The organism is Bacillus sp. NPDC057893, assembly GCF_042796455.1.
Lineage (GTDB): Bacteria > Bacillota > Bacilli > Bacillales > Bacillaceae_G > Bacillus_A.
On sequence record NZ_JBHVNG010000004.1, the window covers coordinates 191,855 to 249,525 of the forward strand.

Genomic DNA, 57,671 nt, shown 5'->3' on the forward strand with positions numbered 1-57,671 from the left:
GTACAAGAAGAAGCAAAGCCTAGGGAAGAAGTAAAAGTACAAGTACAAGAAGAAGCAAAGCCTAGGGAAGAAGTAAAAGTACAAGAAGAAGCAAAGCCTAGGGAAGAAGTAAAAGTACAAGAAGAAGCAAAGCCTAGGGAAGAAGTACAAGTACAAGAAGAAGCAAAGCCTAGGGAAGAAGTAAAAGTACAAGTACAAGAAGAAGCAAAGCCTAGGGAAGAAGTAAAAGTACAAGAAGAAGCAAAGCCTAAGGAAGAAGCAAAAGCACAAGAAATAGCCAAAGCAAAAGAAGAAGCGAAAGCACGAGAAATAGCAAAAGCGAAAGAAGAAGCGAAAGCGCAAGAAATAGCCAAAGCAAAAGAAGAAGCGAAAGCGCAAGAAATAGCCAAGGCTAAGGAAGAAGCAAAAGCACAAGAAATAGCCAAAGCAAAAGAAGAAGCGAAAGCGCAAGAAATAGCCAAAGCAAAAGAAGAAGTGAAAGCGCAAGAAATAGCCAAAGCGAAGGAAGAAGCAAAAGCACAAGAAATAGCCAAAGCAAAAGAAGAAGCGAAAGCGCAAGAAATAGCAAAAGCAAAAGAAGAAGCAAAAGCACGAGAAATAGCAATGGCTAAGGAAGAAGCAAAAGCAAAAGAAGTATCTAAAAATAACACACAGTCTGCTAAACGTGAACTAACAGTAGTAGCGACAGCTTATACTGCTGATCCAAGTGAAAATGGTACATATGGTGGACGCGTTTTAACTGCGATGGGTCATGATTTAACGGCAAATCCTAATATGAGAATTATCGCAGTAGATCCGAAGGTAATCCCATTAGGATCTAAAGTATGGGTAGAAGGTTATGGAGAAGCTATTGCTGGTGATACCGGAAGTGCAATTAAAGGTAATCGTATTGATGTTTTAATGGGTTCAAAAAGTAAGGCAATGAATTGGGGAAGACAAACAGTTAAAGTAAAAGTTCTATAATAACGATAGTTATCCAAATGGAAGTCAGTTCTCTTTATTGAGACTGGCTTTTATTTTTTGAGCTAATGTGATGCATTGAAAAACCATGTTGATTTAATATAGGAGTTTTAAAGGGAGTATTACTAAATATGCACGAAAACATAAATGAAACTTGTGTTATGTTTATAAAATACAACTATTAAGAATGAAGTGAGGAACTAGAGAAGAATAGTATGATGGCAGCGAAGAGTTAACATATAATGAAATATATAAATCAGATCAAATCATTTACTAAGCATTTTTACTCATAATAGTGTAATTAAGTTCAAAGGATAGGTGTATTTCATGAAAGAAATAAGAGGATATATTGAAACAAAGAAACAAAGAAACAAAGAAACAAGGAGTATTTGAATTACATATAAAAGAAACCGAAGAAAAGTTAGGTGCTATTTTTCCAGCACAATATAGGGATCTTTTTAAATTAGTTAATAACGCCGAAATAGGAGAATGGATACTATATCCTATTAAAGATAATAGAAATTTAGTGAAAACTTGGGATGATATAGTTAGACAAAACGTTGAGTTGAGCGATGAGCATATGCCTGAAGATTTTATTATAATTGGTGACGATGGTTCAGGAGATAAATTGTGCTTTAAAATAAATAACGGAATAATGGATGATGAAATATATATTTGGTATCACGAAGATGAAGAAATGGAAGAAATAGCCCCAAGTTTAAAAGGATTTATTTTAGAAACTATTCAGGAAGACGATGTTTTTTAGTGTTAATGATTATAATATAATGAATCAGATGTATTTAAAGCGAGGATGGAATATGACAATAGAATTATATGGCGCACATTACAATGAAATAAAAGGGTATAGAGTAATTGAAGGGAAAGATTCATATACTCATTACTTTGGTGGTCAAGATTGCAATTTGCCAGTATGTAAGCTATGCGGTGAGAAGATGCATCAAATTCTCTGTTTTGATTTGAAAGATGAGAGGCTTGCTAAATTTAAAAGTGGTGAATTAAATGTTTTACCATTAGTTTCTTGTCTGAACTGTGCGATGGTGTGGGAACCTCAATATTTTCAGTTAAGTAATGAGGGTAAAACAGTTCAAATAATAAAGCAGGATAATACGGAAGATTGGGTAATGGAAGATGAGTATAAGCTACCGGTTCACCTACCAAAAACGAATGTAAAGTTAACGAATATGCAAAATGAAGATATACCTACTGATGAAGATAGTTACTGGGAAGCTTTTGACTTATTCGGTTCGGAATATGTATGTAGATTGTTAGGAGCGCCTTTATATGATGATGCTCCAGAAAATTTGGGATGTCCAACTTGTTCTAAAGAGATGAAGTATGTTGCTACAATTACACAAGACCTTGAAAAACGGGAACTTATTTCAGTAGTTGATTTTCAGTTTGGGGAAATGAATATATATTATTATTTATGTAAAGAGTGTTCCGTTATGAAAACTGAAATACAAAGTACATAATAAAAATAAGACTGACTCATTCTGTCAGTCTTATTTTTGTTTTGTAACCTCATTAAGAATCGCATGAAATATGTCTTTTTGTGTGAAATTATCTGTAAAAACAGTTTCTCTATCTACTTCAATTGTATCGTGAGGATTATACCATTTACTCAATAAATCCTCTCCAAACTCAAGTCGTTTTTCTCTAGTATTATGCCGTCTAATCGTTTCTTCGAGTGATAAATCGAAGTAATATGTATACGCGTTTCCTTCAAAATAATATATCAATTCTTTTAACATATCTCCATATCTACGACTGTTTAAAATACCTTCTAAAATAACAAATTCACATTTTCCTTTTCCGTACTTCGTAATTTCAAAGATTAAATCATGAGATAAGTTACCCATCGTGTCGTGTACTTTTAACATATCTCTACGCACGACATCTTGAGAGACTAGAAGTGTTCCTTGCCCGAAATGTTCTTGTAATTTCTTTGCGATTGTTGTTTTGCCACTCGCGGAGTTTCCCCTAAGGATAATTAAAGTTGATTTTTGTATAGGATTAGACATAATATATTTCCCCCCAACACCTTTGAATATATAGAAGATTTTAACAAAATTTGCAAGGGAAGTGTATAATCAATTTGATAGGAATAAAAAAGGTGGGAGATAGATGGGAAATAAATTAAATAAAGCGCAGCCGATTTGGAAGTGAAATTGGTTTCGTTATTTAGGGGCATTTATAATTGTGCAATTTATTTTTATAATTTGTGATGTTGCCGAATGGGCACCAAACTTTAGACCAGGAGGAGAATTTTTTAATAGAATTTTAAATTCTCAATTTTTCACGGAATGGTTCACTCCATATAAAGTCCCTCAGTTTAATTTATTTACAGCGTTTTTTGCGATAACATTACTACCATATGCACTAGTAGGTGCAATTAAAGATGTAATATCAAAGAAAAATATTAATGAACAATAGAGGTGTAACATGCTTTTTCAAAAAGGATAATTATGGGTTAAGTACGTAATAGAAAACGACGCACCTATCATTTCTAAATGGTTAAAAGACCCAGAAGTCCTACGGTATTACGAAGGAAGAGATAATCCGCAATCTGTAGAAAAGGTACTTGAACATTTTATACATAATCCAAACAGTGATGAAAAAAGATGTTTAATAGAATTTGATGAAGTGCCGATCGGTTATATTCAAATGTACGCAGTTGATTCTGAATGGAAAGCGTTATATGGATATGAAGAATCGCATAATGTATGGGGGATGGATCAATTTATCGGAGAACCGACCTTTTGGGGAAAGGGAATTGGAACAAAACTCGTTCAAGCAGCGATTACATACATTATAGAAAACGTGGGAGCGGAAGCAATCGCAATGGACCCTAAAGTAAATAATGAACGCGCGATAAAGTGTTATGAAAAATGCGGATTTAAAAAAGTGAAGGTTTTAAAGGAACATGAGTTACATGAGGGGAAATTAGAAGATTGTTGGATAATGGAATATAAACAATTATAATACTTTATGTAAGGGCTTATACAAACAAAGGGGGATGCGCGAAATGAAAAAAGCATTAATAGTAATTGATGTGCAAGCAGGTATGTATACAGCAGGAATGCCACATAATGGGGAAAAGTTATTAAAAACATTGCAAGAGCTTATTGGGGAATGTCGTTCAAATGATATTCCAGTTATTTATGTTCAACATAATGGGTCAAAAGACGATCCGTTAGAAAAAGGTACAGATGGCTGGCAAATCCATGCGGCGATTGCACCGCGAGAAGGAGACAATATTGTTGAAAAGACGACGCCAGATTCATTCTATAAGACGAACTTAAACGAACTGTTACAAGAAAAAGGAATTGAACACGTTATTATTTCAGGAATGCAAACAGAGTACTGTGTGGATACGACAACTCGCAGAGCGTTTAGTGAAGGATATAAAGTAACGTTAGTGAGTGATGCACATAGTACCTTTGAAACAGAAGTATTGCGTGCTGAAGATATTGTTAAGCATCATAACGCAGTGTTTAGAGCGTTTGCTGATGTTGTTGCACTAAACGATTTGAAGGTAGAAGCATAAGTGGGAATGGGGCCGTCTCTATATGAGGGGCCTCTTTATTATTGGGATTTTTAAAGTAAAACTAAGATAGAAATAAAACATTGCATTGATGTATACATTAAATCTTCGTAGTGTCAGATGTTATATTTTTAGTATATGTCTCTTTATCATTCGGTACTCTATGTATCAAGAAATAAAAAAGATGAGGGGATTCCCGATAAACAATAGTTAAATGAGTATGACACATTGTCATGCGATAATGATTTATACTCAATTATGACACGTTGTCATATGATGGTTAGATTAGAGGGAATGATGTTTTTAAACAAGTTGTGTTAGTGTACTTACAAAGCTGGATTCAATAGAATTATTAAAATTTAATTAGAATAATGGCGATTATCCATTAATAGGGCTTAAATGATCTCTTGCATTTTTTAGAATAGTACTAATGAAAAAGAGCAATATTTATAAAAGGATATGACATGTTGTCACATATTTGATAGGAGGAAGAAGGATGCCTAAACAAACATTTTTTAATTTGGAAAGAGAAAAAAAAGAAGTATTAATTCAGGCAGCGATGAAAGAATTTTCAAGAGTTCCACTATTCGAAGCATCGATTTCCAATATTATTAAAGATGCTAGAATACCGAGGGGAAGTTTTTATCAATACTTTGAGGATAAAGAAGATGTTTTCTTCTTTTTATTAAATGATCATTCTAAAAAAGATAATGAAAAGTTTATTTCAATATTAAAAGAAAATGAGGGTGATCTATTTGACTCATATATTGAATTGTATCAATACATCTTGAAAAAATTTCAAAACTTAGAAAATCGAAACTTTTTTAGGAACGCCTTTTTAAATATGAATTATAAAGTTGAAAATACATTTACTCGGAATATGAATGAGGATGATCATAAAAATAGATTGTCTGAAATCATGATTTTAATAAATAAAGAAAAATTAAATATTGCAGAGGAACGAGAAATATTCCATGTCATGAAGATTATCACGGCGGTGACTTTTCACAATCTTATTCAAAATTTCGCGAAGGAAATACCATTCGATGAATCGGTGAAAAACTATACTTTAGAACTTTCATTACTAAAAAAAGGGCTCTATAAAAGGGTGGATAATTAAATGATATCCATAAAAAAAGTGGGGGATTTAATAGGGTGACTTCTTTTATTAGTAACCGACGTGAAGGTGATTCTATTTAGAATTATTTTTCACTATATCATTGGCAAATTAACGAAAAATGAGGAGAAATGTAAATATGTTGAAAATATTTAAATACTTAAAACAAAAAGAATGGATACTTATTGTTGCTAGTATTGTGTTCATTGTAGGTCAAGTTTGGTTAGATTTGAAGCTACCAGATTTTATGTCTGAAATTACGACCCTTGTACAGACAAAGGGTAGCGAAACGAGCGATATATGGGCAGCAGGAGGAAAGATGCTTTTATGTGCTCTCGGCAGTATGGTATTGTCAGTTATTGTTGGTTATTTTGCGGCAAGAGTAGCAACATCTCTTTCAAAAGAATTAAGAAAAGGGGTATTTGACAAAACGCTATCTTTCTCCATGGAAGAAATTAATGGTTTTTCAACGGCAAGTCTTATTACTCGTTCTACTAATGATATAACACAAATACAGCAGACTGTTGCAATGGGTCTTCAAGTTATGATTAAAGCCCCTATCCTTGCGGTTTGGGCCATTTTGAAAATTACAGGGAAAAGTTGGGAATGGTCAGCGGCAACAGGAGTAGCTGTCGTTGCTTTGCTTGTAATGATAGGCAGCATTATCATCTTTGTGTTACCGAAATTTAAAGTAGTTCAAAAAATGACAGATAATCTGAACCTAGTAACAAGAGAAGGTTTAACTGGTATTCGTGTTGTTCATGCCTATAACGCACAAGAGTATCAGGAGAAAAAATTTGAAAAAGCAAATAAAGATTTAACAGATACTAATCTTTTGGTGAACCGTCTGATGGCCATTATGCAACCGGGTATGGGTCTAATTATGTCAGTTTTAACTCTTTCTATCTATTGGATTGGGGCTTATTTGATTATGAACGCAGGTGGAATGGATCGAATCGGTTTGTTCAGTGATATGGTAGTATTTTCGTCTTATGCAATGCAGGTGGTTATGGCGTTTATGTTATTGGCGATGACGTTCATTATGCTACCGAGAGCATCAGTATCTGCAGCACGTATTAATGAAGTACTAGATACGCCTCAGACAATTACCGATGGAGAAATACAATCGTCACCTAAGGGAATAGAAGGTGAAATCGAACTGCGTAATGTCAGCTTTAAATATCCTGATGCAGGAGAATATGTTTTGAAAGATATTAGTTTTACGGCACATAAAGGTGAAACTGTCGCTTTTATTGGCTCTACTGGTAGTGGTAAAAGTACGCTGATTAATTTAATCCCAAGATTTTATGACGTTACTGAGGGAGAGGTTATAGTCGACGGAATCAATGTAAAAGAGTATGCACAAGAAACCCTTCATAATAAGCTTGGTTATGTGTCTCAAAAAGCCGTATTATTTTCAGGTACAGTAAAATCCAATGTGGCATACGGTGATAACGGCCAAACCTTGCCGACAGATGAGGATATCAAAAAAGCGGTGGAAATTGCCCAAGGAAAAGAATTTGTAGAAAAAATGGATGGCGAATATAGTGCTGATATTGCCCAAGGCGGTACAAACCTTTCTGGAGGACAAAAACAACGCCTTTCTATTGCAAGAGCAGTGAGCAGAAATCCAGAAATCTTTATTTTTGATGATTCATTCTCTGCTTTAGATTATAAAACAGACCGTCAGCTTCGTTCTACCTTGAAAAAAGAAACGAAAGGTGCAACCACTTTGATTGTAGCGCAGCGAATTGGAACGATTAAAGATGCTGATAAAATCATCGTTCTTGATGAAGGTAAAATCGTTGGTATGGGAACACATGGTGAATTGTTGGAAAATTGTAAGACTTATCAGGAAATTGCCTATTCACAATTATCGAAGGAGGAGCTGGGAAATGCGTAATAATCAAACAAATAGTCCTCGAAAAGGTGCCGGTGGTCCAGGAGGAATGCCAGTTCCTGGAGAAAAGCCAAAGAACTTTAAAAAACCGTGGGGAAAGTTAATTGCCTATTGTAAACCGTATTTACCAGCGATTATCTTTGCACTTGTATTGGCAGCTGTAGGAACCATTTTCACTATCATTGGACCAAATATGCTTAGTGAGATAACCGATTTAATTACAGAGGGTATTGCAGGTAAGATTGATATTACCGCTATAGGAAATATTGCTCTACTTCTTGCTATTTTGTACGGACTGAGTTTTATTTTCAGCTATATTCAGTCGTTTATTATGGCTACTATTACTCAGCGAGTATCCAAACGGTTACGTACGGATATTGCTGACAAAATCGATAAATTACCATTAAAATACTTTGACTCTACAACATATGGAGATGTGTTAAGTCGTGTCACGAATGATGTGGATATGATTGGTCAGACTTTAAATCAAAGTGTTGGTTCGTTAGTGACAGCGGTCGTTATGTTCTTAGGGTCTTTAATTATGATGTTCTCTATTAATGTTACGATGACACTTTCTGCTATTGCTGCAACGGCCGTTGGGTTTGTATTAATGATTTTCATCATATCCAAATCGCAAAAATATTTCATACGTCAGCAGAAGGACCTTGGTAGAATGAATGGTCATATTGAAGAAATCTATTCAGGGCATGATGTACTGAAAGTTTATAACGGTGATAAAGAAGCGAAGCAACAATTTAATAAAGTCAATGAAAGTCTTTTTAGAAGTGCATGGAGATCACAGTTTATGTCTGGGATGATGATGCCTCTTATGATCTTCATTGGAAATTTAGGTTATGTTGTTGTTTGTGTAGTAGGTGCTACACTAGCGATGAAAGGTACCATTACATTTGGTGTAATCGTTTCATTTATGGTTTATATCCGCTTATTTACACAGCCATTGTCCCAGCTAGCACAGGCAGCTACAAGCTTGCAGTCAACTGCTGCAGCAAGCGAACGTGTATTTGAATTTTTAGGCGAAGGTGAGCTTGAAGACGAAAGTGATAAAGAAGTTATGTTAGATGCCAATGATGTTAAAGGTAATGTGGAATTTAAAAACGTTAAGTTTGGATATACGAAAGAGAAGCTTATTATTAAAGATTTCTCTGCTCATATAAAATCCGGCCAAAAAGTCGCAATTGTCGGACCTACTGGTGCTGGAAAAACAACGCTTGTTAATCTCCTCATGCGTTTCTATGAAGTAGATAGTGGAGAAATCAAGATTGAGGATGTATCGACTAAGTCGATTACCCGTAAAAATGTTCATGATCTATTTTGTATGGTATTACAAGATACTTGGTTATTCGAAGGTACGATTAAGGAAAATATCATTTATAATAAAGAAGATGTAACTGATGAAGAAGTAGTTGCAGCTTGTAAGGCAGTAGGTTTGGACCATTTTATTAAAACTTTACCGAAAGGTTACGATACAGCATTAAATGATAAAGCGAGTTTATCTGTAGGACAAAAACAGCTACTTACTATTGCAAGGGCAATGGTAAAAAAAGCACCGTTGCTTATTTTAGACGAGGCCACTAGTTCCGTTGACACTCGTACTGAAGCGCTTATTCAAGAGGCGATGGATAAATTGATGGTGGATAAAACATCATTTGTTATTGCGCATAGACTTTCAACGATTAGAAACGCCGATTTGATTTTGGTTATGAAAGACGGAGATGTTATTGAAAGTGGTAATCACGAAGAGTTAATTGCAGAAAAAGGATTCTATGCGGATTTATACAATAGTCAGTTTGAAGACGCATCTTAAAAATCGAAATGGTTTTGTTTTAAGCAAAGAAAAAGCAGGAATAAGTCGAGAAATAAGAAGTATTATTTAGTCAATAAATTATAAAGTTTGATTATCCCCTTAAAGGAGATAGTGTATAAAACTACATTTTCAATGTGGAATGTTACACTATACCTGAAGGGGATTTTTTATGGAGAAAAATATAACAACATTTCCAAAGTATATAGAGGGGGGAATGGAAAACGGTACATTAATGATGAATGTGACTATATTTTGAATCAAAAGTAATTCACGTAGTATCACTTTCTTGTCTAAATATGTTGGTGAATCGATATAGCTGCTTATGTAATTTCATGTACCGAATTTACAGTACAAAAAAAGGAGCACCACATAATCAAAAGGGGAGCTCCTTCACCAAAACGTTACTTCTTCTTATCTTTATCCAACACATTCTGTTCTTCAGCGAACTCCGTACCATATGCAAGGCGGCGATTAATTCGAATGTTATCATTGTTGTGCCTTGAGTGGGAATTAGAAAAGCGATGGACGATTACTTCTGATAATGTAAAGACGATGGCAGAAAGGATACTGCCCCATGCAATTTGCATGTAGTTGTCTAATAAAATATTACCGAAAATCCAAACGCTTAAATACGTAAGTAAGAAATCCGTCATAATGGCAGCGGAATTGCCAATTCGATTTAAAATAATTTTATCAACAAACATATAAGAAACGATTGTGACGAAGAGACTAAAAGAAATGATTTGGACGAGCGTTGCTGGGAAAAATAGAGCTAGTCCGATACTAAAAGCGATGATGCATGATATAAATTTGATAAGTATTACAGTAATATCACTCAATATTTACACCTCCCATTTATACATAGTTTTACAATAAATTCAGGAGTTCATACATTGGAACGGTTTAATTTATATAAAACTTTATCACATCGAAATCTTATCTAAATATTAAAAAAACAATCAAAAAATGTTATAGTGAAATGAGAGCGTATGACATTTTTAGGTAAGGGGGAATCCGGGATGTGGATTACTTCAGAAGTAGAAATTCCAGATGAGTTAATCGATCACCTTGAACAAGGGAAGTTAGTATTATTCGTTGGAGCAGGAGTTTCTATGAAGGGGAAATCAAACTTACCGAATTTCGATGATTTAGTTGATGAAATTTCGAAAGCTTTATATGTCGAAAGGCGTGAGATGACAGAACCCCACGATTATTATCTCGGTAAAATTGCGAAAACGAAAGATGTGCATCAAGTTGCAAGAGACCTCGTTAATATAGAAAAATCAAAACCAAATTCATTACACTATGCGATTCCAAGGCTGTTTCCGTTAGATACGGATGTTCGAATTGTAACGACAAACTTTGATCAACATTTTACGTCTGTAATTGCAGAAATGAATAGAGAGCTGAATATTTATTATGCACCTGCTTTACCGACAGGGAGAGCGTTTAAAGGGTTGGCTTACATACATGGGAATATAGAACAAGAGAAAGAAGCTTTAATTTTAACGGATGGTGATTTTGGAAGGGCTTACTTAACAGAAGGATGGGCGAGACGATTTTTAGTTGATTTATTTTCAAATTACACTGTTTTATTCGTTGGGTATAGTCATAATGATCCTGTAATGAAATATTTAGCAACAGGCTTACCACCGAGTACAAGGCGTTATGCTTTCGTCGCACAAGGGGATAATACATATCATTGGGAGCATTTAGGGATAAGACCGATTGTGTATCCGAATAAAGCAAATAATCATCAGGCACTTGTCAAAGCTGTGAAGCGGTGGGCGGAATTAATGGGGGATAATTATATTACGAAAAGAATGCGTATTCGTGATATTGTAACCGTTCCTCCATCAGTAGAGCAGGAGCAATTATCGTATATAAAACAGTCAATAAAAAAAATTGAGACCGTTCGGTACTTTGTTGAATTTGCTCGTGATTACGAGTGGGTGGAATGGCTTGAAGCGGAGGGGAAACTAAGAAATTTATTTCGGCTTACAGCAAATTACGATGAAGTAGATGAATTACTTGCAGAATGGTTAGTGGAGCAATTCCTTTTTACTCATCAAAAAGAACTATTTCAATTGATTTTTAAAAATCATTCTAAAATATCCCCGTTATTGTGGCGAATAATTTGTACTTACTTGAACGATACGAAAGAAACGATGGATCCTTTGTTGTTTACAAAATGGACATTGCTTATATTAGAAACGGCAGAAAAAGATAGTAGCTCTATTGAAATGATTTCATACTTACTGCAAAAATGTTCTTTCCCAGAGCATAAAGAAATTGCTTTATTGTTACTAACGTTTATTTTAGATGGAAAACTTAAATTGAAGCGTGTAAGAAAATGGGAAAATGATGCGCAAGAATCAATTGAACTAGAGGAATCGAGTCGTTTACCGGTGTCTAAATTTTCTCATGTGGAGCTAATTTGGAATGATAAGATGAGACCGCATATTACTTATTACGCTGTTCCAATTATGGTGATGGGATTAGAAAAGATGCGCCTGTTGTCATTAAGACAAACAGCACTGAAAAAAAGAAATAAGGATAATGTAGAGAGAGAGTTTTATCAAAATGACCTCGCATTTTTAATTCAAATTGTAAAAGAGTGTCTTACATATTTATGTGAAAACAACGAGAAAAAAGCGGATTATTATATTACCGAAATGATAGAAACAGATAGTATACTTCAAAAGCGAATCGCGATTGAAGCGATGAATAAAAATGTGTTCGTTACTGCGGATGTCAAATTGAAGTGGTTACTACATGAAGGCCTTCTGCTAGATTTCACATATAAACATGAAGTGTTTCAACTTTTAAAGAATTATTATGCAGATGCTTTAGAAGAAACAAAAGAAGAAGTGATTCAAACTGTATTAGAACATCTTGCAGAAGAGAGGGCGTTTGATGCTTGTCTCGTATTAGATTCATTATTTGCATGCGATGCGAATAGTCGATGCACGATAGAAGGATATGAATTAATGAAACAAAAGCACCCTCATTTTTCTTCTGATCGATACAGTATTCCGAAGAAAGAATCTATTGAACAAAGCATTACTTGTAATGTAACAGCTGATGGATTACTACAGCTGAAAGACGATGAAATAATGAAGCAAGTTCTGCAATTTTCTCAAGATGGTGTTTTTGAGCAACGTCATTTTTTAGAGATGTTATCAAAAGCATGTAAATTGAATGTAGAGTGGAGTATTTCGTTTGCTTATCAACTAGTAGGCGTACATGAAATTAGTAATGAAGTTTGGTTTGTTTGTATTAGAGAATGGCGAAATAATAGGAATTTAACGAGTGAGCAAATTCAAAGGATTATTCCGTTATTGCAGAAGTTTTCTCGAAATACTACTTTACATTGGTTAATTAGTAGTTTTCTATATGAAATTAGCAATCGATTAGAAGAGCTAGAAGAAAATAGTATACGGGTTGTAAAGCGCTTTGCTTTTTCCGTATTTCCACATGTTATGAGAGGGGAAACAGATTTTAAAATTGGAAAACAAGAGTTTTACAATGAGTCTATACAACATCCTGCTGGGAAGATGACAGCTGTATTGCTAAAACTGTTAGCGTACGATCACTTATATGATCGCAATGTATATGAATATTTATTTTTATTTGAGGAACAGGTAAGGGTTACTTCGGAAAGAACGAACTTTATGTTAGCTCGTTTAACAGCAGATATTACGTTTTTATACCATATTGAGAAGCAATGGTGTCGAAAATATTTATTACCTTACTTAGATTTAAAGAAAGAAAACGAGCTGACCAAATATGCGTGGGCGGGATTATGTTATACGCAAATTAATTTACCTCTATTTACAGAAATAAAGAGATATATTAAATATGCGGTAGAACATTTAGAGGTGCTGCATCCGTATACGAGAGAAGCATTTTTAAAATGGCTTAGCTTTGTATTTATTAAATGTGTACTGTATTGGGAGCAAAAAACAGATTGGTTATACCCACTCTTAATGCAAGTAAACGAAAATAATAAAATTAAATTTATGCAGTATGTATGCTACTACGTAAAAACGTTAAGCGGAAAAGAACAACAAAAATTTTGGACAGCATGGCTAAGTGTATTTTTAAGAGAACGTCCGAAAATGGGTGTAATAACTACGAGAGAATATATGATGCTTTTACGTATTGTATTATGTATGGATGAGATTTTAGAAAAAGGACTTTGTGTTATATCAAGTAAATTTCTAGGTGTAGAAGGGCAATGCAATCAAGAGGAAATGAAACAGTTATTTACTGAGATGCTTGAAAAGAAGAATAGCATGAAAGAATATAAAGGGCTTTATGCAAATGTCTTTTTTATTTTACTTCAAACACGTCAAGAAGCTGATTTACTTGAGAAGGAAATCATACAAATAAAAGAACAATTAATTGAGTATGGAGTAGAAAAACACGTATTAAAATTAATTGAAAATGAGATGATTCGTATCGGAATAGTAATGGAGAATTTGCAAGAAGAATTCTAGGGTGAAAGCGGAATTTTTTTTAAAAAAATAAAAAGTTGTTGACAGTGTTTTAAAAAGCGTTCTATAATACAAATCATACTTATTCAATTTCAAAAACATTTGAATAAACAAAGTGCAATGAAGAGATCACAGTAGTGGTTAGTCTTACTGTAACAGAGAGCTGGTGGTTGGTGTGAACCAGTACAGGGATAATCATGAATTACAGTCTTGGAGCATCTTTTTCGTAGTAAAGATACAATTGTCTTTATGAAGAAAGAGCGGTCAAATGATCGTTAACAGTGAAGAGAGGTAGACGGAAAGTTAGTCTACAACTAGGGTGGTACCGCGATAAATATCGTCCCTACTGATTTATTCAGTAGGGAATTTTTGTATTTTGACGGTCCAACTTGAAAATATAATAAACATGCGTTGAAAGGAAAAGCAGTAGTTGTTGTTTCCCTGTAACAGAGAGCTGGTGGTTGGTGCGAACCAGTACAAAAACAAGAGCGAATTACAGTCCTGGAGCATCTTTTTCGTAGTAAAGATATGTATCTTTATGAAGGGAAAGACGGTCACATTGATCGTTAACAATGAAGAGAGGTAGACGAAATAAGTCTACAACTAGGGTGGTACCGCGATAAATATCGTCCCTACTGATTGAATCAGTAGGGCTTTTTTGTACAAAAAAGTGGCGTATTAACTAGTAGTTAGTGTCTTTATGGTAATTATTAGTTTAAAATAAGAAGAGGTATCGATTCCACTTTAAATTTGTATAATTAACCAGTTCTGAAAATAGAGAATTTTTCATTCTCTTACTATACTTTTAAAACATTAGAGGAGGATTTCCAAATGGCAAATCATGAATTAGATCAATTACGTAAACAGGTAGATGAAATTAACTTACAACTATTACACCTATTAAACAAACGCGGTGAAATCGTTCAAAAAATCGGGGAACAAAAACAAGTACAAGGTACGAAACGTTTTGACCCAGTACGTGAGCGTGAAGTGCTTGATATGATCGAAGAGCATAACGAAGGACCATTCGAAACATCAACAGTTCAGCATATTTTCAAAACGATTTTCAAAGCAAGCTTAGAATTACAAGAAGATGATAACCGTAAAGCGTTACTAGTATCACGTAAAAAGAAAAAAGAAAATACAATCGTTAATGTGAAAGGCGAATTGATTGGAAACGGAACACAAACGTTCATCATGGGACCTTGTGCAGTAGAAAGCTTAGAGCAAGTTCGCCAAGTAGGGCAAGCGATGAAAGATCAAGGGCTAAAATTAATGCGCGGTGGTGCTTTCAAACCGAGAACATCTCCATACGATTTCCAAGGTTTAGGAGTAGAAGGATTACAAATTTTACGCCAAGTAGCAGATGAATTCGACTTAGCGATTATTAGTGAAATTTTAAATCCGAACGATGTTGAAATGGCATTAGAATACGTTGATGTAATTCAAGTTGGCGCACGTAACATGCAAAACTTCGATTTACTACGAGCTGTAGGTAAAGTTAACAAGCCAGTATTACTAAAACGTGGATTAGCAGCAACAATTGATGAGTTCATTAATGCAGCGGAATACATTATTGCGCAAGGAAATGACCAAATTATTCTATGTGAGCGCGGTATTCGCACATACGAGAGAGCGACACGTAACACATTAGATATTTCAGCAGTACCGATTTTAAAGAAAGAAACACATTTACCAGTTATCGTTGACGTAACACATTCAACAGGACGTAGAGATCTATTATTACCAACAGCGAAAGCGGCACTTGCAATTGGAGCAGATGCAGTAATGGCTGAAGTTCATCCGGATCCAGCAGTTGCATTATCAGATTCTGCACAACAAATGGATATTCCAGAATTCCATAGATTCATGGATGAGTTAAAAGGTTTCAAAAATAAATTATCTTAATTCCATATCATATATGCGCTGAAGAGGAAACAGTAGTGCTTATCTCACTGTTAAAGAGAGCTGATGGTCGGTGTGAATCAGTACAAAGGTAAGCATGAATTACAGCCTTGGAGCATCTTTCTCGCCAACTTTTGAAGGGAAAGACGGTCAAACGATCGTTAAAGAAGAAGAGAGGTAGACGAAATAAGTCTACAACTAGGGTGGTACCGCGATAAACATCGTCCCTACTGAGCGCTCAGTAGGGACTTTTTTGTACAAAAAAATAGTAAAGGGGCAAGAGAAATGAGATACATTACAGCTGGAGAATCACATGGTCCGCAGTTAACAGTTATTTTAGAAGGTGTACCAGCAGGTTTATCACTAACAGCGGAACATATTAATAAAGAATTATTAAGAAGACAAAAAGGGCATGGGCGCGGAAGACGCATGCAAATTGAAACAGATACAGTTGAAATTGTAAGTGGTGTTCGTCACGGGATGGCACTTGGCTCACCGATTACGTTAATCGTAAAAAATGATGATTTCAAACATTGGACGAAAGTAATGGGTGCAGACCCGATTTCGGAGCAAGAAAGTAAAGAAATGAAGCGTACGATTACAAAACCACGTCCAGGACATGCGGATTTAAATGGAGCGATAAAGTATGGCCATCGTGACATAAGAAATGTATTAGAGCGCTCTTCTGCAAGAGAAACGACAGTTAGAGTTGCGGCTGGTGCAGTTGCGAAACAAATTTTGAAAGAACTAGGTGTGGAAATCGCAGGACATGTTCTTGAAATTGGTGGAGTAAAAGCGAAGCCTATTACTCACTTACCGATAGAAGAAATTCAAACGATTACTGAAAACTCACCTGTTCGATGTTTAGATAAAGAAGTAGAACAAGAGATGATGGATGCGATTGATGATGCGAAAAGTAGCGGGGATTCAATCGGTGGTATTGTTGAAGTAATTGCAGAAGGTATGCCAATTGGAGTTGGTAGCTACGTTCATTACGACCGTAAATTAGATGCAAAACTTGCCGGTGCTATAATGAGTGTGAATGCATTTAAAGGTGCTGAAATCGGAATTGGTTTTGAAGCGGCAAGACAGCCGGGAAGTAAAGTGCACGATGAAATTATATGGGATGAAGAAAAAGGATACACGAGAAAAACGAATAATGCGGGCGGTTTAGAAGGCGGTATGACAACAGGTATGCCAATTGTCGTAAGAGGTGTAATGAAGCCAATTCCTACATTATATAAACCGTTAGCAAGCGTAGATATTGATACGAAAGAAGCGTTCCAAGCGAGTATTGAAAGATCTGATAGTTGTGCAGTACCTGCAGCAGGTGTTGTAGCTGAAGCTGTTGTTGCATGGGAACTTGCAGCTGCGCTAGTCGAACAATTCGGAAAAGATCGCATGGAGTTATTAAAGAAAAACATTTCGCAACATAACAAATACGCAAAAGAATTTTAATGAAAAGGTGGATTTAACATGCGAGTAAAGGATCAATTATCATCATTACAACCGTATAAACCAGGTAAATCACCAGAGCAAATGAAAGAAGTATACGGGAATCATTCATTTGTTAAGTTAGCATCAAATGAAAATCCATTTGGTTGTTCACCTCGTGTTTTAGGAGAATTACAAAAATCGTGGCAGGAACATGCATTATACCCAGATGGCGGAGCTACAACGCTCCGTCAAACGATTGCAGAGAAATTACAAGTGCAAATGGAACAAGTGCTTTGTGGTAGTGGGCTCGATGAAGTCATTCAAATTATAAGCCGTGCAGTGCTCAGAGCAGGAGATAACATTGTTACTGCAGGTGCAACATTCCCTCAATATCGTCATCATGCGGTTATTGAAGGATGTGAAGTGAAAGAGGTTCCTTTAAATAACGGTGTATATGATCTAGACGAAATTTCTTCAGCAGTTGATGAACATACAAAAATCGTATGGATTTGTAATCCGAATAATCCGACAGGCACATATGTTAATGAGCGAAAATTGACTCAATTTATTGAAGGTATTAGTGAAAATACGTTAATTGTCATTGATGAAGCGTACTATGAATACGTAACAGCAAAAGATTTTCCAAAGACATTACCACTTCTGGAAAAGCATAAAAACATTCTTGTACTTAGAACATTTTCTAAAGCGTACGGATTAGCTTCTTTCCGCGTTGGATATGCAATTGGACAGGAAGAGTTAATTGAGAAATTAAATGTTGTCCGTTTGCCATTTAACGTATCTTCATTAGCGCAAAAAGCGGCAACGATTGCCTTTAGTGATGAAGCGTTTATTGAGGAAATAGTACGTGTTAATAAAGAGGGATTACAACAGTACGAAAGTTTTTGTACTGAAAATGAAATCCCGTTTTATCCGTCGCAAACGAACTTTATCTTCTTACCAGTAGATGATGCGGGGGAAATTTATGAAGCTTGCGCGCACGCGGGGTTTATTATTCGTCCGTTTCCAAATGGCGTCCGTATTACAATCGGAACTAGGGAACAAAATGAGGGAGTGATTTCAGTGTTAAAACAACACTTTGAAAATAAAAAAAGTAAGTCTCGAGATGAGGCAAATGTGTAAAAAGGTAGTATTAATCGGTACTGGATTAATAGGAGGCTCTCTTGCATTAGCGATTAAAAAAGAGCACGATGTAACGATTATCGGTTATGACATATTTAAAGAGCAAGTAGAGCGCGCAAAAGAATTACATGTAGTTGATGAAGTAGCAATAGATTTACAGCGTGCATGTGAGGAGGCACATTTAATTATTTTTGCCTCTCCAGTTGAAGAAACGAAAAAGTTATTACACAAACTTGCATCATTTCATTTACGAGAAGATGTTATTGTTACCGATGTAGGAAGTACGAAAGGGACAATTATGAATGAAGCGGAAGCTTTATTATCAAAGAAAGTTTCTTTTATCGGTGGACATCCAATGGCAGGTTCTCATAAAACTGGCGTTGAAAGTGCGAAGGCGCACCTTTTCGAAAACGCATTTTACATTTTAACGCCAATGAATCACGTGCAGGCGGATCAAGTAGATGAGCTGAAAGAATGGTTAAAAGGAACCGGCTCGCATTTTCTCGTTTTAAATACAAAAGAACACGATTATGTAACAGGCATTGTTAGCCATTTTCCGCATCTAATCGCAGCAGGATTAGTAAAACAAGTTGAGAAACATGCAGGGGATAACCCGCTTATTCACCAACTAGCGGCAGGCGGATTTAAAGATATAACGCGTATCGCATCAAGTAGTCCGAAAATGTGGAGTGATATCGTAAAGCAAAATCGCGGACATTTATTGGAACTATTAGAAGAATGGATCTCAGAAATGGAAGAGTTATATAAGACGGTTTCTAAAGGAGATGCAGGTGAAATACAAAACTATTTTGCTGACGCAAAAGAATACCGTGATTCTTTACCAGTACGAAAAAGAGGTGCAATTCCTGCCTATCACGACTTATACGTCGATGTTTTAGATAAAGTAGGGGCATTGGCTCATATTACGAGTATTTTGGCACGCGAAGAAATTAGTATTACGAACTTGCAAATATTAGAAGCGCGAGAAGGATTGCTTGGAGTATTACGCATTAGCTTCCAAAGAGAAGAAGATCGCATGAAGGCAAAGCTGGCGCTAGGAAAAGAAGAATACCAAACGTATGAAACAATTTAAAAAGAGGGTGACAATGTGAAAGTAACTACAATACAACCTGTAACTAGCGGATTGAATGGGGCAATTACAATCCCAGGTGATAAATCAATTTCCCATCGCGCTGTCATGTTCGGTGCGATTGCAGAAGGGAAAACAACAATTAAAGGTTTCCTTCCTGGTGCGGATTGTTTAAGTACGATTTCTTGTTTTAAAGAAATGGGAGTAGAGATTACGCAAAATGAAGACGAAGTTACGGTAATTGGAAAAGGATTAGAAGGTTTACAAGAGCCAAAAGCTGTATTAGATGTTGGAAATTCTGGTACAACGATTCGATTAATGTCAGGAATACTTGCAAACACACCATTCTTTTCTTGCGTGCAAGGTGATGCTTCAATTGCGAAGAGACCGATGCAACGTGTAACAAATCCACTAAAGCAAATGGGTGCAAAAATTGATGGCCGAGAAGAAGGAACGTTTACGCCGCTCACAATACGAGGCGGGAATTTAAAGGCGATTGAATATACTTCACCGGTAGCAAGTGCACAAGTGAAATCAGCTATTTTACTTGCAGGCCTTCGCGCAGAAGGTGTAACAACTGTTACAGAGCCTCATATTTCGCGTGATCATACAGAAAGAATGCTTGAGGCGTTTGGCGTTACAGTAAATCGCGTGGGGAAAACTGCAAAACTAGCTGGTGGACAAAAGCTAAAAGGAACAGACATTCAAGTTCCGGGTGACGTATCATCTGCGGCATTTTTCTTAGTAGCAGGTGCAATTATTCCAAATAGTAAACTACTATTACAAAATGTAGGAATGAATCCGACTCGTACAGGTATTATTGATGTTCTTGAGAAAATGGGGGCTACGTTTACTGAAGAGCCAATTAACGAAGGTGCATCAGAACCTGCTGCAAACATTACGATCGAAACATCTTCATTAAAAGGAATCGAAATTGGTGGAGATATTATCCCAAGATTAATCGATGAAATTCCTGTTATCGCCTTAGCGGCAACGCAAGCGGAAGGAATTACAGTCATTAAAGATGCACACGAACTAAAAGTGAAAGAAACGAATCGTATCGATACAGTCGTTGCTGAACTAACAAAACTAGGAGCTCGCATAGAAGCGACCGACGATGGAATGATTATTTACGGTAAATGTAAGCTAAAAGGAACTACAGTACATAGTCACGGTGATCACCGCATTGGAATGATGCTTGCGATTGCTGGCTGCATTGCTGAAGGAAAAACAACAATTGAAGATGCAGAAGCAGTAGGTGTATCATATCCTACATTCTTCGACGAACTTCAAAAGTTAGCTAAATAAAGTGATGAGAAGCAGGTACGTAATGTATCTGCTTTTTTATGTTAGATTGTTGTTAAATCGATATCTTTTGTTGAAACGTCTGTGTAGCTTCACTTACCGAACTATAATATTAAGAATTATGGTACAATTCAAACAGGGAATGGAGGAGAATTATATGAACGTCATACAGTTAAAAGAAGATAAGTTCAGAGAAGCACTAGCCTTATCAGAATATGCTTTTCAATATAAAGTAAATGAAGAACGAGTGCAGCAACAACTTACACGAATGAAGGAAAGTCATCAAATATATGGCATTATGGAAGGTGAAGAGTTAGCAGCAAAGTTGCACTTAATTCCTTTTCATATTTACATAGGAAAAGAAAAGTTTAAAATGGGCGGCGTTGCGGGGGTAGCGACGTATCCGGAATATAGAAGAAGTGGATATGTAAAAGAGTTACTTCAGCATTCACTACAAACTATGAAAAGAGATGGATATAGTGTATCGATGTTACATCCATTTGCGGTTTCATTTTATCGTAAATATGGCTGGGAACTTTGTGCGAATCGAATAGTATGTCGGATGACAAAGAGCGATTTAATAATTAAAAAACAAGTGAATGGTACAGTGAAACGTTTTAGTAAAGATAATCATCCAGAAGAAGTAGAAAATCTATATGAAACATTTGCAGAACGATTTTCTGGTATGTTAGTTCGCGGACGTAAATGGTGGCTACAAGCGGTGTATCATGATTTAACATTGGCAGTTTACTATGATGAAAATAAAACGGCGGCTGGTTACATTTTATACAAAATAGAGAATTCTAAAATGAAAGTAGAAGAATTTGTCCCATTACATAATGAAGCAAGAATTGGTCTTTGGAACTTCATCTGCCAACATGATTCTATGATTAAAGATCTAGAAATGATACTAAGTGAGACAGAACCACTTCTTTACACATTACAAGAACCACGAGTAAAAGCAGAAGTAACTCCATATTTCATGGGAAGAATTGTAGATGTAGAACAGTTTTTTAAACAATATGAATGGAACTGGAACAACGAAGAGCAAGAAGTAATATTACACATTACAGATTCATTTGCTCCGTGGAATAACGTAACTGTGAAACTTGTAAATCATGAAGTAACAATTATAAAAGGTGGGACATTGAATAAAGGAATTAGCCTGGATATAAATGCGCTATCTACAATAATGTTTGGTTACAAGCGCCCATTAGAACTAAATGAGCTAGAATTAATTAGCGGAAGTGAAGAGGAGATACGAACATTTGAGAATGTAGTACCGATGCGTGAAGCATTTATTTATGATTTCTTTTAATTAATGTCATGTGCTATGTATGAGTAACAAAGTACTATAATGATAAACTTTTTATTATAGTACTTTTCTATTTAATAGAGTGAAATCATTGTTTTAGGAGGAAAAGTAAAATGATTAGGCAAGCCGTAGGTGCGGTCGTATTCCAACACAGTGAATTTTTATTGGTACATAAGGTGAAAATTAGCGACATAGATGGAGAATATGCTATGTCAAAGGGGGAATGGGATTTTCCTAAAGGTGGAGTGAAACATACAGATAATGATTTAGAGAGTGCTATTTTGAGAGAGCTGGAAGAAGAAACTGGATCTACAAAGTTTAAAGTTATAAAACAATTTGAAGATAAAATTTGCTTTGGCTTTCCTGAAGAACTCAAAATGAAAATTGGATATGAAGAGCAAGAAACTACTATGTTTTATGTAGAATATATAGGTGACAGAATAGATTTACATCCAAAAGATAATGAAATAAGTCAAGTTCAATTTTTTAAGATACAAGATGTATTGAGGGTTTTAAGTCATGATGATACAAAGAAATTTTTTGATGGGATAACGCAAAAAATGTATTAATATCTTAATTGAGTGTGTTATTTGATAAATGTTTCAATAGCGTATTTACACACTTGACTTTTAATCCATGTAATTTATAATTAAAAACGGAATGAATTTTCATTCCTGAAAATTGAGGTGAGAAAAATGGCTAAAAATAAGCAAGAGGATATTTTTGATGCTGCTATAAAACTTTTCGCAGAGCGTGGTTACGATGGTACGACAATTCCGATGATCGCTGAAAAAGCAAACGTCGGCGCTGGTACTATTTATCGCTATTTTGAAAATAAAGAGGCACTCGTTAACTCATTATTTTCAAAAAGCATGCTACAGCTATCTGAAACAATAAAGACTGATTTTCCTGTTGAAGCAAATATTCGAGAACAGTTTAGTCATACGTATAACCGTTTATTTGAATTTGCGAGAAATAATGTGGATGCTTTTCTTTTTACAAATTCGCACTGTGATAGTTATTTTCTTGATGAACAGAGTAAGAAAATATTTGACGATTTTATAGGCTTCTTTATGAATATTATTGAAGATGGAATCGAAAAAGGTTTTCTTCGTCCATTGCCTATAATTGCTTTAATTATTATTGTATATCAACCGCTTGAAAAATTAATAAAAGTAATGGCGACAGGGCAATTAGAATACTCAAAAGAATTAGTAAAAGAATTGGAAGAGAGCTCTTGGAATGCTATTAGAATCATTTGATTCTATAGCTTTATAAGGACAGGAATGAACATTCATTCCTAAATAAATATAAAAAACGATTACAGGAGATGATATATCTGTACAATTAAAGGAATGAATATTCATTCCGCAGGGAGTGATTTAATAGAATTGAAAAATACTTTAATAGGATGATAGGAATGAACGTTCATTCCGAAATGATATTTTCAAAAATAGGGAATGAATATTCATTCCCTATGCACCATGAAACTCTAATAACAGGAGATGATTCAAATGAACAAACTAAAAAGTTGGAGAAGTTTATCGTTTCTATTATGGATAGCTATTACTATTACAATGATCGTAACGATGCCTAATATGGATAAATTAGTGAAAGAAAAAGGGCAAATTACGATTCCGAAAACAGAACAAAGCAGTATTGCTGACAAGATGATAAAAGAAATGGATAAAGAAGGGGCTGAAAAGTATGAAATTATAGCTGTCTTTAATAGTGGTAGTAAGAAGACTTTAACGAATGAGCAAAAAGAGGAAATAACAAAAACGATCAACGCTTTACAAAATGAAAAAGAGCAATTAGGAATTAAGGAAGTTGTTTCACATTTAGATAATAAAAATCTGGAGAAACAATTAGTTTCTAAAGATAATACGACTATATTAACGCAAATATCGGTAGATAAAAAACATGGTGAAATATCAAAAGTTGCAAATGCGCTTCATAATAAAATTAAACCGAAAGGAGTTAAGACGTACTTAACAGGAAGTGATTTAATAGCGGGTGATTTTCTTACATCCTCTCAAGAGGGTGTAAAAAAGACGGAAGTTATTTCAATCATTTTCATTCTAGTTGTATTAATCATTGTATTTCGTTCACCAATTGTTCCGATTGTTTCTCTTCTTACAGTGGGTGTATCGTATTTAGTTTCAATGGGGATTATTGCTCATTTAGTCGATCAATTTAATTTTCCGTTTTCAAACTTTACACAAGTGTTTGTAGTCGTCGTACTGTTTGGGGTGGGAACAGACTATAATATTTTATTATATACGAGATTTAAAGAAGAATTAAGTCAACAAGAAAATGCATATTTAGCTACGAAAGAGACATTTAAATCGGCAGGGAAAACCATTTTATATAGCGGGATAGCGGTGCTAATTGGTTTTGCATCACTTGCTTTAGCGAGTTTTAATTTATATCAATCTACTTCAGCAGTAGCGATTGGCGTCGCAGTATTACTACTCGTATTAATCACTTTAAATCCATTTTTCATGGTGTTATTAGGAAAAGGAATGTTTTATCCAGTAAAAACATTTAAAGGTCATGAGGATAGTCGCTTATGGGGGTTCTTTGCGAAAAACTCAGTAGCAAGACCATTTATCGCTTTAATCATTGTATTTGTGATATCGATTCCTTTTGTATTAAAATACTCTAACACGCTGAATTACAATGATTTATTTGAAGTGGATAATAAATATGAATCAAAAATGGGAATTAACGTAATAGAAGAACATTTTCCACCTGGTTTTTCTTCACCAAGTACGTTAGTCATTCAATCGGATAATAATTTAGATGAGGCGACTTCTCTTCAAACTTTAGATGAACTAACTGATAAAATTTCAAAAGTTAAAGGAGTTTCAGAAGTATATTCACCGACGCGTCCAACTGGTGATAAGATAAAAGAATTGTATTTAAATAAACAAGCGAGAGAGTTAAATACAGGCTTAGGTGATGCCAATGGTGGTATAAAGGAAATTAATGAAGGATTAACTGATGCGAAAGACAAAATGGGTAGTAATGACTCAAATAGTCTCGCAAATGTTCAAAAGTTAATTGATGGAACGAACGAGGCGAAAAATGGAGTATCAGCATTAGGAACGGCCTTAAATCAATTATCGAATGGTATAAATGATGGAGTGCAAGGCGCGCAACAAATTGAGCGTGGGTTAGCTTCATTAAACGAAAATGTTAATGTGTTATCCAATGCAACTTCACAGCTTCATGCTGGCTATGCACAGCTAGAAAAAGGTTTAAGTTCTTACGATCAATACTTCGGAAATATTTCGCAAGCGATTGATGGTGCGAAGAAAGGATACGAACAAATTGAAACGTTAATGACCAATTTCATTCAAACGAAACCAGAATTAGTAAATGACCCGAACATACAGCAAACATTAGGAATTGCTAAAGAAGCTCAAAAACAATTAACTGGACTTTCAAAAGAATTAAATCAATTGGCGGTGCAGCATAAAGCAGCGATGAATTCATTTAAAGAAGCGAATCAATCGTTATTGAAAGTCGATAATGGTTTAAAAGAAATGAATAATGGAGTTACCAAGTTACAAAAAGGAGCTGCTGAGCTGAACAAAGGATTGAGCGAAGGGGCTACAGGTTCAAAACAAATTGCGAACAAATCAACTGAGTTACAATCCGGATTAACGAAAATAAACGATGGGCAAGGGCAACTTTTAACAGGGCTTAAAGATTTGCAAGAAAAGATGGAGCAATTACAATCAGGCTTATCTAAAAGTACAGAAGGGCTTGGAAAGGTAAGTAACGGCCTAGGGGATGCTCAGAAATATTTAGGCGAGCTTAATGAATCAAAAAGCTCTGAGAAATTTTATATTCCAAAAGAAGTTTTAGCGGGAGAAGATTTCCAAAAAGCATTGAATACGTACATGTCACATGATAGAAAAATTGCTAAAATGACAATTATTTTAGACGTAAATCCGTATTCAAAAGAAGCGATGCCAATCATACAAGAGATTAATAAAACGATAGATGGTACGTTAAATGGTACAGAATTAAAATCGGTGAAAAAAGCGATCGGCGGGACAACAGCTAGAAACGTTGATTTAAAAGAAGTAACCGGGCAAGATTTCCTACGTACTGCTACGATTATGTTATTAGGGATTGCGCTTGTATTAATCGTGATTACACGTTCATTCTTAAACTCAATCTTTATTATTGGGTCGTTAATTTTAGCGTACTTTGCATCACTTGGTATAAGTGAACAAATTAGTGCACATGTATTAAACGTAGAGTCATTAAGCTGGAATGTACCTTTCTTTAGCTTCATTATGATTGTCGCTTTAGGAGTGGATTATAGCATTTTCGTAATGATGCGTTATAACGAGCTAGAAGGGGATTCAGCAACGAAAATTGTAAATGCATCTCGTCATATAGGAGGAGTTGTACTATCAGCGGCACTTATTTTAGGAGGGACATTTGCAGCATTAATTCCTTCAGGTGTATTAACGCTAATACAAGTGGCATTAGTTGTTGGCATTGCTCTTATACTATTAGCTTTAATTGTTATGCCAATTTTATTACCAGCTTTAATAGGGTTAACGAGTAAAATACAAAGTTATAAAAAGAAAATAATTGATACGAAGTAATAAAAAAACTGTAGAGAGTGTGTTCTCTACAGTTTTTTATTGAAAAACAGAGTGAAGGACGTTTGCGAATAAACGAAAAAACACTTTCTAATATATGATAAAATATAGTTAGGAAAATGTGGAAAATATCCACACTCTTTTTTGCAGTAGGAGGGGTTTATGGGTAACAACCAAATCATTCGTTTATTGTATGGTATTTTAAGTTTTGCTGGGGCAATTATATTCTTGAGTTTGTGTGAATATCTTTTTGATATGAATTTGTATAACGAAATGACCGATTCATTTATATTCACTTTTCTTTAATACATAATATCCCAATGGAATATCGTGTGTTTCCGTTTGTTTTGAGTATTGTTACTAGTTATGTATACCGAAAAACAAATTCATTGCTAGCACCAATCTTTATTCACTGTATATGGAATTTAACTAGTACTATTTAAAATGCTGTATTAACCAATAAATCAATGTAATAACCACACCATAAAAGCAATCAACCGTTGCTATTCATCCAGCTTCTACTATATAATAGCTATAGTCTACAATAATTGAGTCGTAATATGCGATTTTTTAAGACAATCGGTGAGAAAACGCTGAAATAAGCGGTATTAGTAGGAGGACACAAATGATTACAGTAAGTAACGTTAGTTTGCGTTTCGCAGATCGCAAATTGTTTGAAGATGTTAACATAAAATTCACGCCAGGTAATTGCTACGGTTTAATTGGAGCAAACGGTGCTGGTAAATCAACATTTCTAAAGATTTTATCTGGAGAAATTGACCAATCAACAGGTGACATACATATTACGCCAGGTGAGCGTCTAGCAGTATTAAAACAGAATCACTTCGAATATGAAGAGTTCCCTGCACTAGAAACAGTAATGATGGGTCACACACGTCTTTATAAAGTAATGCAAGAGAAAAATGCAATTTACATGAAAGAAGACTTTAGTGATGAAGATGGCATGCGTGCTGCAGAACTTGAAGGTGAGTTCGCTGAGCTAAACGGTTGGGAAGCTGAGTCAGAAGCTGCAATCCTTCTAAAAGGATTAGGTATCGGCGAAGATATTCATGATAAAAAGATGTCTGAATTAACAGGGGCAGAGAAAGTAAAAGTATTACTTGCTCAAGCTTTATTCGGTCAACCTGACATTCTATTACTAGATGAGCCTACCAACCATTTGGACTTAAAAGCGATTCAATGGTTAGAAAACTTCTTAATGAACTTTGATAATACAGTTATCGTTGTATCCCATGACCGTCACTTCTTAAATAAAGTATGTACGCACATGGCTGATCTTGATTTCGGTAAAATTCAATTGTACGTTGGTAACTATGACTTCTGGTATGAATCAAGCCAATTAGCATTAAAACTAACGCAAGATTCTAACAAGAAAAAAGAAGAGAAAGTAAAAGAGTTACAAAACTTTATTGCGCGCTTTAGCTCAAACGCATCTAAAGCGAAGCAAGCAACTTCTCGTAAAAAATTATTAGATAAAATTACATTAGATGATATTAGACCGTCATCACGTCGTTATCCGTTCGTTGGTTTCACACCAGAACGTGAAGTAGGAAATGACCTATTAACAGTTGAAGGTATTTCGAAAACGATTGATGGCGAAAAAGTATTAGATAATGTGAACTTCACTTTAAATAAAGGTGATAAAGTTGCATTTATCGGCCGTAACGATATTGCAATGACAACGTTATTTAAAATTCTTATGGGTGAAATGGAGCCAGATAGCGGTTCATTCAAATGGGGTGTAACAACATCTCAAGCTCATTTCCCAAGAGATAACTCTGAGTACTTCGAGAACAGTGATTACACTTTAATTGATTGGTTACGTCAGTTCTCTCCACAAGATGAATCAGAAAGTTTCTTACGTGGTTTCTTAGGCCGTATGCTATTCTCTGGTGAAGAAGTAAAGAAAAACGTTTCTGTTTTATCTGGAGGAGAAAAAGTTCGTTGTATGTTATCTAAAATGATGTTAAGCGGTGCAAACGTATTAACATTAGATGATCCAACGAACCATTTAGACCTTGAGTCTATTACAGCATTAAACAACGGTTTAATCACATTTAAAGGAACATTACTATTCACTTCTCATGACCATCAGTTCGTACAAACAATTGCAAACCGTATTATCGAAGTAACGCCAAACGGTGTAGTTGATAAGGTAGCAACGTATGATGAGTTCTTAGAAAATGAAGAACTTCAAAAACAAGTTGATGCAATGTACAAAGGTCAATAATAAAATAATGAAAACCCTCGCTTTCTTTATGAGAGCGGGGGTTTTGTTGAAAAGAAATACTATTTTTTGATTTAAATATAGGATGGTACTAAGATGAATAATTATTCAAGAATAATATTAATGATGGTGAAGGATTTTGATGTTGCACTTGAAAAAGATTTGAAGCATGGATAAACCCAAAACTGATGGAGAAATGATTTTTTACGTTGGAAGGAACAAATAAAGTAACGGAAAATACTTCTTGTTGATCATCGTGGCGGAAAAGATTATGGAGCAATTGGGGAATATATCGAAATGAATCGTCCTAAAAAAATTAGTATTTACATTAAAAACGCCGCAGTTTAGTGAATTATCAGACAAAATTACAGTTGAAATAAAAGAGAAACAACAAGGATTTGAAATGATATTTTCACAAAATATAATCGTTGCTCATGAAGAAGATTGGACAAAATATGATGTTGAAAAAGCTTTAAAGGGGTGTCATGATGGCTCTGAACATGGTTGGAACGTTAATGTTCATGGGACTTAAAGAATTGTTTAAAAGAAGAGGGAATAGCTACAAAGGATGATAAACAGTAGTCGAAAAAGTGTAGTTTGAGCAAATTGCCCAAACTACACTTTTTATTTTATGAAATTGGGTAGTTTACATGAATGTACCAAAATTGGAGATAGATTAGTTTGCAAATGAGGAAATAAAGGATTATAGTTTGTGGAGTCATAATTAGTGGATGAGCCTTGGGAGAAAACAGGAAATGTTACAAATGTATTTTGTTAAATAGAAACCAAGGTCAAAATGTTTAAAAAGAAATAGTTGAATAAATAAAAGCTACAAATTATAATTACTAATATTCTTCATATAGTTAAACAAATAAAATCTATCTGAAGAAGAAAAATCAAATAGAGAGACAGACTTATACAAAATAAGCCTTGGATGATCAAAAGAGGTGGAGAGATGCAACAATTTTTATTAAAGAGTAAACGAGTATTAAGTAATCATTTTGGATTTTTCGTATTTGCCGTTATTTTACTTTGGTTAAAAACATATGCAGCATATGTGACAGAATTTAATTTAGGGATATCGAACACAATCCAAAAGTTCTTACTGTTTTTCAACCCGTTAAGCTCAGCAGTTCTATTTTTAGGGCTCGCATTATTCGCAAAAGGGAAACGAGCTTACATTTGGTTAATTATTATTAATTTGCTAATGTCTATACTTTTATACGCAAACGTAGTATATTATCGCTTTTTCAGTGATTTTATTACGTTCCCGACATTAACACAATCGAATAACTTTGGAGATTTAGGTGGTAGTATTTTTGCATTGCTACACTTATATGATCCACTATATTTCTTAGATACAATCATTTTAATTGTTTTAGTCGCAACGAAATTTGTAAATCCTAAACCAATCCGTGTTGCGAAGCATAAATTATCTCTAGTATTTGTAGCAGGTATTTTATTCTTTAGCGTTAACTTAGGTCTGGCAGAATCTGACCGTCCTGAATTGTTAACAAGAACATTTGACCGCAATTATATCGTGAAATATTTAGGGGCGTACAACTTTACGATTTATGATGGTATTCAAAGTGCGAAAGCTTCAACAGAACGAGCATTAGCTGATGGCGATAATATGACAGAAGTTAGAAACTATCTTACATCAACTTATGCAAGTCCAAATCCTGAGTATTTTGGTAAAGGAAAAGGAATGAACGTAATTTATATTCATTTAGAGTCATTCCAAAACTTTTTACTAAACTACAAGCTAAATGGTCAAGAGGTTACACCATTCTTAAACTCATTTACAAAAGATGCGAATACGTTATACTTTGATAACTTCTTCCATCAAACAGGACAGGGTAAAACATCTGATGCGGAGTTCATGTTAGAGAATTCAATGTTTGGATTACCGCAAGGATCTGTTTTTACAAATAAAGCTCATAACACGTATCAATCAGCACCAGCTATTTTAGGTCAACAAGGATATACATCAGCAGTGTTCCACGGTAACTACAAAACGTTCTGGAACCGTGATGAAATTTATAAATCATTTGGTTTTAATAAATTCTTTGATGCTTCATACTATGATATGAACGAAAAAGATGTAGTAAACTATGGCTTAAAAGATAAACCGTTCTTTAATGAATCAATTCCATTATTACAAACGTTGAAGCAACCGTTCTATTCGAAGTTCATTACGTTATCGAACCATTTCCCTTATCCGATTGATAAAGCGGAGGCAACGATTGAACCAGCTAAAACAGGTGATTCATCAGTAGATACGTACTTCCAAACAGCACGCTATTTAGATGAATCTGTAAAAGGATTCATGGATTACTTGAAACAATCTGGTTTATACGATAACTCAATTATCGTTATGTACGGTGACCATTACGGTATTTCAGATAATCATAGTGCAGCAATGTCTCAAATAATGGGTAAAGAAATGAACTCATTTGAAAATGCTCAATTACAACGTGTACCATTAATCATTCGCGTACCTGGAATGGAAGGCGGCGTACAACATCAATACGGCGGAGAAATTGACGTTCTTCCAACGTTATTACACTTACTAGGTACAGATACGAAAAATTATGTCCAATTCGGATCAGATTTATTATCACCAGAGCATAAACAAGTCGTTCCGTTCCGTAACGGTAACTACGTAAGCCCAACAGTTACAGCACTTAACGGCAAATACTATGATACAGCGACTGGGAAACCAGTAGAATTTACAGATGAAATAAAACAAAATGAACAAATGGTTCAAAAATCACTAAAATACTCCGACCAAGTTGTTAACGGTGACTTATTACGATTCTACACACCAGAAGGATTTACACCGGTAGAACCTTCTAAGTATAACTATAACAATCGTGATAACAATAAAACGAAGGTGAAGACGACTGAAGACGGAGAAACAAAATAAATAACAAAAAATCCTACTCGTATAGAAAACGAGTAGGATTTTTTGTTTTAATATTTACTTTCGGATTTTTGGAGTGCTACTTTTTTAGGCATAAAACATGCGATAATCAAAGCTACAAAAGATAAGACTAACATAAATACGTAGGCATCACTTGAGCTGAAGATAGAAGCTAATTTCGTTACTTGCATAGCTGATATGCTTCCGTTCTCACTAGATAACTGTGAAGTATGTGAAGTGGATTGAATTGTATACACAGTGATGATGACTGCTGTTCCAATAGCACCTGCTAATTGACGTACGGTATTATTCACTGCAGAACCATGTGAACCCAGTTCTCTTGGTAAAGCGTTTAAACCTGCTGTATTTAAAGGCATCGAAATGAAACTTAGTCCAATGCGTAGAATAATGGTGCGAACCATTAAATACATATAAGTGGTGGATTCGGTCAAATCAAGTACACCCCACATCGATATAATGATACATATTAAGCCTGTAATAAAGAGTGGTTTTGCCCCGTATTTATCAAACAGTTTGCCTGTGATAGGTGATAAGAAGGCATTAATTACAGCACCAGGTAATAGAAGTAAACCTGATTCAAAAGCAGTGAAACCTCGCCCATTTTGCAAGTAAATCGGTAAAAGAATTAAATCAGCATACATAATCATCGTAATGAGTACGTTAATGACTGATGTAAGAGTGAAAATTTTATACTTAAATACGGATAAATTTAATAGTGGATCGCTAGACTTTATTTGACGTAAACAGAATAGAGTTGTAACGATTATTCCAATGATAATTGTAGTAATAACAACTGGATGATCCCATCCTTTGCTTCCCGCACTACTAAATCCGAATATAATACAACCAAAGCCAATCGTTGATAAAATGACACTTACGATGTCTAATTTTGCTTTTGTTGTCTTAGCAATATTCATTAAATATTTTAGCGCGAGAATAATAACGATTAATACAAATGGAGCTAATCCAATAAATAACCATCTCCATGATACATATTCAATAATAAAGCCAGATAATGTTGGAGCGATGGCTGGCGCAAAAATTATGGCGAAACCGATGGTTCCCATAATACTTCCACGCTTTTCACTAGGGTACAAATATAAAATAACAGTCATCATTAGCGGCATAATAATTCCTGCCCCTACGGCTTGAATCATTCTTCCTGTTAACAAAATGCCAAAATTCATAGCACATGCACAGAGAACAGTCCCAATAAACAAGGAGAGCATCGCGCTAATAAACAGCTGCCTTGTTGTAAAGCGCTTCATTAAAAATGCAGTAATTGGCACGAGAACACCATTTATAAGCATAAAACCTGTTGATAGCCATTGCACTGTTGCAGCGGTAACATCAAATACCTCCATTAAATTACTCATTGCCACATTTAATAGCGTCTGATTTAATGTTGATAAAAAACAGCCGGCTATGAGCACAACTAATATAATTTTTTTATTTCTTTCTGATATTTCCTTTTGCATTGGTAAACTCCTTCATTGTTGCCTTGATTTATCGACAATGTGTCGATAAAATTAATGGTAACAAAATATATTTTCTTTGACCATGAACAGTTTTTTTGAAAATGTTCACTACTCGACATAGATGGTATATGATGTCGATAAAGTTAAAGAAAATCTATAAAGGGGTTTAAAAATGTCTACACCTAAAAAAGAAGATCCTCGTACAGTACGTTCAAGAGAAATGTTTAAAAATGCTGTTTTTTCTCTCTTATGTGAGAATCCTAGTATTTCAAGCTTAACGGTTCAGAAAGTAGCGACAACGGCAGGATTAAATCGAACAACATTTTACTTACATTATCAAGATATTCAAGATTTACTAGACCAAATCACGAATGAGATTTTAAATGAGCTTTCTAATAAAATTGTTGATTTGATACATGCAAAAGATTTATCAGAAAAACAAAAGCTAACACAATTACTTGATTATTTATATATCCACCGAAATTATTTATTTATATTATTTAAAATGAATCAATTTGAGGAGCAATTATTTGTATTTTTAAAGCAATTAATAGAAACGAGAAGAGAGAATACGAAAAAGGATTTGCCAGATGATTATGTTGCAGTTGATATTAAAACAGCTTCATTGGTAGGTATTATCATGTGGTGGATAAGGAATGGACTTCACTTTAGTTCAGATTATATTGCAAATCAAATTTATTTTATGTATAAAGGGTAATGATTTTAAGGATCGGGATTAATAAAAATTTATAAAACAAAAGATCCAGAGATAGAAGGAGGCTATGCATGAATTTTAAAAATGAAAAAGTATCATTACATTTAGAGGTTGTAAATTATCAATATACAGATGCAAAAGACGAGTGTGATAGAAATTGGTTAAGAGTAAAAGCGAGACTGTCAGAAGAAAATAAAGTTTTTGAAACGATGGATCCTTTTTTACAAACTTCCGATTTACAGTACATGATAAAATGGTTTGAATCTTTACCAAACCCTACATATAACGAACTAGATTTCATAGAACCAAATTTAGCGTTTGAATTTATGGGGGAAAAATCAGGGGAGTTTAACATTGTTATTCGCTTATCGCTGGAACTTAACCCCACATGGTGTAAGGAAGAGGAGTACGAATTTTCTATCGGTATAACTCAAGATGATAAGGAGAATATTATTCGTTCTATTGAAGAGCAACAAAGGAAATTCCCAAAACGATAAAAAAGACTTGATAACCTACAAGAGGGAATCAAGTCTTTTTATTACATCCGATTATCATGCCAGAAGTTTAATGGGAAGTGTTCGTTCTCATTATAGGCTTCTAATTCATATCCTTTTTCTTTCAATCCTTTAATTATACCAGGTACTGCTTTAACTGATTGTGGATGAATATCGTGCATAAGGATAACTTCTGTTGGATTTGTAGCACCATGTAGAACGTTTTCTACGATTTTAGCTGAAGCAGCGTCAACTGGCATTTTGTTGTATTTCCAGTCTAATGAATCAATTGTCCAATCCCAAACTTTTAAACCATTTTCTACAACTTTGTTGCGAAGGGCTTCATTTAATCCTGGCATTGAGCCGTAAGCAGGGCGTGTTAATACTGGTGATTTTCCTAGAACACCAGCGATTAAGCCTTGGTCTTCTTTCATTTCATCAACGTAATGACCTTCTGTGTAAAGCTTCTTGTAGTTATGAGTCATACTGTGCATCCCAACATAGTGGCCTTCAGCATTTTCACGTTTTACAAGATCAGGGAAAGCTTTCACGTTTGAACCAATTAGGAAGAATGTTGCTTTTGCATTTTCACTTTTTAACATATCTAAAAGCTCAGCTGTGTATTTTCCAGGACCATCATCAAATGTTAAGTAAGCAACTTTTCTAACCTGCCCGTTATAGTGCTTTGGAGCTTCTTTCGGAGCAAGGGATGTTTGAATTTCACTTACAAGTTGAACAGATTTTGCTTCATCCTCTGTACTTGCTAGAGCGATATGTGTTGATCCGTAAGCAGCTTCGTATGTAAATAATACCCCAGCGCAGATCAACAGAGCCCTTTTCACTAAAGTTGTCATCCGAATTCCATTGTGCATAATTTTCCTACTCTCTATAAAAGTTCTACTCTACTATATTAGCAATTTTAGAGGGGGAAATGCAAAAAAACTTTTTTACAAGCGCAAAGAAGTTTGTAAAAAAGTATGCAAGATTTCACTGTTTTGCAGGTTTGAAAAAATGAAACAAGAATTAAATGAATGGAACTGTATGTAAAATGGTTCATTCATGTTTTTTGTTTTAGAAAGGGAGGATAAGTATGAAAAAACTAGCTTGTTTACATGCTCATCATTCAAATATTGAATACATTGACCGAGCGTTGCAATCTTTTGGAATCGAAATACTTCATTTTGTAGATCCCATCTTATCACACAGACTAAAAATAGAACGAGAATTTGAAAAAGAAAAAGCACGAAATAAATTAAAAGATAATATAAAGTATATAGCTGAAAGTGATGTAGATACACTTTTATTAACTTGTACAGATTATATTACGCTATTAGATGAGGATTTCAAAATAGACATACCTATATTGAAAATTGATGAGCCATTTTTTGAAATGATTTGTCATGTTGAAGAGCCACAAACAATACTTTTTACAAATAATCGCACGGTTTCAGGGACGATGGAACGTTTAAAACAATACGCTCGGCAGAATAATAAATCCATACATGTAAAAGTAGAAGTGATAGAAGGGATATTTGAGTTAATTATGAAAGGTCGTAAAGAAGAGCATGATGCTAAGTTAGAAAAGTATTTATATGAAATTATGAAAGATGGAAACGAAATGCTTTCAGTTGCACAATTATCTATGGTAGACGCTGCTACAAGGGTAGAAAATATAATAGGAAGGAACATAATAAACCCGTTGAATGCGCTAGTGGAGTATTGTATACAGAGTGTGAATGAACAACCGTGTGAAAAATAAGGAAGAGGATATTTGTTGTTTTAAAATGCATCATTAAAAATTTCACATACCGTACTTAAAAAATAAATATAGGAAAACCAAAAAGTAATGTAGAATATATCGTACATACATATGTGAAGTCAACAAAATATATAAAAGAGGTGGACCTATGTTACTTGAAAAAGTAATGTAGAATATATCGTACATACATATGTGAAGTCAACAAAATATATAAAAGAGGTGGACCTATGTTACTTGAAAAAGTAATGCAGCAACTAGAAGAATATGGAACAGAACAAAACCGTAAAACCTTTAAAAATCATGGGGCGAAAGAGCCGTTATTTGGAGTTAGTTTTGCAAATTTAAAATTGGTGAAAAAGAAGATAAAAAAAGATCATGATTTAGCAATCTCATTATGGGAAACAAAAAATATGGACGCAATGACTTTAGCAACGATGGTTTTAGATCCGAAGAAACTAACGTCAGAACAGCTAAATAGATGGGTTCAGGATGTTGATTATTATTGTTTAATGGACGTTCTTATGACAGCTATATGTACGTCGCCAATCGCGATAGAAAGAATGGAAGAATGGACGAAGTCTGATGATGAATGGATTGGAAGAGCTGGTTGGTCATTATTAGCGAATATCGCAATAAAAAATAAAACGTTAGACGATGACTTTTTTTTACCGTATTTAGAAGAGATTAAAGTTCATATACATAATGAAAAAAATCGAAAAAGAGAAGCGATGAATAGGGCTTTAATTGCGATAGGGGTTCGAAATGAAGCTTTAGAACAACAAGCAATTGAAATTGCACGCGAAATTGGAAAAGTAGAAGTTGATCATGGTGCGACGTCATGTAAAACACCAGATGCAGAATCCTATATTAAAAAGACACGAGAAAGAGCTGAAAAGAAGAAAGTAAAATAAGCGAAGGAGAAAGGCTATGAAACCAATTGAAGCAGCACGAAGTATTATTGCATCACAATTTTCGAATTGTGATGTTGCTTTACTAGGGGGAAGTGTTGCTAGAGGAGAGGCTACGAAAACATCTGACCTTGATATTGTAATATTTGACCAAAGTTTGTCATCTTGTTATAGAGAATCTTTCTATAGTAATGGCTGGCCTGTTGAAGTATTTGTACATAACTTTGAAACGTATAAAACCTTTTTCAAAAGTGATTGTGAGCGCGGGCGACCTTCATTACCTCAATTAGTTTCAGAAGGAATTGTTTTAAAAGGAAATGATGAAATTGTAAAGATACTCAAAAGAGAAGCGAATGATTTATTAAATAAAGGACCAGAAAAATGGACAGAAGAAACGATGAAGCAGAAACGCTATTTTATTACGGATACTTTGGATGACTTCATTGGTGCAGCAAAGAGAGAAGAAGAATTGTTCATCGCGAATTTATTAGCCGATTTAGTACATGAATATGTTTTAAGGGTAAATGGTCAGTGGCTTGGAAATTCAAAATGGTTTATTAGAGTGTTAAGAAGGTATGACGAGCAATATGCAGAACATTTTGTAGCGGCTTTTGATCATTTTTATAAAACAGAGGAGAAAAATGAATTAATTACTTTTGTAGAAAAAACGCTAGATCAGTATGGAGGAAGAATGTTCGAAGGATTTTCTATAGGGAAATGAGAAGGGGATAGCAAAGTGAATATACCATTCGTTCAATTAAGAGAATTGACACTAGACAATGTAGAAGATCGATATCAATGGTCATTAGATACGGAAGTAACAAAGCATTTAGTTGTACCAGATCAATATCCACCGTTCACTCGTGAAGATACGAGAAGGTGGATTGAAGCATGCATAAGTCGAGAGAATGGTTATGAACAACGAGCTATCGTTACAAAGGAAGGTCTACACATTGGATGGATAGACCTAAAAAACTTTGATAAAACGAATAAAAATGCTGAACTAGGAATTGCAATTGGAAATAAAGAATATTGGGGTAAAGGGTATGGAATGGCAGCTCTATACAGTATGTTACAAATTGGCTTTTCTGAATTCGAATTAGAAAAAATTTGGCTACGAGTAGACGAAGATAATTTACAAGCTAGAAAGAGTTATGAAAACGCTGGATTTGTTTGCGAAGGACTAATGAGAAATGATCGATTACGTCAAGGTAAGTTCATTCATCGCTATCGTTATAGTATGTTAAGAGAAGAATATCAATCTATAATTAGTAGTTTGTAAAAATATTATGTAAACCTAAAGGGGATAGAGAAAGATGATTCGATTACTTACAAAAGAGGATGCGGAAAAATATTGGGAGTTACGTTTACAAGCATTGCAAGTAAATCCAGAGGCATTTATAACAACTTATGAAGAAGCGGTGAGCCAGGAGAATCCTCTTGAGCGAGTTGCTAGTAATTTATCATCTAATAGTAGTTGTACATTTGGTGCTTTTAATGAAGAAAATCAATTAATTGGAGTTGTCACTTTACTAATGGAAGAGAAAGAGGCATATAAGCATAAAGGTCATATCGTTGCGATGTATGTAGATGCACAAAACAGGCGGAACGGATTGGCACATGAGTTAATAGCAAATGCCATTCAAAGAGCGCGAGTAATAAAACTAGAGCAATTAACCTTAGGAGTTGTATCCACAAACGAACCAGCAAAAAAATTGTATGGATCAATGGGCTTTAAAACTTATGGAATTGAAAAAAGAGCTATAAAGGTGAATGGTGTGTATAGTGATGATGAAAATATGGTGTTGTTTCTTTAAAGACTACATCCATAATTAGATTTTTGAATATTAATTATATTCATTTTGTTATATAGTAAAAGGAGAAACTATATAAGGGGTTTTAAGATGAAAGCTATTGCAATAGGGATATTGGCATCGTTTTTCTTTGCCTTTACCTTTGTGTTAAACCGATCGATGGACTTAGAAGGTGGAAGTTGGATTTGGAGTGCATCATTACGGTATTACTTTATGGTTCCCATGCTATTACTAATTGTCATGTATAGAGGGAACTTAAAACAACTCTTTCAATACATGAAAAAAAATCCGAAAGAATGGTTGTTATGGAGTATTGTTGGATTTGGTCTTTTTTATGCACCACTTAGCTTTGCAGGTGCGTTCGGACCAGGTTGGCTTGTAGCATCAACATGGCAAATTACGATCGTCGCAGGGATTTTGTTAACACCATTTTTTGCGGTAGACCCATTGCATAAGAAACTTCCTATGAAGGAATTAGTTATGTCGGGCATTATTTTATTCGGTGTTGTACTTATGCAAGTAGAACATGCTTCTTCATTAGGAATTCGTGAAACCGTTTTATGTGTAGTTCCTGTCCTCATTGCTGCGTTTGCATATCCACTTGGAAATAGAAAAATGATGCAAGTATGTAAGGGCGAATTAGATGTATTCCAACGAGTTCTCGGTATGACATTAGCAAGTTTACCATTTTGGTTTATACTATCTGGTTACGAAGTATCTACAGGTGGATTACCGTCAAGTAGCCAAGTTTTCCAATGTTTTATTGTAGCGGTTAGCTCAGGTTTAATTGCGACAGTATTATTTTTCTTTGCGACAGATCTTGTAAAAGATGATCCGCAAAAATTAGCAACAGTCGAGGCGACACAGTCTGGTGAAGTTTTATTTGCGCTAGTAGGAGAGCTCATCTGGCTATCTGCTCTAATTCCGTCTTCATTATCTTGGATTGGAATGAGCCTTGTAATTGTCGGAATGATACTTCATAGTTATGTAGCTGTAGTTGTAAAAAAAGAGGAAAAAATAACCGCGTAAAAAGATTAGCTCTTTTTTAATAAAGAGCTAGTCTTTTTTCATAAGAAAGGATATGGAAGTATGATGTTACAACGTGTTGAGCATTTAGAAATAGATCCAATTAAGGGAGTATTAAAGCATGCGACCGGTCCGAGTGAAGTAAGCTTAATTAAAGCGGTGTCACTGTATGAAAATAATCATGCAGTGCTATATAAATATGGGAATATGGGTTGCATAGGTATTGCATTAATTGATACAAATAGAGCGAAAATGTGTCACATAGCTGTTGCTGAAATATATCGTCATCAAGGAATTGCACTTCAAATGATAAGAGAAATAATTAGGAAGTATGAGTTAATGTATATAGAGGCAGAGACAGACGAAGAGGCAGTCGAATTTTATAAAAAGTGTAGGTTTAAGATTAAAAGTCTGGGAGAAAAATATCCGGGGGTGGAAAGATTTCATTGCTATCTCGGGAATGAACAGTTTAAAAGTATGCGAAATATGTAATTTTACATATTTAGTTTAGTTTGAAAAAAATGATATATACAGTATATAATAAAGGTAATTGGAAAAATATAGATAAATAGAAATTAGGTGTATAACACATGAGAATGGATAAAAGCAAATTTGTGAAAATTGCAGCTTCAATAGGAGTGTCATCTTTTTTATTAACAGGATGTGCTGATAATGATGAAGAGAACGCACAAAAAGAAAGTAGTGCGGTAAAAACAGATGGTATGAAGCAAGAAAGCGAACAAGAAACATTAAATTGTGATGATAAAGCGCCAACGACAGAAAATATAGAAAAAGAAGAATTATGTAGAGATAATAATTCACCTGCTTCATTTAATAATGAGAGCTCCCATCTGCCAATACTTCCGTTCGTTGCTGGATATTTATTAGCAAGTAAGACGTCGAATATGTATAGTACTGCGAAACCAAATCTTACAAAGAAGCCATATACAAATAATATTATCCCATACCGTGAAAAGGATGAGCGAAGAAGTGGTGGCAGCGGTGGTGGTGGGTATTACGGTGGCACTAGTAGCAATAATGATTCTTCAAAGAAAGTGGATTTGAATAAGCAACAGCCGAGCAGTTCAACTAAAGTGGCACCAGATTCAAATACGTCAAAATCATCTACTACGCAAACACCGAAAGTGAATTCTGGTTCAAATGGAATTGGAAACGCAAAAGCACCAGCTGGATCCTAATTTGAAAGGATAATGGAGAAATGTATACAGAACAAGAACAGGAAGCTTATATGAAAGTATGGTTTTCTCTTGCAGAAGAGGCTAGTAGAAATGGATTTACGTGGCCAAGTCTTTTAGAGAATGAAGAATGGAATCAATATATGGCAACTGGTATGTACCGGATGCCAGTACGTACATATACTGCAATTTCTAAAGCAACAGAAGAAATTATGTATGTGTTATATAAAACATATCAATACATTACAAATACACCAGCACAATTTCAAAAACTTGGTTTTTCACCAGAGACGTGGGAAATTGCAAGAATGAAACATACTGGCTTATTTTCATATTTTACAAGGCTTGATTTCATCGTAAATCATGATGATATTAAATTAATTGAAGTAAATTGCGATACTCCGACAGGTTATTTAGAACCATCTGTCGCCAATGAAGTATTGTGCCGTTATCACGATGTGAATCATCCGAATCATATTGAAGAACACATCGTTCAAGCTTGGGAACAAATTAAACATGATTACAAAATAAGTCCTGACGAAACGATTTATTTTACAAGCTACGATTGGCATGATGAAGATCATCAAACAGTTCAGTTTTTAAGAAGTTATTGCTTACAACAACAAACCGATTATGTAGGAATACAAGATATCGTTGTTGCAGATGATGGAATATACACTCCGGCAGGCGATAAAATTAAATACTTATATCGTTTATATCCAATTGAATATTTAGTTGTAGATACTGATAAAAATGGTAAAAGAATTGGTCTGCAATTTTTAGATCATATCGCACAAGGAAGGGTGCAAATTATTAACCCACCAGCTGCTTTTGTTATGCAAAATAAAGGTATGCTCGCATTGATTTGGCAACTTTATGAAGATGAAGTTTTCTTTGACAAAGAAGAACGAGAGATCATTAAGAAATATTTCCTTCCAACGTATTTTACAAATAAACGATTTTTAGAAAGAAAAGAATCTTATGTTTCAAAACCATTATTTGGCCGCGAAGGCGGCGGAGTATCTATCTATGAAAATGATGAACTATTAGCTGAAGATCAAACAGAGTATTATTTTGAACAACGAAAAATATATCAGCAATATGTAGACATGCCTGACTATACAATTGATACGTGGGATGGACCGTATACTGGTAAACTACTTATCGGTTCTCATTGTATTAGCGGAAGGGCTGCTGGACTGTTTTTACGAGTAGGTGAAAGAATAACAGGGAATTTATCAATGTTTACTGGAGTTACGATTGAAGGATAGCAACAGTTGAATTAAAAGGTAATTAACAAAGAGCGCATCATTTGTAATGCGCTCTTTCATATGAGTATAAAGTTTAAATTAAGATTGCTAGAGTGAAAGTTTTTCATTGCTGTGATGTAACGCTTTCATTTTGTTTCATTTCAAAAATTTTCTTACAATCTTCATCTACAATTTTAATAGAATCTCTAAGTTTAGGCACACCGATATACAAAACAGGGTTTTTATCTTTTCCCTTGTTTTTTTCAATATGTAAGACGATAACGGATGTATCTTTTTCGTCTTTAACTTCTTTTACTGTAATTTTATCGTTTTTATACTTTGCTCCAAATGCTGAATATACCATCTTCTTTCCTTCACTAATGCTATCATTTGAGTAATGAATCATAGTTGGATCTTCTTGTGCTTTTTCGTATAAGTGTGAAGGACCATATCCACCTTCGTTATATCTAGACTTTTCTAACACCCAAAAATCTTCATATTCATTATTAGAAAAAGTACAACCACTTAAATTAATCATTCCTAATAGGAAAAGGGATAATATCATTTTTTTCATCGTGTTCACCTTTCTATATTTATTTCAAATTAATATACCATAATTTAACTGTTTCCGATATGATAAGAACGATAGGTGTATAGTAATCTATACGATTATGTTAAAAATTAAGAAAAATATGATAATATATTCATGTACTAGTTTAAAGCAAAATGGGGGAACAATCGTGAAAATGAATGACATAGTGGCGAATACACAATTTCCAAATACAATCGAAACAATTACAAATGATTTAAAAGCATTAGGGATAGAAAAGGGAATGACAGTTATTGTACATTCTTCATTAAGTTCGATCGGTTGGATATCTGGTGGGGCAGTTGCCGTAGTAGAAGCGTTAATGAAAGTTGTTACAGAAGAAGGAACGATAATTATGCCGACGCAATCTTCGGATTTATCCGATCCAAAACATTGGTCAAGACCACCTGTACCAGAAGAATGGTGGCAAATTATCCGGGATAACGTCCCAGCATTTGACCCGCGTATAACACCAACAAGGGCAATGGGAAAAGTAGTTGAATGTTTTCGTACATATCCGAATGTATTACGAAGTAATCATCCGCTCAGTAGTTTTGCAGCATGGGGGAAATACGCAGAAGAAATTACAGCGAATCATTCACTTTCCATAAGTTTTGGTGAAGAATCGCCATTACGAAAAATATACGATTTAGATGGATACATATTATTACTTGGTGTCGGTTATGACTCCAATACATCCATACATTTATCTGAGGTACGTACAGGTGCACGCGAGTTAATAAAGGTAGGAGCGCCTATTATAGAAGAAGGTGTAAGAGTATGGAAAGAATTCGTTGAAATGGATTACGATTCTGACACGTTTGTAGAAATCGGAGTTGAATATGAGCTTAAAGGAGCAGTTACGCGTGGGAAGATAGGGAATGCGACGTGCCGTTTTATGAGGCAGCGTGATGCAGTTGACTTTGGAACAGAGTGGTTTCGTGCGAAAAATCAGTAAGGGATGGTTATTATGCAGGGGAAAAAAGTATTAATTACGAGCGGCGGCTGCCTAGAAAAATGGGATCAAGTACGCGGACATACAAATTTAGCAAAAGGTACGATTGGAAGAATTATGGCGGAAGAGCTTATGGCAAAAGGAGCACATGTTATATATTTGCATGGCTATTTTGCTGAGAAGCCAATGGGTGTAAATAACCAATTAGAATTGCACCCATTTGAGGGGATTATTGATTTACAAGATAAGATGAAAAGTATTATTACACATGAAAAAGTAGATGCAGTTATTATGGCTGCTGCTGGCTCAGATTGGGTTGTTGAAAAAATTTGTGATCAAGATGGAACTGTTCTTAATATGAACGGAAAGATTTCAAGTGATATCGCACCGATTATTCATTTTCAAAAAGCGCCAAAAGTATTAAAACAAATAAAGAATTGGGATCCAGAAACGATACTCGTTGGCTTTAAACTTGAAAGTGACGTAAATGAAGCAGAACTTATTGAAAGAGCAAGCAAAAGGATGGAAGATGCAAAAGCGAGTGTAATGGTAGCGAACTCACCGCATTCTTTATATTCTCGCGGCGCTGTGCATCACGTCATTGGACAAGATGGTAATGTGAAGTTATGTAATGGGAAAGATGAAACTGCAAAAGAAATAGTCAATATGTTAGAGCATTTATGCAATCGTATTACTGCTATGGAAATTTAAGCTTTTAGAAAGAGCCGTAGTCGCATAGTATATAATGGAGTTAATATTAAATTAGTGGGGGAACGTATCCCTCACTGATTATTAAATTGAACCAATAGAATAGGCCATTAGCTGCCCGTAAATGTGTAATACATGATATATGCATAATGAACATTTTGTGAGGAGTGGATTGTATGGAACATTTATTAAAGCAAGCTATTAAACTTAGAAATGAAAAAAAATATGCGCAGTCTAGAGAGATACTTATAGGATTAACAAACTTTACGAGGGATGCAGAAGTGCTATATCAATGCGCTTGGATACATGATGCCATGGGTCTTGAAACGGAGGCGGTTCCTTATTATGAGCAGGCAATTGCGAACGGACTTGATGGTGAATCCCTTCGCGGTGCGTATATCGGTCTTGGCAGTACGTATCGTTGTATAGGGGAATATGATAAAGCGATTACTGTATTAGAAGCAGGGATAAAGAAGTTCCCGGAAAATGATGTAATGAAAGTGTTTTTATCATTAGCAAAATATAACGTAAACGAACATGAAGAAGCGATGAAATTATTGCTTGAAACGGTCGTAAAAGTAGATGAGGTAAAAGAATTTGAACGTGCTATCTCATTTTATAAAGATAATTTAAATGAGGTCTTTAAATAGAGGAGAGAAGGAATGAACCCATCAATTTCACGAAGGAAAAAAGGTATTTGGATTGGACTCGTATCTTTAATTATGTTATCAAACTATTTATTGTATGCCCTTCCAATAGTACCAGCTGCCCCGAAAGAAGTAGTCCTCGGTTCATTATTAGATTTTATGTTTGTAATTCCGGTTATCACATATTTCTTTATTATACGGAAAAGATATTTGTTAACGTATATGTTTCCTGTAGTTATAGCTGGATACGTATTCGCAAGATTTATAATTCCTAGTAATTATTTACAAGCTTTTTCATTTGTTTCGTATGTAATAGTTGCTGGAGAAATTATGTTCGTATGTTTTGAACTGTTTCTTATATATAAAATTATAAGAGTACTTCCTAAAATAATAAAACGATATAAAGAATATAGAAGTGAGTATTCTTCATTTTCTTATGCGATTGATGCAGCATTTGATGCTAATATGAAGAGAAGTAAGGCAGTAAATATCATTCTAACAGAGTGTAAATTACTCTATTATGCTTTTTTATCGTGGCGTGTAAAAGTATTAGAAAGTGAATCCACATACTCATATCATAAAAAGACCGGTGCAATAGGTGTTTATATCATGATTATTCATGCAATAATAATTGAAAGTATCGGTTTTCATTATTTACTTCATCAATGGAATCCAGTAATAGCTTGGATATTACTCATCTTAAACATATATGTGATGTTTTATTTTTTAGCTGAAATCCAAGCGATGCGTAAAAATCCAATTATCGTTGCGGAAGAAAAAGTGATCATTCAAATTGGATTAGGAAAGAAAATCGTTATACCATTTATACAAATTGATAACATTGTGTTTTATAAAGGCGAATCTTTAGCGAAAGAAGAAGAGAAAGCGGTTCTTGATGCAACTGTTATGGAATTTATAAAGGAACCTGCAACTTTTGAAATAACGTTAAAGGAGCCAATTAAAGCGCAGTTGTTATATGGATTTTCTAAAACAGTAAGTTGTGTTCACTTAAATGTAGACGATGAACGGAAATTTTATGATGCGGTTATGGAGAAGTTGAAATAGGAGTAAAAATAGTGAAAAATAAAAACTCGCAACTTAATAGCTTGCGGGTTTTCGTCGTAAACAATTAAAAAATATGATAAAATTAAAAGGTAACTTATGGTACGGTTGGTTGTTCAATTATCACTTCTCCGAATAGGAGGGGGGTGATAATACGTGAGTGAAATTGCGTTGCTGTTGCAAGGTGGACTGTTTCTCATTGCATTGTTAACGTTTATTGTCGTCTTAATTGACAAGCTCAAAAAATAACAACCCACCTATGCCTATAGAATGTGGGTTGTTATGTTTGTACGAAACAAATAGGATAAATGAACAATCCAATCTGCTAAGTTACGTGGACTAGTGTGTAGCCGCACACTAGTCTTTTTTATTTATATACAGTTGTTAATTGTTTTATGTGATTGTATTGTTCTTTTCACACTCATTATAACACAGTGTCTTTTCATGAAGAAAGGAGACCGTATGTTCTGATGTGAATTAAATAGAACGTGTAGTTTCTTTAAATAGCCCATCCATATACTGTTTTAAACTTTCCACAAAAAATCCTTTTTTGTCTACATTATTTACGCCGACAATTGGTGATGGAAGATTGTATCTTTTTTCTGATAAATGAACAACAACATCAAAAATATCAAATAGGCGAATGAAGCAGAACAGACCGTCTTTATCACTAAGTAAAATAAAGTAATGGTTTTCACTCGTTGTATTTAATGTATTCCATAAAGAACTTTTGCTTAAGTCACGAACGATACTCTTTTCCTTTAATTCCATGAAATCGGCATTTAATAGAATGGTAGAAATATCAATCGCATCTGGATCTTCAAAGTAGCCATCAATTGTTTGTACAGCAAAAGTATAAGCCATTTTTAATACACTCATTTTATATTTACGGTTATCTAAAAGCAATTCACGTTGAATAGAACTAGCTACTTTTGTTACGCGCTCTTCTTTCCAAATTTCATTATGTAATGAAATATCGTGCTTTTTACATAGTTTCATAATTAATGCATTGGAATAAAGTATCTCATCACTTACTTCGACTACATCTGTCTCAGCGGCTGCTAGCTCCTCACCATGTTCATTCGTATAGAGAGGGGAGTCGATTTGTTTTTTCATTTGCTCAATCTTAAATTGACTTAGTTTATGCCTAATTAAAGGACGGTCAATATTTGTTGTCATATGTTCATGACAGGAATCACAAATTGAGTTTGTGAAATAATATCCACATAATATCTCTGGAATGACATATTGTTCACTAAGTTCTTTCGTATCTTTTCTGCAAATGATGCATTGTGTCATATTTATCACCTTTACCTGCAAATTTGTCTGTAATCTCATTGTAGTGTATTTAATGGGATTTTGGAATATTGTAAAGGAAAATATTATGTGAAATCTAAGTTTAATTTGGTACAATGAAGAGAAGTGCTAGTTTAAAGGAGGACGTTTTTTTGAAATCGAAAGTGCACTTTTGGACATTAGAAGTGCTGATGGTTGTAGGAATTATATTTATTTGCACAAAAATATCGTTTCTATTTCAACCGATTGGTATCTTCATATCAACATTATTTTTCCCAATTTTAATCGCGTTATTTTTATACTTCATATTTAACCCATTGTTAGTCTTTTTGGAGAATAAAAAAGTACCTAGAGGTTTAGCGATTTTACTACTGTATCTTTTTATTATCACATTAACTGGAGTTGCTATTGGAGTAGTTGTTCCAACCATCTCACAACAGCTAATGGATTTAGTGAAAAACATGCCGACTTATATAAAAGAGGGAAAAGTATACATACAAGATCTATCCCATCATAGATTATTTGAATGGCTATCTACACAAAACTACGTTTCCATTGAGACAATTGAGAAAAATGCAATTGAATACTTAAAGGAAATACCAAACACACTTACGTCGAGTGCAACGGCTTTATTTGGTATTATCACGAACGTGGCGTTAGTTATCTTTACAGTACCGTTTATTTTATTTTATATGTTTAAAGATGGACATGCATTTCCAGGGAAAGCTGTTAGTGTATTACCAGAGTCTTACCGTGAAGAAGGACTTCGTATCATAAAGGAAACGAACGAAACATTATCTGCATATATTCAAGGTCAAGCGCTCGTTTGTATGTTTATTGGTGCCTTTACATTTACTGGTTATTTAATCATCGGTTTACCGTATGCTTTCGTTTTAGGAATTATCGCAGCATTTACAAATATAATTCCGAACTTAGGTCCATTTATCGGAGCAGCACCAGCTGTCATTATAGGTCTGTTCGTATCTCCGATGCAAGCTTTGTACGTAATTATTATAGTAACAATCGTACAACAGTTTGAAAGTAACATCATTTCACCGCGTATTATGAGTTCAAAATTAAATATCCATCCGTTAACAATTATCATCCTTATTTTAGGGGTAGGTAATTTCGCGGGAATTATCGGAATGATTTTAGCAGTACCAGCTTATGCGGTAACAAAAACGGTTGTTTCGAACTTAGTGAGATTGTTTAAGACGAAACGAAGTAAACGGAAATAGAATATGTTGAGAAAGATACACCGCTTAATAGTGGTGTATCTTTTGTTTTTTAGAGTGTATGAAATACGTATTATTATATATTTTTCACACATCAAATTAACTGCAACACTTGTATAAATTATTCCTGTTAAACTACGTGGAATCCCTCTGAACTATCCAAATCATTTCTTTACACCGCGTCATTAACATCATAATCGACTCCTTTCATTTCTAATATAAGTTCAAACAATTATAGGTGAGTGTAGTACTTGCTTCTACGATCACGAATTTCATCTATAATCTTTTTATACTGTACCTCTTGTTGTACTTCATTTGCAGATATAGTTTCTTTTTGAATCGTAATGGTTAAAAAGAAAAGGTGAAACTTCATACATGAATTCCTCCTTCCGAATAGGAATTACAGGTGACTACAATAATGACTTTGTCGTTCTTTTACGTTGTACATAGCCTGCTCAATTTGTCGGTCATGAAGCATATCAGACTCAGACAGTTTATTTTTTTGAATGGTAATAGTTAAAAATAATACTCTGAATTTCATTGGATATTACCCCTTTATAATTTATTTAGTAAAGACGATTGTAATAAGAGGACTGGCGCTCTTTCACATCATCCATAATATTTTTAATTTGTTGTTCACGAGAAATTTCATCTCTTGAAAGTTTACGTTTTTGAATGGTAATGGTTAAAAAGAAAGCCTTAAATTTCATTAGGATAGCGCTCCTTTATAATTTATTTAGTAAAGACGATTGTAATAAGAGGACTGACGCTCTTTTACATCATCCATAATATTTTTAATTTGTTGTTCACGAGAAATTTCATCTCTTGAAAGTTTACGTTTTTGAATGGTAATGGTTAAAAAGAAAGCTTTGAATTTCATTAGGATATTACCCCTTTAAAAAATATTTTTAGTACATTTGTGTATAATACGAACTTTTAATGTCCGTTATTTTATCCATAGTTTGTTTTAATTGTTGTTTACGAAAGATTTCAGCTTCAGATAACGTTTTTTTCTGAAGTGCTGTCGTAAAAAAGAAAATATGAAAAGTCATAGACGAATTCCTCCTTTCGAAAAGGAATTACAGGTGATCACAATAAAGCACTTGGCGCTCCTTAACATCATTCATAGCTTTTGCAATTTGCTCATTATGAAGAATTTCAGCTTTGGAAAGTGTATTTCTTTGAATCGTAATACTTAAAAACAATACGCTAATAGTCATCGAATGTTGCTCCTTTCTTTAAAAAATAATGTAAGAGACTAAAAAATCGCATAAAAAAGCCACAGGAAGATATCGTTCTCCTATGGCTGGGCGTGAAAAAGCCACAGGAAAGTATACGACCTCCTGTGGCGAATTTATGAATTAAAAGAAATAAAGTACGATTTTTAATTCTCCATTAGGGTGGTCGAATTTATATTTAATTGTCCGAAAAACACAGGTGCAGTTAACGCTAACGATAAAGCATCTAATTGTAAGTTCATCATTTCCTTCGACCTCCTTTTAGAATATTTTTCTTACGTTAGTAAGTATATACAATTAATGGATAATTGTAAACGTAAAAATTGAAAATTTTTAATTTTGATTAGAATGCGTATATTTTAAAGGGTTTTTAAGGGATACATTGTATAGATTGGATAATAAATAGAACTTGGGGGTGTCTAATGAAGTATATGAATAGAATAGCAGGTGTTATGCTAACAATTTTTTTATTTGTTACTGCTTGTTCTAACGGAGGGAGAATAAAAGAAATATCAGATATTGGACCAGCGGATTTTAAGAAATATACGTGGACGTACGTTGGAAATAATTCTGATGTGTCTGCAATTGCTAAAAGTTTACCTGGTGGTGAAACAGTTCAAAGTATAAGCTTGAAAAATGAGAAAATTGCAGTGAAATACGGTGAAAAAAAGAACGATAAATTAACAGAAGATATGATTGAGACGTATTGGTTTGACGAAAAGGATACGATGAAAAAGAACTTTCTCTTTAATGCTATTTATCTTGCAATTTTAGTACCAAATGCGAAAGGGTATGAGTTTCAGTTGGAAACTAAGAATTTTACACTGAAAAGAGAAGAACTCTTACCCATACTGTATAAAGAATTTAATGATTTTCCGAAAGGCGATCAAATATGGAATAAGGGAATCATAATGAACTTCTTTTATGGTAATTTAGAAAAAATAGTAGCGCTTGTTAATAATAAAAATTTCCGGAAACAATTCTTTGATGAACATCCTATACAGGAAACTAAGTGAGACGGTGGGGGAAAGATGGAGCTTGTTTATAAAATTTCTTATTTCAGAATGTATGATCATTATTTACCAAAGCTAACACAAGTAATAAAGTGTTTAAATGCGGAAGACTTGTGGAAAAGAGATGGTGAGGCTAATTCAATTGGAGGTATAGTATTACATATCTGCGAACATGTAAAAAGAAATACGATTCGTTACTCGAATCCAAATGTAAATTTTGAAAAGGGGATTGAAGAGTACTTTCCAAAGAAGGCATTAAATTCTGAAATGCTGCTGGAAATTGTAGAAAAAGTATTTCGTGAATGGGGAAACAGGTATATAAAAGCATGTAAAGGAAGAACCGATATTGATTTGCATAGCTTATTACACTTAGTCGAGCACACAAGTTATCATTTGGGGCAAGTAGTAGACCGAACGAAATCTTTAAAGCGAGAGAGGTTTAACTTTTGTCAAAATGGTATCAATGAAAAAGATTTGAGAACGAAGATTGAAAATACGGAAATTTTCAGAAGAGGGTCATTCATTATCGAATGATTCTCTTTTTTTTATGAAAATTATGGTAAAAAATAAAATGATGTGATATGGTTAGTTGCATAAGTAATGAACCTATGAACCTAAGGTGGTGAAATGGTGAAACCAACTCTGGAGCAAAACAAATTAATATATATACAAATTGCAGAAACAATTGAAGCTGATATTTTAAAAGACATATTACTTGAAGAAGAACAAGTTCCATCGACAAATCAATTTGCTAAGATGCTACAAATTAACCCGGCAACTGCTGCGAAAGGGGTAAATCTATTAGTGGATGAGGGCATTTTATTTAAAAAGAGAGGGATTGGAATGTTTGTTGCAAGTGGTGCGAAGGAAGTCGTATTAAAGAAGCGGCAAAATGCTTTTATGACAGAGTATTTACCTAAAGTATGGGAAGAAGCAAAAGTATTGGAAATCTCTAAAGAAGAATTAATGGATATGATTCAAAAAATTACAAAGGAGGCGAAAGAGGAATGATTGCACTTGAAACGAAAAAATTGTCCAAAAAATATAAAAAGAAACTAGCTGTAAATGAAGTAACAATTTCATTGGAAGAGCATAAAATATATGGTTTGCTTGGAAGAAACGGAGCAGGGAAAACGACATTATTAAACATACTTGCTGGTCAAATTATTTCAAGTAGTGGAAGCGTAGCTGTATTTGGCGAAAATGTATTTGAAAATAGTAAAGCGATGCAAAATATTTGTTTCGTTAGAGTGAAAGAAGAAGCTCATTTAAGTTATAAAGTAAAAGAAATCTTTAAGATGTGTAGCATGTTTTATAAAAATTGGGATGGAAAGTATGCTGAAGAACTTGCAGATAAATTTCAGCTTAATATGACAGAGAAATACCATAAACTATCACATGGCATGCAAACAGTCGTAGGAATTATTCAAGGACTAGCAAGTAGGGCACCAATTACTATTTTTGATGAGCCGACTACCGGTTTAGATGCAGCACATCGAGAGTTGTTTTATAGTTTGCTATTAGAAGATTATGGTGAGTATCCCCGAACAATTATATTATCAACACATTTAGTAGAAGAAGTAACCCATGTAATTGAAGATGTAATCATCATAAAAGAAGGAAGAATAGTTGTTCAATCATCAGTGGAAGATATATTACAACAGGGGCATATAATTTCAGGACAAAAAGATAAGGTAGATGCATTTTCGATTAATAAAAAAGTTATAAATCGAGAAGTTTATGGAAATAAGGGCATTGCTGTTATATGGGAAGAACTTACTAATGAAGATTATTACTCTCTTGAAAAAGAAGAATTAGTAGTTGATAAAATTACATTACAAAAACTATTTATTCATATAACTGGTGGTGAAGTGAAATGACGATGTTAATGAAGCAGTTGAAGTTACATATAAATTTTCATTATAATGCATTTATTATATTTTGGATTGCAGCATTACTTATAAAAGGAATAACAAGTGCAATGGATTTAAAAGGAATAAAGGAAGGATTTTTACAACATATTTTAAGTAATCCTTCGATTGTAATTATATTTTTTATAGTAGTAAGCTCTTTCATTATACAGGATGATCTGTTTCGTTTAGCTGTTTCGTTTGGAGTAACGAGGTTAGAGTTTTTCATTGGATCAGTTTGCTATATTATATTACAGGCTGCGGTTTTCTCATTCCTTCAAGTGATTCTTTTACAAAATACATTGTACAGTACAACAAATACTAGTCTAGGAGAACACTCAGTAGAACAGTTTATTGTACAACTATTATTGTATGTTACAATAGCAACTTTCTTTCAAGTAGCAGTAGTAATTAAGAAACGGTTTAAGTGGATTGGTCTTATGGTAGGAGGAACACTTTTTATATCATTGAATAGTGTGCTTTATGGTGAAGTAGGAATACAGGATTTAAATTCTACATCTAATCTATCTTTAATAGATATTCCATATTTTACTGTCATTTCAATTGGATTAACTGTCGTCTATATCGTGACTAGCGGTATATTCATTCGAAAAGTATCATTTGAGTAAACGATTTAAAGTGTAATTAAATATATACTTTGGGAGAAGAGGAAAAATAAATGGGAGATACATCTTCACTAATAACAGTCTTTTTATGCGTAGCACTGCTAATTTTTTGGCGACGATATCGTTCTATGTATAAGCCGATAAAGGGAAAGGGAAAACGTATTTTGTGGCCATTACTATTTTTAACACCGGGTATTTTATTGTTTTTTGGTCCAGTACATCCAGCTATATTACAAGTGACTATAGCGGCATCCATTGGGGTGATTTTCGCAATCCCACTTATATTTCTAACAAACTATGAGCGAAGAGAAGATGGAAACATTTATACGAAAAAAAGTGCTGCCTTTTTAATTACTTTTATCGGAATTGTTATTTTAAGATATAGTTCAAGACAATATATTGTTGGCTTAGATCCGCAAACAATAGGTTTATTATTTTACGTTGTTGCGGTGTCTTATATTATTCTGTGGAGAATTGCTTGTTATATAAAGTTCAAGAAAGTTTGGCGGGAAAATAATAATCATGCTATATGAAAACTTCTCATTTGAGAAGTTTTTTATTTTTCTATGTAAGTGAAATAACTTGTTGAAGTGCAAGCTACCATGCAATATGATAAATATAAAAAATTGAGGAGAGTGGAGGATATAAAAATGCGTACAATTTTACTTTTTCTAAATAACATGTCTACTGATGAGATAGAAAGTATTCGAGAAATACACGACCCTTTATTTGGTTTAATTCCTCCCCACATAACAAGTGTATTTCCTTTTGAAAGTAATATTTCAAATATATCAAAAGGGATAGGTACAATTGAGATTAAGTTTGCAAGTGGTGTAACTAGTATAGGAGACTATTTATTTTTAGAAATTGAGCAAGGAAAAGAACAAATAGAAGAGCTACATGATAAATTATATACAGGACCATTACTACCACTTTTGAGAAAAGACATTCCGTACATACCCCATGTAACAGTCGGAAGAAAAGAAAGCTCGCAGTTAGCTACTGAACTAGCAAGGGATCTTCCTTGTTTTCATGAGAAGCTGCACTGTGTAATCGATAGAATGAGTGTGGAACGTATTGGGGAGAACGGAGAATCAATTATTGAATTTGAAGTGTCATTACAAAGAAGCTGACAAAAGTCAGCTTTTTTATTTCGTACCATGAAGTAAAGCACCAATCGCACCACTATAACCGCCGTCTTGTAAAAAGACTGGTAATTTGTTTTGATACTCTGTATAGCTACTTATAATATTTTGAAGATGTACGTTATTACATAGAGTAGAACCGATGTAAATGATATGGTCAATATTTTTCGCTTCGGCGAATTGAAGGCTTAATGCTGTGACGACTTCACCGACAAGTCCTTGAACGGTAGCAAGTATATCTGAACTACTATAATTTGAGTCTGTAATGGTCGCTTTTCCGAAATTGCTAGCAGTTAAGTTATTATCAATAGGGGAGAGAATACCGCCATAAATATCTCCAACTGTAATGTCTAGACTGTTTCTTGAACCCATTTTTGTAAGAGGAATTACGTCTTCAAAATGATCTAAATTTGTTAATAGCTTTGAAAGTCCCATAATTGTACCGCCGCCAACTCCAGTTCCGCCGGCACGAACATATTGCTTGTCATAAACGTAGTGAATAGATGTACCTGTACCGATATTTGTTAATACAAAATTATTGATAGTTTGCTTTTCTTTGTTTAGGATATAGTGAACACCGGTTATAGTAGCATCGAATTCATTTAATGTTACTGTCTCATATGAATCCGAAAGTAGATCTTGCAATTGGGCCGCTTTACCACCTGTAATGCATAGTTTTGTAATGAATTTGTTTTGATGAAGCCATTCTTTAATCTTTTGGTGGTCATATGAATAAAATTTTTCAAAAGATATTTTATTCTCTACGTTATAGTAAACAATTTTTGTTAATGTTCCCCCAGCATCAATACCAACAACATTCCGCATTTTCCTACTCCTTACTATGTAATATGTTTAATCAGCTTGATATATTAATAGCTTTTCAATGGTAACGATTGATTGACCGTTTACAGAGGCAATTCCTTTCCCAAGAATAAAACCTCGTCTGTTACGTGTTAATTCATAATGTAAGTCAAGTTTATCACCGGGATACGCATTTTCATGAAATTCCACCCCATCTAAAGAGGAAAGGAAACCAAGTCCTTCAGATGCTCCTGTACTTACAAAAGCACTAAGTTGAGCGAGTGTTTCTACAATTAGCATATGAGGCATATAGTTTTGATTTTTATTAATAAACCACTCGTTATTTGTGATCAGTTTGTATCCTGTAGCTGATTGAGATTCTTTAACATTTGTAATTTTATCGATCATTAAAAATGGATAGCGATGGGGAAGAGTATCTTTAATATTCATATCGTACCTCCAGGAATAATAATACCCCTGCTACAGGTAAGCAGGGGAGTTACTATTAATTTTTAACTAATTCTTCTATTTTTTCAATAGAGAAAATACCGCTATTTTTAATGTTTTCAACTGCTTCTTGTAATACTACTTTATCTTGAACAAGTGCAATACGTACAAACCCTTCGCCGTGAGGACCAAATGCATGGCCTGGTGTGACAACGACATTTGCACGATCCATAAGTGCATAAGCGAAATCTAGAGAAGTCCATCCTTTCGGAATTTCAGCCCAAACGAACATACTTCCAGCTGGTTTATCGACATTCCAGCCAAACGTTCGGAATCCGTCGACTAAAGTATCTCTACGTTCTTGGTAAATGCTTCGGTTTTTCTCACAAAACTCAGTGCCGTGTCGTAATGCAGCAGATGCTGCTTTTTGAATTGGTAAAAATACACCGTAGTCTGTATTCGATTTAAACTGTGTTAGTGCACCAACAACTTCTTCATTTCCAATCATATATCCAATACGGCTACCTGCTAAACTATAACTTTTTGATAAAGAGTTTATTTCTACACCAACTTCTTTTGCACCAGGTACAGATAAGAAGCTAATCGGCTTTTGGCCATCAAAATAAAATTCAGCATAAGCAAAATCATGGACAACGATAATATTATGTTTTTTCGCGAATGCGATTATCTCTTTAAAGAAATCTTCATGAGCCATTGCTGGAACTGGATTTCCTGGGAAGTTTAAAATCATCATCTTCGCTTTATCGGCGATTTCTTCAGGGATAACTTCTAAGTTAGGTAAGAAATCATTTTCTTTCTTTAATGGCATGTAGTAAGAGGTTGCACCGGCCATTTGAATTCCTGTTTCATAAGCTGTATATCCTGGATCAGGAACTAGTATTATATCTCCCGGATTTGCAAAAACCATAGGTAAATGAACGAGTCCATCTTGTGAACCCATTAATAATAAAACTTCTTTTTCAGCATTTAATATAACGTTATGAGTGTTGTTGTAATATTCAGTTACAGCTTCGTGAAATTCTTGAATACCAGTTAATGTGTATCCGTAGCTTTCTTTTTCACTCGCAGTATGTACCATAGCTTCTCTTACGAGATCAGCAGGAGGCATATCAGGATTCCCGATACTTAAATCAATCATTTTATGACCTGCTGCAATTTTCTCTTTTTTATAGGCCCCTAATTCACTAAATATAGAAGATTGGAATGCTTTCATTCTAGTTGCTAACGTGTAAGTCATCAAAACCCCTCCTAAAAACTGTGCTTTCTTTCTGCATTTTTAATTATTCTGAAAACACATGTTTACATTTTATCATTTTTTTATGAAAATTAAAACGATTGACAATTTTAGAGGGAGGATAATAAGGAGAGAAATAAAAATAACGCAGAAAATATTTTCTACGTTATAAATGGAGATTAATTGTTTGTTTTTTTATCCGGCATTAACGGGCAGTAAAACT

General features: G+C 34.3%; 60 protein-coding genes, 2 pseudogenes and 3 other annotated features. Of the genes and pseudogenes, 47 read left to right on the forward strand and 15 right to left on the reverse strand.

What is annotated here, in order from left to right; translation table 11 throughout:
* From ACFVQC_RS19410 to ACFVQC_RS19420, 3 genes are all read left to right on the forward strand, one after another.
* Positions 1–963 (forward strand): 3D domain-containing protein (locus tag ACFVQC_RS19410; RefSeq protein ID WP_377898966.1); only part of this gene is annotated, 963 nt, incomplete at its 5' end.
* 346 nt (positions 964–1,309) lie between these two features.
* A complete protein-coding gene (locus tag ACFVQC_RS19415; RefSeq protein WP_377898967.1) occupies positions 1,310–1,726 on the forward strand; it encodes an SMI1/KNR4 family protein in 417 nt (138 codons plus the stop codon).
* 52 nt (positions 1,727–1,778) lie between these two features.
* Positions 1,779–2,453, forward strand: coding sequence for a hypothetical protein (locus ACFVQC_RS19420; protein ID WP_377898968.1), 675 nt, complete (start codon positions 1,779–1,781; stop codon positions 2,451–2,453).
* A 30-nt stretch (positions 2,454–2,483) separates the two neighbouring features.
* Here ACFVQC_RS19420 and ACFVQC_RS19425 read toward each other — a convergent pair whose 3' ends face one another.
* Positions 2,484–3,002 carry a kinase gene (locus tag ACFVQC_RS19425; RefSeq protein WP_377898969.1) on the reverse strand — a complete coding sequence of 173 codons (519 nt, stop codon included), beginning with the start codon at positions 3,000–3,002 and terminating at the stop codon, positions 2,484–2,486.
* Between the two features lie 103 nt (positions 3,003–3,105).
* On the opposite strand from ACFVQC_RS19425, the pseudogene ACFVQC_RS19430 reads away from it, so the two are divergent.
* The 6 genes and pseudogenes from ACFVQC_RS19430 to ACFVQC_RS19455 all read left to right on the forward strand — a co-directional run bounded on the left by ACFVQC_RS19430 (position 3,106) and on the right by ACFVQC_RS19455 (position 9,367).
* A pseudogene (locus ACFVQC_RS19430) lies at positions 3,106–3,414 on the forward strand (YfzA family protein).
* A 48-nt stretch (positions 3,415–3,462) separates the two neighbouring features.
* Positions 3,463–3,963: a GNAT family N-acetyltransferase gene (locus ACFVQC_RS19435; RefSeq protein ID WP_377899172.1), complete on the forward strand. Its 501-nt coding sequence runs from the start codon at positions 3,463–3,465 to the stop codon at positions 3,961–3,963.
* 43 nt (positions 3,964–4,006) lie between these two features.
* Positions 4,007–4,528 carry a cysteine hydrolase family protein gene (locus ACFVQC_RS19440; protein WP_377892951.1) on the forward strand — a complete coding sequence of 174 codons (522 nt, stop codon included), beginning with the start codon at positions 4,007–4,009 and terminating at the stop codon, positions 4,526–4,528.
* Between the two features lie 493 nt (positions 4,529–5,021).
* Positions 5,022–5,645 (forward strand): TetR/AcrR family transcriptional regulator, encoded by a 624-nt coding sequence (locus ACFVQC_RS19445; RefSeq protein ID WP_377898970.1) that lies wholly within the window; start codon positions 5,022–5,024, stop codon positions 5,643–5,645.
* Between the two features lie 136 nt (positions 5,646–5,781).
* On the forward strand, positions 5,782–7,545 hold the full coding sequence (locus tag ACFVQC_RS19450; RefSeq protein ID WP_377898971.1) for an ABC transporter ATP-binding protein: 1,764 nt from the start codon (positions 5,782–5,784) through the stop codon (positions 7,543–7,545).
* Positions 7,538–9,367 (forward strand): ABC transporter ATP-binding protein, encoded by a 1,830-nt coding sequence (locus tag ACFVQC_RS19455; RefSeq protein ID WP_377898972.1) that lies wholly within the window; start codon positions 7,538–7,540, stop codon positions 9,365–9,367. The genes ACFVQC_RS19450 and ACFVQC_RS19455 overlap by 8 nt, the downstream gene beginning before the upstream one ends.
* A 401-nt stretch (positions 9,368–9,768) precedes the next feature.
* On the opposite strand, the gene ACFVQC_RS19460 is transcribed toward ACFVQC_RS19455, so the two are convergent.
* Positions 9,769–10,206 (reverse strand): YndM family protein, encoded by a 438-nt coding sequence (locus tag ACFVQC_RS19460; RefSeq protein ID WP_377892945.1) that lies wholly within the window; start codon positions 10,204–10,206, stop codon positions 9,769–9,771.
* A 150-nt stretch (positions 10,207–10,356) separates the two neighbouring features.
* Here ACFVQC_RS19460 and ACFVQC_RS19465 point away from each other — a divergent pair, with 150 nt between their 5' ends.
* The 14 genes and pseudogenes from ACFVQC_RS19465 to ltaS all read left to right on the forward strand — a co-directional run bounded on the left by ACFVQC_RS19465 (position 10,357) and on the right by ltaS (position 31,863).
* Entirely contained in the window at positions 10,357–13,869 is a 3,513-nt protein-coding gene (locus tag ACFVQC_RS19465) for a DUF4020 domain-containing protein (protein ID WP_377898973.1), read from the forward strand.
* A gap of 108 nt (positions 13,870–13,977) precedes the next feature.
* Positions 13,978–14,214 (forward strand) — a binding site (T-box leader).
* Between the two features lie 54 nt (positions 14,215–14,268).
* Positions 14,269–14,503, forward strand: a binding site (T-box leader).
* A gap of 194 nt (positions 14,504–14,697) precedes the next feature.
* A complete protein-coding gene (locus tag ACFVQC_RS19470; RefSeq protein ID WP_002147144.1) occupies positions 14,698–15,774 on the forward strand; it encodes a bifunctional 3-deoxy-7-phosphoheptulonate synthase/chorismate mutase in 1,077 nt (358 codons plus the stop codon).
* A 9-nt stretch (positions 15,775–15,783) separates the two neighbouring features.
* Positions 15,784–16,003 (forward strand) — a binding site (T-box leader).
* A 53-nt stretch (positions 16,004–16,056) separates the two neighbouring features.
* The gene (aroC, locus tag ACFVQC_RS19475; RefSeq protein WP_377892941.1) at positions 16,057–17,229 is read left to right on the forward strand and encodes a chorismate synthase; all 1,173 of its coding nucleotides are present in this window, start codon (positions 16,057–16,059) and stop codon (positions 17,227–17,229) included.
* An 18-nt stretch (positions 17,230–17,247) separates the two neighbouring features.
* The gene (hisC, locus tag ACFVQC_RS19480; protein ID WP_377892940.1) at positions 17,248–18,348 is read left to right on the forward strand and encodes a histidinol-phosphate transaminase; all 1,101 of its coding nucleotides are present in this window, start codon (positions 17,248–17,250) and stop codon (positions 18,346–18,348) included.
* Complete coding sequence (gene tyrA / locus ACFVQC_RS19485; protein ID WP_377892938.1) at positions 18,341–19,441, forward strand: prephenate dehydrogenase; 1,101 nt, start codon at positions 18,341–18,343, stop codon at positions 19,439–19,441. The genes hisC and tyrA overlap by 8 nt, the downstream gene beginning before the upstream one ends.
* A 15-nt stretch (positions 19,442–19,456) precedes the next feature.
* On the forward strand, positions 19,457–20,746 hold the full coding sequence (aroA, locus tag ACFVQC_RS19490; RefSeq protein ID WP_377898974.1) for a 3-phosphoshikimate 1-carboxyvinyltransferase: 1,290 nt from the start codon (positions 19,457–19,459) through the stop codon (positions 20,744–20,746).
* 154 nt (positions 20,747–20,900) lie between these two features.
* Positions 20,901–22,061: a GNAT family N-acetyltransferase gene (locus ACFVQC_RS19495; RefSeq protein WP_377898975.1), complete on the forward strand. Its 1,161-nt coding sequence runs from the start codon at positions 20,901–20,903 to the stop codon at positions 22,059–22,061.
* Positions 22,062–22,171: 110 nt separating this feature from the next.
* On the forward strand, positions 22,172–22,627 hold the full coding sequence (locus tag ACFVQC_RS19500) for an NUDIX domain-containing protein (RefSeq protein ID WP_002127860.1): 456 nt from the start codon (positions 22,172–22,174) through the stop codon (positions 22,625–22,627).
* A gap of 126 nt (positions 22,628–22,753) precedes the next feature.
* Positions 22,754–23,320, forward strand: a complete 567-nt coding sequence (locus tag ACFVQC_RS19505; RefSeq protein ID WP_002013443.1) for a TetR/AcrR family transcriptional regulator — start codon at positions 22,754–22,756, stop codon at positions 23,318–23,320.
* A 252-nt stretch (positions 23,321–23,572) separates the two neighbouring features.
* Positions 23,573–26,689 (forward strand): MMPL family transporter, encoded by a 3,117-nt coding sequence (locus tag ACFVQC_RS19510; protein WP_377898976.1) that lies wholly within the window; start codon positions 23,573–23,575, stop codon positions 26,687–26,689.
* Positions 26,690–27,006: 317 nt separating this feature from the next.
* Positions 27,007–27,129, forward strand: coding sequence for a CPBP family glutamic-type intramembrane protease (locus ACFVQC_RS19515; RefSeq protein ID WP_377892931.1), 123 nt, complete (start codon positions 27,007–27,009; stop codon positions 27,127–27,129).
* Between the two features lie 182 nt (positions 27,130–27,311).
* Positions 27,312–28,937, forward strand: a complete 1,626-nt coding sequence (locus tag ACFVQC_RS19520; RefSeq protein WP_002013447.1) for an ABC-F family ATP-binding cassette domain-containing protein — start codon at positions 27,312–27,314, stop codon at positions 28,935–28,937.
* Positions 28,938–29,143: 206 nt separating this feature from the next.
* A pseudogene (locus ACFVQC_RS19525) lies at positions 29,144–29,282 on the forward strand (ATPase).
* Positions 29,283–29,889: 607 nt separating this feature from the next.
* Complete coding sequence (gene ltaS / locus ACFVQC_RS19530) at positions 29,890–31,863, forward strand: lipoteichoic acid synthase (protein ID WP_088078761.1); 1,974 nt, start codon at positions 29,890–29,892, stop codon at positions 31,861–31,863.
* Between the two features lie 47 nt (positions 31,864–31,910).
* Here the strand turns inward: ltaS and ACFVQC_RS19535 are convergent, their stop codons facing one another.
* Positions 31,911–33,359, reverse strand: a complete 1,449-nt coding sequence (locus tag ACFVQC_RS19535; RefSeq protein ID WP_377898977.1) for a DHA2 family efflux MFS transporter permease subunit — start codon at positions 33,357–33,359, stop codon at positions 31,911–31,913.
* A 172-nt stretch (positions 33,360–33,531) separates the two neighbouring features.
* Here ACFVQC_RS19535 and ACFVQC_RS19540 point away from each other — a divergent pair, with 172 nt between their 5' ends.
* Both ACFVQC_RS19540 and ACFVQC_RS19545 read left to right on the forward strand, forming a co-directional pair.
* On the forward strand, positions 33,532–34,077 hold the full coding sequence (locus tag ACFVQC_RS19540; RefSeq protein WP_377898978.1) for a TetR/AcrR family transcriptional regulator: 546 nt from the start codon (positions 33,532–33,534) through the stop codon (positions 34,075–34,077).
* A gap of 68 nt (positions 34,078–34,145) precedes the next feature.
* Positions 34,146–34,571 (forward strand): WapI family immunity protein, encoded by a 426-nt coding sequence (locus ACFVQC_RS19545; protein WP_377898979.1) that lies wholly within the window; start codon positions 34,146–34,148, stop codon positions 34,569–34,571.
* A gap of 41 nt (positions 34,572–34,612) precedes the next feature.
* Here the strand turns inward: ACFVQC_RS19545 and ACFVQC_RS19550 are convergent, their stop codons facing one another.
* Entirely contained in the window at positions 34,613–35,440 is an 828-nt protein-coding gene (locus tag ACFVQC_RS19550) for a peptidoglycan-N-acetylglucosamine deacetylase (protein WP_377898980.1), read from the reverse strand.
* Positions 35,441–35,658: 218 nt separating this feature from the next.
* Here ACFVQC_RS19550 and ACFVQC_RS19555 point away from each other — a divergent pair, with 218 nt between their 5' ends.
* The 9 genes from ACFVQC_RS19555 (at position 35,659) to ACFVQC_RS19595 (ending at position 42,542) form a co-directional block, all read left to right on the forward strand.
* Entirely contained in the window at positions 35,659–36,327 is a 669-nt protein-coding gene (locus ACFVQC_RS19555; RefSeq protein WP_377898981.1) for a hypothetical protein, read from the forward strand.
* 227 nt (positions 36,328–36,554) lie between these two features.
* Positions 36,555–37,238 carry a DNA alkylation repair protein gene (locus ACFVQC_RS19560; protein WP_377898982.1) on the forward strand — a complete coding sequence of 228 codons (684 nt, stop codon included), beginning with the start codon at positions 36,555–36,557 and terminating at the stop codon, positions 37,236–37,238.
* A 16-nt stretch (positions 37,239–37,254) separates the two neighbouring features.
* Complete coding sequence (locus ACFVQC_RS19565) at positions 37,255–37,956, forward strand: nucleotidyltransferase domain-containing protein (protein WP_377892918.1); 702 nt, start codon at positions 37,255–37,257, stop codon at positions 37,954–37,956.
* Between the two features lie 15 nt (positions 37,957–37,971).
* Positions 37,972–38,517 carry a GNAT family N-acetyltransferase gene (locus tag ACFVQC_RS19570; protein WP_377892916.1) on the forward strand — a complete coding sequence of 182 codons (546 nt, stop codon included), beginning with the start codon at positions 37,972–37,974 and terminating at the stop codon, positions 38,515–38,517.
* 34 nt (positions 38,518–38,551) lie between these two features.
* On the forward strand, positions 38,552–39,052 hold the full coding sequence (locus ACFVQC_RS19575) for a GNAT family N-acetyltransferase (RefSeq protein WP_016095653.1): 501 nt from the start codon (positions 38,552–38,554) through the stop codon (positions 39,050–39,052).
* Positions 39,053–39,139: 87 nt separating this feature from the next.
* On the forward strand, positions 39,140–40,078 hold the full coding sequence (locus ACFVQC_RS19580) for a DMT family transporter (protein ID WP_377892914.1): 939 nt from the start codon (positions 39,140–39,142) through the stop codon (positions 40,076–40,078).
* Between the two features lie 63 nt (positions 40,079–40,141).
* Positions 40,142–40,567 (forward strand): GNAT family N-acetyltransferase, encoded by a 426-nt coding sequence (locus ACFVQC_RS19585; RefSeq protein WP_377892971.1) that lies wholly within the window; start codon positions 40,142–40,144, stop codon positions 40,565–40,567.
* 98 nt (positions 40,568–40,665) lie between these two features.
* Entirely contained in the window at positions 40,666–41,274 is a 609-nt protein-coding gene (locus ACFVQC_RS19590) for a hypothetical protein (protein ID WP_377892912.1), read from the forward strand.
* 20 nt (positions 41,275–41,294) lie between these two features.
* The gene (locus tag ACFVQC_RS19595; RefSeq protein WP_377892910.1) at positions 41,295–42,542 is read left to right on the forward strand and encodes a glutathionylspermidine synthase family protein; all 1,248 of its coding nucleotides are present in this window, start codon (positions 41,295–41,297) and stop codon (positions 42,540–42,542) included.
* A gap of 103 nt (positions 42,543–42,645) precedes the next feature.
* Here the strand turns inward: ACFVQC_RS19595 and ACFVQC_RS19600 are convergent, their stop codons facing one another.
* Positions 42,646–43,095, reverse strand: a complete 450-nt coding sequence (locus tag ACFVQC_RS19600) for a hypothetical protein (RefSeq protein ID WP_377898983.1) — start codon at positions 43,093–43,095, stop codon at positions 42,646–42,648.
* A gap of 172 nt (positions 43,096–43,267) precedes the next feature.
* Here ACFVQC_RS19600 and ACFVQC_RS19605 point away from each other — a divergent pair, with 172 nt between their 5' ends.
* From ACFVQC_RS19605 to ACFVQC_RS19625, 5 genes are all read left to right on the forward strand, one after another.
* The gene (locus tag ACFVQC_RS19605; protein WP_377892969.1) at positions 43,268–44,068 is read left to right on the forward strand and encodes an AAC(3) family N-acetyltransferase; all 801 of its coding nucleotides are present in this window, start codon (positions 43,268–43,270) and stop codon (positions 44,066–44,068) included.
* 12 nt (positions 44,069–44,080) lie between these two features.
* A complete protein-coding gene (locus ACFVQC_RS19610) occupies positions 44,081–44,776 on the forward strand; it encodes a phosphopantothenoylcysteine decarboxylase domain-containing protein (RefSeq protein ID WP_215578808.1) in 696 nt (231 codons plus the stop codon).
* Positions 44,777–44,949: 173 nt separating this feature from the next.
* A complete protein-coding gene (locus ACFVQC_RS19615; RefSeq protein WP_002147204.1) occupies positions 44,950–45,423 on the forward strand; it encodes a tetratricopeptide repeat protein in 474 nt (157 codons plus the stop codon).
* Positions 45,424–45,435: 12 nt separating this feature from the next.
* A complete protein-coding gene (locus ACFVQC_RS19620) occupies positions 45,436–46,485 on the forward strand; it encodes a hypothetical protein (protein WP_377898984.1) in 1,050 nt (349 codons plus the stop codon).
* Positions 46,486–46,638: 153 nt separating this feature from the next.
* Positions 46,639–46,731, forward strand: a complete 93-nt coding sequence (locus ACFVQC_RS19625) for a putative holin-like toxin (protein ID WP_001289318.1) — start codon at positions 46,639–46,641, stop codon at positions 46,729–46,731.
* A gap of 228 nt (positions 46,732–46,959) precedes the next feature.
* Here the strand turns inward: ACFVQC_RS19625 and ACFVQC_RS19630 are convergent, their stop codons facing one another.
* A complete protein-coding gene (locus ACFVQC_RS19630) occupies positions 46,960–47,781 on the reverse strand; it encodes an HNH endonuclease (RefSeq protein ID WP_377892902.1) in 822 nt (273 codons plus the stop codon).
* Between the two features lie 149 nt (positions 47,782–47,930).
* Between ACFVQC_RS19630 and ACFVQC_RS19635 the strand changes: the two genes are divergently transcribed.
* Positions 47,931–49,016, forward strand: a complete 1,086-nt coding sequence (locus ACFVQC_RS19635) for an AI-2E family transporter (protein WP_000837889.1) — start codon at positions 47,931–47,933, stop codon at positions 49,014–49,016.
* 229 nt (positions 49,017–49,245) lie between these two features.
* Here the strand turns inward: ACFVQC_RS19635 and ACFVQC_RS19640 are convergent, their stop codons facing one another.
* The 6 genes from ACFVQC_RS19640 to ACFVQC_RS19665 are packed head-to-tail and all read right to left on the reverse strand — an operon-like array spanning position 49,246 to position 50,233.
* Positions 49,246–49,386, reverse strand: coding sequence for a YrzI family small protein (locus tag ACFVQC_RS19640; protein WP_002110425.1), 141 nt, complete (start codon positions 49,384–49,386; stop codon positions 49,246–49,248).
* A gap of 27 nt (positions 49,387–49,413) precedes the next feature.
* Positions 49,414–49,554 carry a YrzI family small protein gene (locus ACFVQC_RS19645; protein WP_000672237.1) on the reverse strand — a complete coding sequence of 47 codons (141 nt, stop codon included), beginning with the start codon at positions 49,552–49,554 and terminating at the stop codon, positions 49,414–49,416.
* A gap of 25 nt (positions 49,555–49,579) precedes the next feature.
* Positions 49,580–49,723: a YrzI family small protein gene (locus ACFVQC_RS19650; RefSeq protein ID WP_002120145.1), complete on the reverse strand. Its 144-nt coding sequence runs from the start codon at positions 49,721–49,723 to the stop codon at positions 49,580–49,582.
* Positions 49,724–49,749: 26 nt separating this feature from the next.
* Positions 49,750–49,893 carry a YrzI family small protein gene (locus ACFVQC_RS19655; RefSeq protein WP_002120145.1) on the reverse strand — a complete coding sequence of 48 codons (144 nt, stop codon included), beginning with the start codon at positions 49,891–49,893 and terminating at the stop codon, positions 49,750–49,752.
* Positions 49,894–49,921: 28 nt separating this feature from the next.
* Positions 49,922–50,065, reverse strand: coding sequence for a YrzI family small protein (locus tag ACFVQC_RS19660; RefSeq protein ID WP_000142704.1), 144 nt, complete (start codon positions 50,063–50,065; stop codon positions 49,922–49,924).
* Between the two features lie 27 nt (positions 50,066–50,092).
* A complete protein-coding gene (locus tag ACFVQC_RS19665; protein WP_002110421.1) occupies positions 50,093–50,233 on the reverse strand; it encodes a YrzI family small protein in 141 nt (46 codons plus the stop codon).
* A gap of 440 nt (positions 50,234–50,673) precedes the next feature.
* Between ACFVQC_RS19665 and ACFVQC_RS19670 the strand changes: the two genes are divergently transcribed.
* The 7 genes from ACFVQC_RS19670 (at position 50,674) to ACFVQC_RS19700 (ending at position 54,933) form a co-directional block, all read left to right on the forward strand.
* On the forward strand, positions 50,674–51,267 hold the full coding sequence (locus ACFVQC_RS19670) for a DUF4825 domain-containing protein (protein WP_377898985.1): 594 nt from the start codon (positions 50,674–50,676) through the stop codon (positions 51,265–51,267).
* 15 nt (positions 51,268–51,282) lie between these two features.
* Positions 51,283–51,798 carry a DinB family protein gene (locus ACFVQC_RS19675; RefSeq protein WP_002147220.1) on the forward strand — a complete coding sequence of 172 codons (516 nt, stop codon included), beginning with the start codon at positions 51,283–51,285 and terminating at the stop codon, positions 51,796–51,798.
* A 96-nt stretch (positions 51,799–51,894) separates the two neighbouring features.
* Positions 51,895–52,275: a GntR family transcriptional regulator gene (locus tag ACFVQC_RS19680; RefSeq protein ID WP_002147221.1), complete on the forward strand. Its 381-nt coding sequence runs from the start codon at positions 51,895–51,897 to the stop codon at positions 52,273–52,275.
* A complete protein-coding gene (locus ACFVQC_RS19685; protein ID WP_377898986.1) occupies positions 52,272–53,144 on the forward strand; it encodes an ABC transporter ATP-binding protein in 873 nt (290 codons plus the stop codon). Before ACFVQC_RS19680 ends, ACFVQC_RS19685 begins: the two co-directional genes overlap by 4 nt.
* Positions 53,141–53,803 (forward strand): DUF4052 family protein, encoded by a 663-nt coding sequence (locus tag ACFVQC_RS19690; RefSeq protein WP_377896216.1) that lies wholly within the window; start codon positions 53,141–53,143, stop codon positions 53,801–53,803. Before ACFVQC_RS19685 ends, ACFVQC_RS19690 begins: the two co-directional genes overlap by 4 nt.
* 50 nt (positions 53,804–53,853) lie before the next feature.
* Positions 53,854–54,333 (forward strand): cytochrome c biogenesis protein CcdC, encoded by a 480-nt coding sequence (locus ACFVQC_RS19695; RefSeq protein ID WP_377898987.1) that lies wholly within the window; start codon positions 53,854–53,856, stop codon positions 54,331–54,333.
* 117 nt (positions 54,334–54,450) lie between these two features.
* Positions 54,451–54,933 (forward strand): 2'-5' RNA ligase family protein, encoded by a 483-nt coding sequence (locus tag ACFVQC_RS19700; RefSeq protein ID WP_377898988.1) that lies wholly within the window; start codon positions 54,451–54,453, stop codon positions 54,931–54,933.
* A 15-nt stretch (positions 54,934–54,948) separates the two neighbouring features.
* Here ACFVQC_RS19700 and coaW read toward each other — a convergent pair whose 3' ends face one another.
* Genes coaW through ACFVQC_RS19715 form a run of 3 tightly spaced genes read right to left on the reverse strand, consistent with a single transcriptional unit; the run spans position 54,949 to position 57,451 of the window.
* Positions 54,949–55,770, reverse strand: a complete 822-nt coding sequence (gene coaW, locus ACFVQC_RS19705; protein WP_377898989.1) for a type II pantothenate kinase — start codon at positions 55,768–55,770, stop codon at positions 54,949–54,951.
* A gap of 27 nt (positions 55,771–55,797) precedes the next feature.
* Positions 55,798–56,196 carry a 3-hydroxyacyl-ACP dehydratase FabZ family protein gene (locus ACFVQC_RS19710; protein ID WP_377898990.1) on the reverse strand — a complete coding sequence of 133 codons (399 nt, stop codon included), beginning with the start codon at positions 56,194–56,196 and terminating at the stop codon, positions 55,798–55,800.
* Between the two features lie 55 nt (positions 56,197–56,251).
* A complete protein-coding gene (locus ACFVQC_RS19715; RefSeq protein WP_377898991.1) occupies positions 56,252–57,451 on the reverse strand; it encodes an LL-diaminopimelate aminotransferase in 1,200 nt (399 codons plus the stop codon).
* Positions 57,452–57,671: the final 220 nt, after the last annotated feature.

Excerpts from the sequence above, each read along its gene's own strand:
- ACFVQC_RS19420 (WP_377898968.1), top strand. The coding sequence starts at position 1,779 with ATGACAATAGAATTATATGGCGCACATTACAATGAAATAAAAGGGTAT.
- ACFVQC_RS19425 (WP_377898969.1), bottom strand. The coding sequence starts at position 3,002 with ATGTCTAATCCTATACAAAAATCAACTTTAATTATCCTTAGGGGAAAC.
- ACFVQC_RS19440 (WP_377892951.1), top strand. The coding sequence starts at position 4,007 with ATGAAAAAAGCATTAATAGTAATTGATGTGCAAGCAGGTATGTATACA.
- ACFVQC_RS19445 (WP_377898970.1), top strand. The coding sequence starts at position 5,022 with ATGCCTAAACAAACATTTTTTAATTTGGAAAGAGAAAAAAAAGAAGTA.
- ACFVQC_RS19450 (WP_377898971.1), top strand. The coding sequence starts at position 5,782 with ATGTTGAAAATATTTAAATACTTAAAACAAAAAGAATGGATACTTATT.
- ACFVQC_RS19455 (WP_377898972.1), top strand. The coding sequence starts at position 7,538 with ATGCGTAATAATCAAACAAATAGTCCTCGAAAAGGTGCCGGTGGTCCA.
- ACFVQC_RS19465 (WP_377898973.1), top strand. The coding sequence starts at position 10,357 with ATGACATTTTTAGGTAAGGGGGAATCCGGGATGTGGATTACTTCAGAA.
- ACFVQC_RS19470 (WP_002147144.1), top strand. The coding sequence starts at position 14,698 with ATGGCAAATCATGAATTAGATCAATTACGTAAACAGGTAGATGAAATT.
- aroC (WP_377892941.1), top strand. The coding sequence starts at position 16,057 with ATGAGATACATTACAGCTGGAGAATCACATGGTCCGCAGTTAACAGTT.
- hisC (WP_377892940.1), top strand. The coding sequence starts at position 17,248 with ATGCGAGTAAAGGATCAATTATCATCATTACAACCGTATAAACCAGGT.
- tyrA (WP_377892938.1), top strand. The coding sequence starts at position 18,341 with ATGTGTAAAAAGGTAGTATTAATCGGTACTGGATTAATAGGAGGCTCT.
- ACFVQC_RS19495 (WP_377898975.1), top strand. The coding sequence starts at position 20,901 with ATGAACGTCATACAGTTAAAAGAAGATAAGTTCAGAGAAGCACTAGCC.
- ACFVQC_RS19500 (WP_002127860.1), top strand. The coding sequence starts at position 22,172 with ATGATTAGGCAAGCCGTAGGTGCGGTCGTATTCCAACACAGTGAATTT.
- ACFVQC_RS19505 (WP_002013443.1), top strand. The coding sequence starts at position 22,754 with ATGGCTAAAAATAAGCAAGAGGATATTTTTGATGCTGCTATAAAACTT.
- ACFVQC_RS19510 (WP_377898976.1), top strand. The coding sequence starts at position 23,573 with ATGAACAAACTAAAAAGTTGGAGAAGTTTATCGTTTCTATTATGGATA.
- ACFVQC_RS19515 (WP_377892931.1), top strand. The coding sequence starts at position 27,007 with ATGGAATATCGTGTGTTTCCGTTTGTTTTGAGTATTGTTACTAGTTAT.
- ACFVQC_RS19520 (WP_002013447.1), top strand. The coding sequence starts at position 27,312 with ATGATTACAGTAAGTAACGTTAGTTTGCGTTTCGCAGATCGCAAATTG.
- ltaS (WP_088078761.1), top strand. The coding sequence starts at position 29,890 with ATGCAACAATTTTTATTAAAGAGTAAACGAGTATTAAGTAATCATTTT.
- ACFVQC_RS19535 (WP_377898977.1), bottom strand. The coding sequence starts at position 33,359 with ATGCAAAAGGAAATATCAGAAAGAAATAAAAAAATTATATTAGTTGTG.
- ACFVQC_RS19540 (WP_377898978.1), top strand. The coding sequence starts at position 33,532 with ATGTCTACACCTAAAAAAGAAGATCCTCGTACAGTACGTTCAAGAGAA.
- ACFVQC_RS19545 (WP_377898979.1), top strand. The coding sequence starts at position 34,146 with ATGAATTTTAAAAATGAAAAAGTATCATTACATTTAGAGGTTGTAAAT.
- ACFVQC_RS19550 (WP_377898980.1), bottom strand. The coding sequence starts at position 35,440 with ATGCACAATGGAATTCGGATGACAACTTTAGTGAAAAGGGCTCTGTTG.
- ACFVQC_RS19555 (WP_377898981.1), top strand. The coding sequence starts at position 35,659 with ATGAAAAAACTAGCTTGTTTACATGCTCATCATTCAAATATTGAATAC.
- ACFVQC_RS19560 (WP_377898982.1), top strand. The coding sequence starts at position 36,555 with ATGTTACTTGAAAAAGTAATGCAGCAACTAGAAGAATATGGAACAGAA.
- ACFVQC_RS19565 (WP_377892918.1), top strand. The coding sequence starts at position 37,255 with ATGAAACCAATTGAAGCAGCACGAAGTATTATTGCATCACAATTTTCG.
- ACFVQC_RS19575 (WP_016095653.1), top strand. The coding sequence starts at position 38,552 with ATGATTCGATTACTTACAAAAGAGGATGCGGAAAAATATTGGGAGTTA.
- ACFVQC_RS19580 (WP_377892914.1), top strand. The coding sequence starts at position 39,140 with ATGAAAGCTATTGCAATAGGGATATTGGCATCGTTTTTCTTTGCCTTT.
- ACFVQC_RS19585 (WP_377892971.1), top strand. The coding sequence starts at position 40,142 with ATGTTACAACGTGTTGAGCATTTAGAAATAGATCCAATTAAGGGAGTA.
- ACFVQC_RS19590 (WP_377892912.1), top strand. The coding sequence starts at position 40,666 with ATGAGAATGGATAAAAGCAAATTTGTGAAAATTGCAGCTTCAATAGGA.
- ACFVQC_RS19595 (WP_377892910.1), top strand. The coding sequence starts at position 41,295 with ATGTATACAGAACAAGAACAGGAAGCTTATATGAAAGTATGGTTTTCT.
- ACFVQC_RS19600 (WP_377898983.1), bottom strand. The coding sequence starts at position 43,095 with ATGAAAAAAATGATATTATCCCTTTTCCTATTAGGAATGATTAATTTA.
- ACFVQC_RS19605 (WP_377892969.1), top strand. The coding sequence starts at position 43,268 with ATGAATGACATAGTGGCGAATACACAATTTCCAAATACAATCGAAACA.
- ACFVQC_RS19610 (WP_215578808.1), top strand. The coding sequence starts at position 44,081 with ATGCAGGGGAAAAAAGTATTAATTACGAGCGGCGGCTGCCTAGAAAAA.
- ACFVQC_RS19615 (WP_002147204.1), top strand. The coding sequence starts at position 44,950 with ATGGAACATTTATTAAAGCAAGCTATTAAACTTAGAAATGAAAAAAAA.
- ACFVQC_RS19620 (WP_377898984.1), top strand. The coding sequence starts at position 45,436 with ATGAACCCATCAATTTCACGAAGGAAAAAAGGTATTTGGATTGGACTC.
- ACFVQC_RS19630 (WP_377892902.1), bottom strand. The coding sequence starts at position 47,781 with ATGACACAATGCATCATTTGCAGAAAAGATACGAAAGAACTTAGTGAA.
- ACFVQC_RS19640 (WP_002110425.1), bottom strand. The coding sequence starts at position 49,386 with ATGAAGTTTCACCTTTTCTTTTTAACCATTACGATTCAAAAAGAAACT.
- ACFVQC_RS19645 (WP_000672237.1), bottom strand. The coding sequence starts at position 49,554 with ATGAAATTCAGAGTATTATTTTTAACTATTACCATTCAAAAAAATAAA.
- ACFVQC_RS19650 (WP_002120145.1), bottom strand. The coding sequence starts at position 49,723 with ATGAAATTTAAGGCTTTCTTTTTAACCATTACCATTCAAAAACGTAAA.
- ACFVQC_RS19655 (WP_002120145.1), bottom strand. The coding sequence starts at position 49,893 with ATGAAATTCAAAGCTTTCTTTTTAACCATTACCATTCAAAAACGTAAA.
- ACFVQC_RS19660 (WP_000142704.1), bottom strand. The coding sequence starts at position 50,065 with ATGACTTTTCATATTTTCTTTTTTACGACAGCACTTCAGAAAAAAACG.
- ACFVQC_RS19665 (WP_002110421.1), bottom strand. The coding sequence starts at position 50,233 with ATGACTATTAGCGTATTGTTTTTAAGTATTACGATTCAAAGAAATACA.
- ACFVQC_RS19670 (WP_377898985.1), top strand. The coding sequence starts at position 50,674 with ATGAAGTATATGAATAGAATAGCAGGTGTTATGCTAACAATTTTTTTA.
- ACFVQC_RS19675 (WP_002147220.1), top strand. The coding sequence starts at position 51,283 with ATGGAGCTTGTTTATAAAATTTCTTATTTCAGAATGTATGATCATTAT.
- ACFVQC_RS19685 (WP_377898986.1), top strand. The coding sequence starts at position 52,272 with ATGATTGCACTTGAAACGAAAAAATTGTCCAAAAAATATAAAAAGAAA.
- ACFVQC_RS19690 (WP_377896216.1), top strand. The coding sequence starts at position 53,141 with ATGACGATGTTAATGAAGCAGTTGAAGTTACATATAAATTTTCATTAT.
- ACFVQC_RS19695 (WP_377898987.1), top strand. The coding sequence starts at position 53,854 with ATGGGAGATACATCTTCACTAATAACAGTCTTTTTATGCGTAGCACTG.
- ACFVQC_RS19700 (WP_377898988.1), top strand. The coding sequence starts at position 54,451 with ATGCGTACAATTTTACTTTTTCTAAATAACATGTCTACTGATGAGATA.
- coaW (WP_377898989.1), bottom strand. The coding sequence starts at position 55,770 with ATGCGGAATGTTGTTGGTATTGATGCTGGGGGAACATTAACAAAAATT.
- ACFVQC_RS19710 (WP_377898990.1), bottom strand. The coding sequence starts at position 56,196 with ATGAATATTAAAGATACTCTTCCCCATCGCTATCCATTTTTAATGATC.
- ACFVQC_RS19715 (WP_377898991.1), bottom strand. The coding sequence starts at position 57,451 with ATGACTTACACGTTAGCAACTAGAATGAAAGCATTCCAATCTTCTATA.